General features: G+C 52.0%; 57 protein-coding genes (2 of these 57 running past the window's edge). 6 read left to right on the top strand and 51 right to left on the bottom strand.

What is annotated here, in order from left to right; all coding sequences use genetic code 11:
* From MN202_RS03250 to MN202_RS03150, 21 genes are all read right to left on the bottom strand, one after another.
* Window positions 1–70: the beginning of a substrate-binding periplasmic protein gene (locus MN202_RS03250; RefSeq protein WP_335734654.1), read on the bottom strand. Its footprint begins 731 nt before the window's first position; the window shows 70 of its 801 coding nt (coding positions 1–70); it begins with the start codon at window positions 68–70; its stop codon lies beyond the left edge, outside the window.
* Window positions 71–181: 111 nt separating this feature from the next.
* Window positions 182–1,759: a hypothetical protein gene (locus MN202_RS03245; protein ID WP_335734653.1), complete on the bottom strand. Its 1,578-nt coding sequence runs from the start codon at window positions 1,757–1,759 to the stop codon at window positions 182–184.
* A 10-nt stretch (window positions 1,760–1,769) separates the two neighbouring features.
* Window positions 1,770–4,199: a LamG domain-containing protein gene (locus tag MN202_RS03240; RefSeq protein ID WP_335734652.1), complete on the bottom strand. Its 2,430-nt coding sequence runs from the start codon at window positions 4,197–4,199 to the stop codon at window positions 1,770–1,772.
* Window positions 4,199–5,407, bottom strand: coding sequence for a hypothetical protein (locus tag MN202_RS03235; protein ID WP_335734651.1), 1,209 nt, complete (start codon window positions 5,405–5,407; stop codon window positions 4,199–4,201). The genes MN202_RS03240 and MN202_RS03235 overlap by 1 nt, the downstream gene beginning before the upstream one ends.
* A 17-nt stretch (window positions 5,408–5,424) precedes the next feature.
* Window positions 5,425–6,375 carry an AgmX/PglI C-terminal domain-containing protein gene (locus MN202_RS03230; RefSeq protein ID WP_335734650.1) on the bottom strand — a complete coding sequence of 317 codons (951 nt, stop codon included), beginning with the start codon at window positions 6,373–6,375 and terminating at the stop codon, window positions 5,425–5,427.
* On the bottom strand, window positions 6,372–6,902 hold the full coding sequence (locus MN202_RS03225) for an ExbD/TolR family protein (RefSeq protein WP_335734649.1): 531 nt from the start codon (window positions 6,900–6,902) through the stop codon (window positions 6,372–6,374). The genes MN202_RS03230 and MN202_RS03225 overlap by 4 nt, the downstream gene beginning before the upstream one ends.
* Complete coding sequence (locus MN202_RS03220) at window positions 6,899–7,417, bottom strand: biopolymer transporter ExbD (RefSeq protein WP_335734648.1); 519 nt, start codon at window positions 7,415–7,417, stop codon at window positions 6,899–6,901. Before MN202_RS03220 ends, MN202_RS03225 begins: the two co-directional genes overlap by 4 nt.
* Entirely contained in the window at window positions 7,401–8,060 is a 660-nt protein-coding gene (locus MN202_RS03215) for a MotA/TolQ/ExbB proton channel family protein (RefSeq protein WP_335734647.1), read from the bottom strand. The genes MN202_RS03220 and MN202_RS03215 overlap by 17 nt, the downstream gene beginning before the upstream one ends.
* Window positions 8,061–8,073: 13 nt before the next feature.
* The gene (locus MN202_RS03210; protein ID WP_335734646.1) at window positions 8,074–8,445 is read right to left on the bottom strand and encodes a hypothetical protein; all 372 of its coding nucleotides are present in this window, start codon (window positions 8,443–8,445) and stop codon (window positions 8,074–8,076) included.
* Window positions 8,438–9,094 carry a tetratricopeptide repeat protein gene (locus MN202_RS03205; protein WP_335734645.1) on the bottom strand — a complete coding sequence of 219 codons (657 nt, stop codon included), beginning with the start codon at window positions 9,092–9,094 and terminating at the stop codon, window positions 8,438–8,440. Before MN202_RS03205 ends, MN202_RS03210 begins: the two co-directional genes overlap by 8 nt.
* Entirely contained in the window at window positions 9,081–11,939 is a 2,859-nt protein-coding gene (locus tag MN202_RS03200) for a tetratricopeptide repeat protein (protein ID WP_335734644.1), read from the bottom strand. Before MN202_RS03200 ends, MN202_RS03205 begins: the two co-directional genes overlap by 14 nt.
* A complete protein-coding gene (locus MN202_RS03195; RefSeq protein ID WP_335734643.1) occupies window positions 11,932–13,809 on the bottom strand; it encodes a hypothetical protein in 1,878 nt (625 codons plus the stop codon). The genes MN202_RS03200 and MN202_RS03195 overlap by 8 nt, the downstream gene beginning before the upstream one ends.
* Complete coding sequence (locus tag MN202_RS03190; RefSeq protein ID WP_335734642.1) at window positions 13,806–14,315, bottom strand: AraC family transcriptional regulator; 510 nt, start codon at window positions 14,313–14,315, stop codon at window positions 13,806–13,808. The genes MN202_RS03195 and MN202_RS03190 overlap by 4 nt, the downstream gene beginning before the upstream one ends.
* A gap of 12 nt (window positions 14,316–14,327) precedes the next feature.
* On the bottom strand, window positions 14,328–15,461 hold the full coding sequence (locus tag MN202_RS03185; RefSeq protein WP_335734641.1) for a DUF3570 domain-containing protein: 1,134 nt from the start codon (window positions 15,459–15,461) through the stop codon (window positions 14,328–14,330).
* Window positions 15,448–15,681, bottom strand: a complete 234-nt coding sequence (locus tag MN202_RS03180) for a DUF4266 domain-containing protein (RefSeq protein WP_335734640.1) — start codon at window positions 15,679–15,681, stop codon at window positions 15,448–15,450. The genes MN202_RS03185 and MN202_RS03180 overlap by 14 nt, the downstream gene beginning before the upstream one ends.
* Window positions 15,674–16,144: a TlpA family protein disulfide reductase gene (locus MN202_RS03175; RefSeq protein WP_335734639.1), complete on the bottom strand. Its 471-nt coding sequence runs from the start codon at window positions 16,142–16,144 to the stop codon at window positions 15,674–15,676. Before MN202_RS03175 ends, MN202_RS03180 begins: the two co-directional genes overlap by 8 nt.
* An 11-nt stretch (window positions 16,145–16,155) precedes the next feature.
* Entirely contained in the window at window positions 16,156–16,785 is a 630-nt protein-coding gene (locus MN202_RS03170; RefSeq protein WP_335734638.1) for an outer membrane beta-barrel domain-containing protein, read from the bottom strand.
* Window positions 16,755–17,495 (bottom strand): outer membrane beta-barrel protein, encoded by a 741-nt coding sequence (locus MN202_RS03165; protein ID WP_335734637.1) that lies wholly within the window; start codon window positions 17,493–17,495, stop codon window positions 16,755–16,757. The genes MN202_RS03170 and MN202_RS03165 overlap by 31 nt, the downstream gene beginning before the upstream one ends.
* On the bottom strand, window positions 17,496–20,102 hold the full coding sequence (locus tag MN202_RS03160) for an HzsA-related protein (RefSeq protein WP_335734636.1): 2,607 nt from the start codon (window positions 20,100–20,102) through the stop codon (window positions 17,496–17,498).
* A 161-nt stretch (window positions 20,103–20,263) separates the two neighbouring features.
* The gene (recA, locus tag MN202_RS03155; RefSeq protein ID WP_335734816.1) at window positions 20,264–21,307 is read right to left on the bottom strand and encodes a recombinase RecA; all 1,044 of its coding nucleotides are present in this window, start codon (window positions 21,305–21,307) and stop codon (window positions 20,264–20,266) included.
* A 62-nt stretch (window positions 21,308–21,369) separates the two neighbouring features.
* Window positions 21,370–21,870: a nicotinamide-nucleotide amidohydrolase family protein gene (locus MN202_RS03150; RefSeq protein WP_335734635.1), complete on the bottom strand. Its 501-nt coding sequence runs from the start codon at window positions 21,868–21,870 to the stop codon at window positions 21,370–21,372.
* A 32-nt stretch (window positions 21,871–21,902) separates the two neighbouring features.
* Here MN202_RS03150 and mutS point away from each other — a divergent pair, with 32 nt between their 5' ends.
* From mutS to MN202_RS03135, 3 genes are read left to right on the top strand one after another with little or no spacing between them, the layout of a single operon-like run.
* Window positions 21,903–24,482 carry a DNA mismatch repair protein MutS gene (mutS, locus tag MN202_RS03145; protein WP_335734634.1) on the top strand — a complete coding sequence of 860 codons (2,580 nt, stop codon included), beginning with the start codon at window positions 21,903–21,905 and terminating at the stop codon, window positions 24,480–24,482.
* Window positions 24,483–24,540: 58 nt separating this feature from the next.
* Window positions 24,541–25,704, top strand: a complete 1,164-nt coding sequence (locus MN202_RS03140) for a benzoate/H(+) symporter BenE family transporter (protein ID WP_335734633.1) — start codon at window positions 24,541–24,543, stop codon at window positions 25,702–25,704.
* Between the two features lies 1 nt (window position 25,705).
* Window positions 25,706–26,347, top strand: a complete 642-nt coding sequence (locus tag MN202_RS03135) for a GntR family transcriptional regulator (protein WP_335734632.1) — start codon at window positions 25,706–25,708, stop codon at window positions 26,345–26,347.
* 31 nt (window positions 26,348–26,378) lie between these two features.
* On the opposite strand, the gene rpoS is transcribed toward MN202_RS03135, so the two are convergent.
* From rpoS to MN202_RS03080, 11 genes are all read right to left on the bottom strand, one after another.
* A complete protein-coding gene (rpoS, locus tag MN202_RS03130) occupies window positions 26,379–27,365 on the bottom strand; it encodes an RNA polymerase sigma factor RpoS (protein ID WP_335734631.1) in 987 nt (328 codons plus the stop codon).
* Window positions 27,366–27,445: 80 nt separating this feature from the next.
* Entirely contained in the window at window positions 27,446–28,150 is a 705-nt protein-coding gene (locus MN202_RS03125; protein WP_418333879.1) for a peptidoglycan DD-metalloendopeptidase family protein, read from the bottom strand.
* A gap of 236 nt (window positions 28,151–28,386) precedes the next feature.
* Window positions 28,387–29,283, bottom strand: coding sequence for a DUF368 domain-containing protein (locus MN202_RS03120; protein ID WP_335734630.1), 897 nt, complete (start codon window positions 29,281–29,283; stop codon window positions 28,387–28,389).
* 23 nt (window positions 29,284–29,306) lie between these two features.
* Window positions 29,307–29,945, bottom strand: a complete 639-nt coding sequence (locus MN202_RS03115; protein WP_335734629.1) for a protein-L-isoaspartate(D-aspartate) O-methyltransferase — start codon at window positions 29,943–29,945, stop codon at window positions 29,307–29,309.
* 1 nt (window position 29,946) lies between these two features.
* The gene (gene surE / locus MN202_RS03110; RefSeq protein WP_335734628.1) at window positions 29,947–30,699 is read right to left on the bottom strand and encodes a 5'/3'-nucleotidase SurE; all 753 of its coding nucleotides are present in this window, start codon (window positions 30,697–30,699) and stop codon (window positions 29,947–29,949) included.
* 3 nt (window positions 30,700–30,702) lie between these two features.
* Window positions 30,703–31,746: a tRNA pseudouridine(13) synthase TruD gene (gene truD / locus MN202_RS03105; protein ID WP_335734627.1), complete on the bottom strand. Its 1,044-nt coding sequence runs from the start codon at window positions 31,744–31,746 to the stop codon at window positions 30,703–30,705.
* Entirely contained in the window at window positions 31,743–32,222 is a 480-nt protein-coding gene (ispF, locus tag MN202_RS03100; RefSeq protein ID WP_335734626.1) for a 2-C-methyl-D-erythritol 2,4-cyclodiphosphate synthase, read from the bottom strand. The genes truD and ispF overlap by 4 nt, the downstream gene beginning before the upstream one ends.
* On the bottom strand, window positions 32,219–32,914 hold the full coding sequence (gene ispD / locus MN202_RS03095) for a 2-C-methyl-D-erythritol 4-phosphate cytidylyltransferase (RefSeq protein WP_335734625.1): 696 nt from the start codon (window positions 32,912–32,914) through the stop codon (window positions 32,219–32,221). Before ispD ends, ispF begins: the two co-directional genes overlap by 4 nt.
* The gene (ftsB, locus tag MN202_RS03090; RefSeq protein WP_335734624.1) at window positions 32,907–33,203 is read right to left on the bottom strand and encodes a cell division protein FtsB; all 297 of its coding nucleotides are present in this window, start codon (window positions 33,201–33,203) and stop codon (window positions 32,907–32,909) included. The genes ispD and ftsB overlap by 8 nt, the downstream gene beginning before the upstream one ends.
* A 72-nt stretch (window positions 33,204–33,275) precedes the next feature.
* Window positions 33,276–33,929 (bottom strand): hypothetical protein, encoded by a 654-nt coding sequence (locus MN202_RS03085; RefSeq protein WP_335734623.1) that lies wholly within the window; start codon window positions 33,927–33,929, stop codon window positions 33,276–33,278.
* A 63-nt stretch (window positions 33,930–33,992) separates the two neighbouring features.
* Complete coding sequence (locus MN202_RS03080; RefSeq protein ID WP_335734622.1) at window positions 33,993–34,610, bottom strand: hypothetical protein; 618 nt, start codon at window positions 34,608–34,610, stop codon at window positions 33,993–33,995.
* Window positions 34,611–34,804: 194 nt separating this feature from the next.
* On the opposite strand from MN202_RS03080, the gene MN202_RS03075 reads away from it, so the two are divergent.
* Entirely contained in the window at window positions 34,805–35,323 is a 519-nt protein-coding gene (locus MN202_RS03075) for a DUF1569 domain-containing protein (RefSeq protein WP_335734621.1), read from the top strand.
* Here MN202_RS03075 and MN202_RS03070 read toward each other — a convergent pair.
* From MN202_RS03070 to MN202_RS03055, 4 genes are all read right to left on the bottom strand, one after another.
* Window positions 35,315–37,096, bottom strand: coding sequence for a GGDEF domain-containing protein (locus MN202_RS03070; protein ID WP_335734620.1), 1,782 nt, complete (start codon window positions 37,094–37,096; stop codon window positions 35,315–35,317). The genes MN202_RS03075 and MN202_RS03070 overlap by 9 nt on opposite strands.
* Window positions 37,097–37,220: 124 nt before the next feature.
* Window positions 37,221–37,889, bottom strand: a complete 669-nt coding sequence (locus tag MN202_RS03065; protein WP_335734619.1) for a substrate-binding periplasmic protein — start codon at window positions 37,887–37,889, stop codon at window positions 37,221–37,223.
* A gap of 293 nt (window positions 37,890–38,182) precedes the next feature.
* Window positions 38,183–39,475, bottom strand: coding sequence for a phosphopyruvate hydratase (eno, locus tag MN202_RS03060; RefSeq protein WP_335734618.1), 1,293 nt, complete (start codon window positions 39,473–39,475; stop codon window positions 38,183–38,185).
* 57 nt (window positions 39,476–39,532) lie between these two features.
* Window positions 39,533–41,170, bottom strand: coding sequence for a CTP synthase (locus tag MN202_RS03055; RefSeq protein WP_335734617.1), 1,638 nt, complete (start codon window positions 41,168–41,170; stop codon window positions 39,533–39,535).
* A gap of 311 nt (window positions 41,171–41,481) precedes the next feature.
* On the opposite strand from MN202_RS03055, the gene MN202_RS03050 reads away from it, so the two are divergent.
* Window positions 41,482–41,847, top strand: coding sequence for an HPF/RaiA family ribosome-associated protein (locus MN202_RS03050; protein ID WP_335734616.1), 366 nt, complete (start codon window positions 41,482–41,484; stop codon window positions 41,845–41,847).
* 70 nt (window positions 41,848–41,917) lie between these two features.
* Here MN202_RS03050 and MN202_RS03045 read toward each other — a convergent pair whose 3' ends face one another.
* From MN202_RS03045 to rlmD, 7 genes are all read right to left on the bottom strand, one after another.
* Window positions 41,918–42,229, bottom strand: coding sequence for a putative signal transducing protein (locus MN202_RS03045; protein WP_335734615.1), 312 nt, complete (start codon window positions 42,227–42,229; stop codon window positions 41,918–41,920).
* 26 nt (window positions 42,230–42,255) lie between these two features.
* Entirely contained in the window at window positions 42,256–42,621 is a 366-nt protein-coding gene (locus tag MN202_RS03040) for a DoxX family protein (RefSeq protein WP_335734614.1), read from the bottom strand.
* 268 nt (window positions 42,622–42,889) lie between these two features.
* Entirely contained in the window at window positions 42,890–43,378 is a 489-nt protein-coding gene (locus MN202_RS03035; protein ID WP_335734613.1) for a T6SS effector amidase Tae4 family protein, read from the bottom strand.
* Window positions 43,375–43,761: a Rap1a/Tai family immunity protein gene (locus tag MN202_RS03030; protein ID WP_335734612.1), complete on the bottom strand. Its 387-nt coding sequence runs from the start codon at window positions 43,759–43,761 to the stop codon at window positions 43,375–43,377. The genes MN202_RS03035 and MN202_RS03030 overlap by 4 nt, the downstream gene beginning before the upstream one ends.
* Window positions 43,762–43,823: 62 nt before the next feature.
* Window positions 43,824–44,597 carry a nucleoside triphosphate pyrophosphohydrolase gene (gene mazG, locus MN202_RS03025; RefSeq protein ID WP_335734611.1) on the bottom strand — a complete coding sequence of 258 codons (774 nt, stop codon included), beginning with the start codon at window positions 44,595–44,597 and terminating at the stop codon, window positions 43,824–43,826.
* Window positions 44,598–44,613: 16 nt separating this feature from the next.
* Window positions 44,614–46,809, bottom strand: coding sequence for a GTP diphosphokinase (relA, locus tag MN202_RS03020; protein WP_335734610.1), 2,196 nt, complete (start codon window positions 46,807–46,809; stop codon window positions 44,614–44,616).
* A gap of 16 nt (window positions 46,810–46,825) precedes the next feature.
* Window positions 46,826–48,154: a 23S rRNA (uracil(1939)-C(5))-methyltransferase RlmD gene (rlmD, locus tag MN202_RS03015; protein WP_335734609.1), complete on the bottom strand. Its 1,329-nt coding sequence runs from the start codon at window positions 48,152–48,154 to the stop codon at window positions 46,826–46,828.
* Window positions 48,155–48,233: 79 nt separating this feature from the next.
* Between rlmD and MN202_RS03010 the strand changes: the two genes are divergently transcribed.
* A complete protein-coding gene (locus tag MN202_RS03010) occupies window positions 48,234–50,918 on the top strand; it encodes a response regulator (RefSeq protein WP_335734608.1) in 2,685 nt (894 codons plus the stop codon).
* A 14-nt stretch (window positions 50,919–50,932) separates the two neighbouring features.
* On the opposite strand, the gene acpS is transcribed toward MN202_RS03010, so the two are convergent.
* From acpS to MN202_RS02970, 8 genes are all read right to left on the bottom strand, one after another.
* A complete protein-coding gene (acpS, locus tag MN202_RS03005) occupies window positions 50,933–51,325 on the bottom strand; it encodes a holo-ACP synthase (protein WP_335734607.1) in 393 nt (130 codons plus the stop codon).
* Complete coding sequence (gene pdxJ, locus MN202_RS03000) at window positions 51,326–52,060, bottom strand: pyridoxine 5'-phosphate synthase (protein ID WP_335734606.1); 735 nt, start codon at window positions 52,058–52,060, stop codon at window positions 51,326–51,328.
* Window positions 52,061–52,080: 20 nt separating this feature from the next.
* Window positions 52,081–52,767: a DNA repair protein RecO gene (gene recO, locus MN202_RS02995; RefSeq protein ID WP_335734605.1), complete on the bottom strand. Its 687-nt coding sequence runs from the start codon at window positions 52,765–52,767 to the stop codon at window positions 52,081–52,083.
* A gap of 5 nt (window positions 52,768–52,772) precedes the next feature.
* On the bottom strand, window positions 52,773–53,681 hold the full coding sequence (gene era / locus MN202_RS02990; RefSeq protein WP_335734604.1) for a GTPase Era: 909 nt from the start codon (window positions 53,679–53,681) through the stop codon (window positions 52,773–52,775).
* A complete protein-coding gene (rnc, locus tag MN202_RS02985; protein WP_335734603.1) occupies window positions 53,671–54,345 on the bottom strand; it encodes a ribonuclease III in 675 nt (224 codons plus the stop codon). Before rnc ends, era begins: the two co-directional genes overlap by 11 nt.
* A gap of 31 nt (window positions 54,346–54,376) precedes the next feature.
* Window positions 54,377–55,300 (bottom strand): signal peptidase I, encoded by a 924-nt coding sequence (lepB, locus tag MN202_RS02980; RefSeq protein WP_335734602.1) that lies wholly within the window; start codon window positions 55,298–55,300, stop codon window positions 54,377–54,379.
* Between the two features lie 15 nt (window positions 55,301–55,315).
* Window positions 55,316–57,115 carry a translation elongation factor 4 gene (lepA, locus tag MN202_RS02975; RefSeq protein WP_335734601.1) on the bottom strand — a complete coding sequence of 600 codons (1,800 nt, stop codon included), beginning with the start codon at window positions 57,113–57,115 and terminating at the stop codon, window positions 55,316–55,318.
* 171 nt (window positions 57,116–57,286) lie between these two features.
* A protein-coding gene (locus MN202_RS02970; RefSeq protein ID WP_335734600.1) for a SoxR reducing system RseC family protein crosses the window boundary here: on the bottom strand, window positions 57,287–57,671 show its 3' portion. Its footprint extends 62 nt past the window's final position; 385 of the gene's 447 nt are visible here — the last part of the coding sequence; its start codon lies beyond the right edge, outside the window; its stop codon occupies window positions 57,287–57,289.

Raw genomic sequence — 57,671 nt, 5'->3', positions numbered from 1 at the left:
TACGCCAGTTGCAGGCCACGGCTTGTGCCGGCAGGCTAACAGCTAAGACTAACGCGAACAGCAGTTTCATAATGGCTTGTACCTGTCTGGCAATGCTGGATCAACTATATACAGCCGGCAGCAAATTTGCCTGTCACAAGCACAAATATTCTGTTGCCGGCCGTTATTTAACCACACGCCGTCAGATAATAGGCGCAAAAGCAGTAAGCCTATCGACACTGGCTGCATTGCCCAGGCCATGAAAGGGCGCCACTTCCGCCAGACGGCCTTGTTCGCCATGCAGCGCCAGGTAATTTACTAAGACCGTTTGTACCAGCAAATTCACGTTATTGGCCGCTACCGACGAGCCGGTTTCAACGGACGCATCGGCCCGCATAAAGCCAATTTGCTGGTGCCGGGCTTGTTCACTGGCGCTGCCACCTAATAAAGACGGCCTGCCTGTCGGGCTGTATACCAGTATAAATGACGCCGCTGTTGAGGAGTTATCGCCGGTCCACTCGCCTTTGCCACGGCCCAGCTCAGACTCATCTATACGGCCATTACTGGCCACCGAGCCATCACTGTATACATACAGCATAAGCGGCTGATTCATCCGGGCTGCATATTCCAGACAGGCGCCGATGCAGCGGCCAGCCCGCAAATCGCGTAGCTCGCCGGTACCGCGCTCACCGGTATGGTAGTCGTAACCGCCAAGGGTAACAGAGCCGGCACCGGCAAAGCCGTTAACCACCAGCTTCATTACCGAGGCGGTTTTGCGAAACTCAGCGTCGCTATTAAATTCTTCCGCGCTGAAAATACCGGCAGGGCCAACGATATCTGTATCGGCGGCCGGGTCCAGCGTCGCCGGATTGCCGAAGCGATCGGCCAGATCGGCACTTTTCACATAACCACAGCGCAGCAGATCTTTAATCACCGCATCACGGCTGATAGTGGTATTAACCTTAGCCAGTTTACTGTCGCTGATGCGCTGTACCGACTCCATTACCGCCACCGCATCGCTTTGGTTGAGCAAACCAAACAAGTCGCCGACATCTACCAGGCCGGTGACATCACTGGGCCGGTCTATTTTGGTTGGCCGAAGCTCGGGATTATAAAACTCGATCGGTGCCATAGAGTTAGCTCCCGAGTCAGAATTGCGCGAACCTATCAGCGGCATCAGCGATCCGCTGGCACCGGCTTTGGCGATAGCATACATAGGGTTGTGCGGGTTATTGCCGGTATCGTTTTCCGAGCGCGACGGCAGCACAGCGCCATTGGTCATGGCCTGAGTGGCCATACTGGTGCGCTCTAAAATGCCGGCCAGCATTTGCGAGTCGCTATGAAAAGCTAACCCCAGCTGGCTGTTAACAAAGCCCGCCGCCGGATCAGCGCTGTTTACCGCCTGCGGCACCATATCGGCCGGCAAGCCTAATTTGCTGTAACCTTGAACCGATAGAAAATCCAGCTGACCACCGGCGCCGCCCACCAACACATTAGAACCGGCAATATTGGCACCACCGGCCAGATCAAAACAGATAAACGGAATTTTACCGGCGCCCTGCACATTAATACCACATTGCTGTTTTAGCGCTTCCAGATCGGGTGATAAATCAGCATAGGCTTTACCCGGGTTAGCAAACAAACTCAATACTGAGCCACTGGTGAGTACCGCTGCGCCAAAGCTCATGCCGCAGGCAATAAAGTCGCGCCGGCTCACCGGCTTACTATGGCAGGCGTGCAACAACGGACTGTCTGGCTGTAAGCTTGCTTTACGTTTCATGTTATTTCTCCTACTGCAGCAACAGTTCTGCACTGGCCAGTACCGCAGTACAGGCCGCTTTGGCAATGGTTTGACTGCGATCACTGCTGCAGCTGGTGCTGCAGTTACTTAACCGGTTGATCAGTGCGTCGAGCTCGGCTGTCACCTCAGTGCGATCTGCCGACGTTTGCACTGCCAACGGCATTAAGCGATCCAGTAACGGCTCAACAAATAATGCCCGGTTAGCCTCGCTGTACACTGTCGCCGGTGCGGCAGAAAAATCCACCTGCGCAAACCAGCTTTGACGGATGGCACTGTCATTTATAGCGGCATTGCAATAGGCAATACCCAGCTGGGTAATTGCCATTTGCTGTGCTGAAACAAAGGTATCAATGCTATCTGCCGAGGGTAACTGGCGCTGAATGGTTTGGTATACCTCTGCCACGCCGCTGTGCTGCTGTCCGACACCGGTTAGTGCACTCATACTGGCATGAATTTCGGCAAAGGTTCTAAGGCCTATATCGCTGTTTGGCTGCGTCACGGCAATAATTTGCTGCAGCGGTGCTGTTGTCGTAGTACGGACATTTTCCCGGCTGCCAATACGGGCAAACGACAGAAAAAACTCATCGCTGGCAATGCCCTGCTCGGCAGCAATTATAGTGCCCAGTGCCGATAGCGGCTGGCCCGCGGCCAATGTAGTGCCACCGGCCAGCGTAAATTGTTGCTTCAGCCAGGCCTGACCGGTTACCACTTCTTTGCCGTTTAACCCCAGCGCCATACCACGGATCTGCAGCTCGTCGGTTAAACTGCGGCCTTCGAGGTTAACCAGATAGGGCGCATTAAATAAATAGGAGTAGCTGTCAAACTGGGCCACCTCAAATACGATATAGGTGTCTGCAACATCAATTAAATCGCCAATGCCAAACAGCAGATAGAACTTTTGCCCTACCCCGACATCATAATTTTGCTGAATTTGAGCTGCTGTTAATGCCTTATTGTGAATGGCCAACAGTCTGATGCTGCCCTGCCACTGCCGGTTACCATTGGCTTCGTTACCAAGGATCAGCGCATAAGTATCATCCCAGTTACGAATGGCGGCGGCCGTATCGCGCACACCGGTGTCCTGGCCGTTAACATAAATTCGCCGGCCATTTACCGGATCCTGTGTCAGCACCACATGCTGTAACGTGGCCTGCAGCACTTCGTCGGCGTCTGCGGTGCTAAGCGCCGGTATACCGGCAAAATCACTACTGTCAGAGCGCAGTAAAAAATCATAGTTGTACTGGCTTTGGCCCAGCGTCAGATTGCGCTCGGTATTGCTGCCGGCATAACTGACAATGGCCGCCGGCCCCTCCTGGGTAACATTGGCCGGTACCAGCCAGGCCTCGATACTAAGCTCGCCGGTAGCAGAAATAAGCTGCGCCAGCTTACGGCTGTTTTGGGTGCTGGCCTGGGCCCGACCAGAGTTTATCTGCAAGCCCCAACCTGTTATCCAGTTAATATCGCCCTGCAGGCTTAAGTTAGCCGCTGGTTCAACGCCTGAGGTATCATAAGCAATAGCACCTTCCCCGGTTTTAAACTGGTAAAAGGCAATCTGGCTGGCTTCAAAACGGCCGCCACTGGAGGCGACCACACCGTCATCCAGCCGCAATGCTTTGGAGACAACAAGCGCCGGATCGATAGCGGTTAGCTCAACGCTGGCAGCAATTTGTGTAATCGCGCTTAGCATGTCAGCAGCATTAGCTGTGCAATCGGACCAACAGTTATGAAACTCACCTCCTAAGCGGGCAACAAAACGCGACAGCTCAGGTGTATCCAGATTAATCAGCTTGCGGCTGGCCTCGTAGGCGGCAGCCAGATTGGCATCAGCAAAAAACGGCGCTTGCGCTTGTGCAGCATCGGGCGCATGGCAATTAACACAGTATTGCCGCAATAACGGGTAAACCGTACTGCTAAACAGTGCCGGCTCTGCCGGTAACGCTTTGCTGGCACCCGGCTCACGCACCGGCGGCGCCACCAGCGTTACCGCAGCGGCTTCAGTGTCGCTGCTATTGGCCCAGTTACGCAGCCACTGCGTTAAGGTATCGGCACAGGCCGTATCGCTGGCCAGCCAACAGTTGTGGCCGCCACCGACTTTAGTCACCAGTAAAGACTGCGCCGGATCGGCCAGGTTCACCAGTGGCGTAACCGCAGCATAAGCCTGGTTAATATCGTCATTGCGGGCAAAAAATGGGGCTGTGTTGCCCTGCACATGACAGGCACCACAACGGCTACTCAGCGCAACATTGTCCCACATTGTCAGCTTAAATAACTGAATATCATCGGTTTGTGGTGCAGGGCCGGTGTAATTAGTATTGTCTTCCTGCACCGGCGGCGGCGGGTTCTGCTCCACTTCAGCGCCACCACAGCCGCCAAGCAACACGCTGCATACTAGTATGGGTATGGCATAGTATTTCATCATCAGTCTCCCATACAATATAACGCCGTGTCGGCGAATACCTGCTTCATCCGGTAGCCGCCGGCTTTAAAGCTGTCGGTAATGCTATGCAGCGCATTGACATCACTGAGGCTTTGCGGCTCGCGTAAACAGACGGTACGAAACGCTTTTTTAACCTGACACTGGGCAAAGGCTTCGGTATGCGCCAGCTCCTGGCCCAGACTTTTGGCACCACTACCCTGGCCTGGTAAAGTGTTGTCCCAGCCCAGTGACTGGTTCTGGCCTTCACGCCAGTAATTTTGCCAGCTGTCATCCGGGGTACTAAAACCGTACGGGAAGGTGCCGGCATTAATATGATACTTCGGCTGCACCCGGCTTTGTGTCTGGCTGTTTAACGTGCCCGGTGCCTGATAAAAAATACGGCCATTACTGCCGTCTTCATCGGTAAACTGGTAGTCGTAGTATGCAAAAGCCTGCGCCAGTGGGTCCATACCGGCATGACAACCAACACAACGGTTATTAAAAATACGGCTATCGCCGCCCGGGCTGCGGCTGACATCCTGGCGGATCCGATCGGTTGGCCGGCTGATATCCTGCAGCGGCTCTAAATCCGTACACAACTGGCTCATCAGGGTAAAACGGAACATGGCACGGTTAGTACCGAGGTAAAAAAATGCTTTAGCCGCCGCGCGGCTGGTCATGACCCCGGCAGCTGCATCGGCCGGTATTCCATTTAGTGTACTTTGTGCCCTGGGCTGCAGATACTGGGCCAAATCAACCGCCTGCTGCTCCAGCGCCAGATAGTGCGCATTGCTGTCACTCTGATAAGGCGGCAACCCTAAACTGTCAGCGCCAATATATAAGATATCGGTTTGCAACAGCTGGCGGTAATCGACCTCATCGCGCACTAAGCCAATTACGGTTGCGACATAGTCATTCAGCGGCTCAAACACATCCTGATCGCGGTTAGTCGCAGCGGTGGCAAACAACTTTAATGTGGTACGGTAAAAGTCCGGATGCTGCATCGCCAGCCCGGCCGCAGCACTGCCATTGCCGTTTTCCAGCAATGCCTGCATCTGGCTTAATGTCGTCGCATCAGCGGGTACCCCGGCTAATCTGTCATGCAGCCGCCGGGCTTGTTCTAACGAGCCCGCCATTGCCGGGCTGTTGTGTAGCAACAGCGCCAGCATAAAGCAGCCCGCTGTTAACATAGTTCTTATCATAGTACGCATCGTTATTTACCTCCGGATTAGCCCGGTAAGAACTCAACTGTCCAGGTTGAACGGGTTAGCGCTACCTGGGCCGCGCCAAAATTTACCCCTCGCAGGCGCAGCGTTAGTTGCCGCTCCAGTTTGCTGTCGTTTAACTCGCTGCGCACTATACTGACGTCGGCCAGGCTGCCATCCGGGTTAATTACCAGTTCAAACACTACCTTGCCTTTTAGCAGCGGATTGGCGCGCAGTGCCCGGCTGTACAAGGTATAGAGGCTACTTTTATTGGCCTCCAACACCCGGCGGATTTCCGCTTCAGACCGGCCCTGGCCGCCACTACTGCTGCTGTTATTGCTGCGCGGCTGGGCATCTTTGCGACCGGTTGCCGACAAGCCTTGCAGAACCGTTTCGGCCAGCGCCGTCGAGCCGGTGTCGGCCAGTTCAGAGCGGACTATATCACCGGCTACCGCAGCCGCTTCGGCCGTGGCAAAGGTTTTGGCGGCTTCATTGCGCAGCAAAGTGCGTTCGACCTGGGTAGCCTGTTGCTCTCCGCTGCTTTTTACCTGCGGTGCAGTATTGTTAAGCTGAAAACTTTGTCGCAAGGCAGCTAAGTCGTCGCGCATTGCCATCAATCCGGCCTGCTCGGCTTGCTGGCGTGCCAGTTGCGGATCCGGTTTTACCTGTTCTGGCGTCGCTTCTACCGGTTTCGGTTCTGGTTTAGGCGGCTCGATAATTTGTTCAGGCTGCGGCTCAGGCTCTGGCGGTGGTGGCGCTTTGCGCTCTTCAAGCAACACCCGCGCCAGCTGCGGCGGTAACTGCTCCTGTAGCTGCCGGCTACGCTCGGGCACCGTAATCGCCGGCACCACAACCGACACCAGCAGCCATATCACCAGGCCCGCCAGCAGCAGACGGTAAAAGGTTTTATCTTCGCCGGCCAGCTGCAGCGTCTGATTGAACTGCGGTGTCATAGCGCTACTCACACTGCTCATGGCGCCTCCGTCTGCGCTGTCGCAGCGGCTGTCAGCTCTACCGCCAGCGACAAGTCCCGGTATTCGGTAGCGGCGCAAATTGCCATCAGTTGACGTAACACCAGATAAGGTGTCGCCGCATCGCCGAGCAAGGTCAGGGCCCGGCCGGTTGGCTGCTGCGCTTCAGTTAACGGCGCGGCGCGTGCCGAAAGATAGTTCAGCTCAGCCGTTAAGGCAGTGGCCAACTCCGGTTGCCAGACGCTGACATCCTGTTGCCAGTCACCCTGCCATACCGGTTTGCCCTGAACTAAAATGCCGTTAGCGGTGATCGTCAGCATCACCTGTTCGGTCGGCAACTGCTCTGACACCGAACGCGGCAGGCTGATATCCTTATTACTTTGCAACACCTTAACTTCGGATTGGTTAACCATCAGGAAAAATACCAGAATGGTAAAAATATCCATCAACGCCACCAGATTTAACTTACTGGCCTGCGCCAGCCGCTGGTTTTGCCGCGCCAGGCGTTTTGCACGAAATGACATCTTCATGGTGCGTCCTCCGCCTGCGGTAACTGGCCTAACGCAATTTGCGGAAACAATTCAGCATCCACCAGCTGGGCCGCCACCACAGCTTTAAACGAGCGGACGGTGTCCATTGCCGTGATCAGCGTCTGGTAGTCCAGATCATCCGGCGCCAGTATGCTGATATCCTGCTTTTCAATCTGCTTTTGCTGCAAAATCAGTTTTAAATCCTGCAAATACAGGCTTAGTGCAGCAAAATCATGCTGGCCCTGCTCGGTAAGCTCAAATACCCGCAACGGTTCACCGGCCGGGTAATTCAGCCGCAGCCGGTCAGCGTGAATTTCCAGCTCCAGTTGTTGTGGCTGCTGTTGCTCCTGCTGCAATTGTTGCTCGCTAAGCGGCGGCAACTGAATATGCAACACCCGGATCTGGGTGAACACCAGGCTGAGCAGCAATACCGGCACCAGCACGATCATCAGGTTCATAAAGGACGTGATATCAAGCTCTGCATCGGCTATGGCAGCTTTACGCCTTCTGAACATCCGCGCCACCTTCTGCTTTTTTTGCCAGGCTGTTCATCAGCTTAATGCCGACCATTTCCATGGTGTCGATAATACTGGCGGTTTTACCCTGCAGCAGTGAATGAACAAACACCAGCGGTATCGCCGTAATCAAACCAAAGGCCGTGGTGTTCATTGCTACCGAAATACTGGATGATAACAAGCTGGCTTTTTCCGACGGATCGGCATTGGCTACCGCAGAAAACGCAGCAATTAACCCCATTATGGTACCCAGCAGGCCCAATAAGGTGGCGACATTAGCCAGCGTGGCTAAAAACGGCGTGCGCTTTTGCAGGCGCAGGCTGTATTCCAGCACCACCTCTTCCATGGCGTATTCCATATCTTCGCGCCGCTGCGACAATTGCAGCCGGTTTACCCCGCTGGCCAGCATCGCCAACAACGGCGCCGCACTGCTGGCTGCCAGCTCGGTAATACGCGGCGTATCAGCCTGGGTTACCGCAGTTTGCACCTGGCGAAAAGCGCGTTGATTGACAGCGTAAACCGAGCGCAAAAACCACCAACGTTCGACGGCAATCACAATGCCCAACAGCAGAATAAAAGCGATCGGATACATAAAGGCACCGCCTTCCTGTAAAAACCGGATTGTGCCGTGAAAAAAATCCATCAAATATGTCCTCTTATTGTTGTTGTTCCGGGTTAACTAAACGGGTTTGTACCGCGCCTTGCTGCACGGCGATAAAACGTAAAAATTGCTGCCTGTCCAGCGGCGACACCCTGGTTTGCGGCGCAGCCAGGCTGGAAGGTGGAATACGGATTTGCCCGACCGGTTGCTGCCAGGGCAACACATAAATGGTTTTCGGCTGTTCCTGATTACCACTGATGGTTGACTCAAGCTGCACGCTTTGTGGCAGGCGCTGTTGCGCGTTTTGCTGCACACTTTGCTGGGCACTTTGTGGCACGGATTGCTGCGCCTCTTGTTGCACAGATTGCTGCGCTAGGGGCGCCAGGCTAAAACAACACATCAGGCAGACCAGGATACGCTTAGTCATTGCCATTCTCCTGCAAGGTTGCTGCCGGCACAGTGCTGTCGGTTACCTGCTGCTGGTCCAGCTCTTGCTCAAGTAAAGCCAGCCACAGTTTCACCTGTTCATCTTGTGTCAGCTGATAATATTGCTGGTAGTGATAATGCGCCTGCAATGGCAAACCCAGATACAATTCATATAAAAACGCTAGGTTTTTATGCGCCATGGCATAGGGCTCACCACCGGCCAGTGCCTGTTTAAAATGCCGCTCGGCAGCTCGCATATCGCCGCGCTGCCGTGCCAGCACACCGAGTAAATTATGGCTGTCGCTGTGCTGTGGTGCCACGTCAATCGCTTGCTGCAGACTAAGCTGAGCGGCGTCTGTCTGCCTGGTATACCATTGTGCCAGTGCCAGGTTGTACCAGATCCCACCGGCGTCAGGTGCCTGTTTGCTTAGCTGGCTAAATTGGCTTAGCGCCGCAGGGTAATCCTTGTCCAGTAACAATTGTTTTGCTGCAGTAAATTGCTGCTGCAATTCTGCTGTTAATTGCGGCCTGGCGGTAACCACGGCTTCAGCCTCAGGCACAGTAACCGGCGTATCGAGCTGCGGTTGCGATGGCGGCAACTGAGCACAGGCTGATAGCAGTAACAGGCTTAAGCCACTAATACGCTTCATTGGCCACCCCGGAATACTGTTCAGTTTTATCAAATTTCGCCGGCAACAACTTAGCCAGCTCCGCAAAGCTTTGCGCTATCCAGCTATCCCATAGTTGTTGGCTGGTCAGGCTGGTGTTTTGCCGGTAAATGGCAATCGCCTGCTCTTCAAACGGATAGGCCTGCTCCTCCAGCAGCAGTTCATATTCTTCTAACGCCAGTTCTTCCAGGCCTTTGGGCCGGTCTGACTGCAGCAGCGCTGTAGCCATTTGCTGATATAAACTGGCCACGCGATATTGTGCTTCACTAAAGCTGGCCGCCAGGCCATATTGCATACTTTGCTCAAAGCGCTTTATTGCCACTGTCATATGCTGGCGTTTTTTCGCCAGGCTACTGCGCAGCGGGTGGTTTAAGCGTACTGCACTAAACAGCTTACTTTCATGCCGTCCCAGTGCCAGCAGTGCATCGGCAGCTAACTGACGGCTGCGTTCGTTGCCCTCGGCTGCATACTGTTGTTCAAAGCTGGCAATCTTATCCAGCCAGAAATTTTGCCTATAACTGTCTTGTTTCTGCTGGTACAGCTGTACCAGTTGGTAGCGCGCTTCCTGTGCCACAAGGTGCGGCTGCGGATAGCGATGAGCGTAGCTGCGGTAGCTGTTAACAGCGCCATCATTGTCGCCGGCTTTGTGCTGATACTGTGCGGCTAAATATAACGCCTCACGTTGCTGCTCAGCGTCGGTGCTACTTTTTACCAGTGCCAGTAATTCAGCTGCGGCATCTCCCCACTGTCCGGCCTGTTCATAACTGTCAAGTAACAGCGCTTTGGCGGCCAGCTGGCGCTCGCTATCGGTGTAACGCGCGATAAAACTGGTTAACAGCGGGATCACCGCAGTAAATTGCTGCGCCTGATGCAGCAGGCCAATTTGCTGGTAAGCAGCCGCCTGATGATAGGCTGAATCCGGCAGGGTGTGCTGTAAACGCGCCAGATGGGCCAGCACCGCATCAGCAGCTAACTGCGGTTGCTGCGCCTGTTGATAAATACTGGACGCCAACTGCTCTGTTAACAATGTTCTGCGCTCTGCGCTTAACGCGCTGCCGGCTTGCAATAAGGCGGTGATACTGGCTTCGGCACTGGCGTATAGGGCCAGTGCCAGCTCGCTCTGGCTGTGTAAAAAACGCGCTTCGAGTACCAGGGCCGCATCTGACTGCGCCGGGTGCGGCCAGTCAATCACACTGTTGCTGTGCGTCAGCACGCCCGGGTAATCCTGCTCGGTGTAGCGCAGTTGTAACTGTTGCAAGGCCACTTGCTGGGCAGCGGCATGCTGGCTGTGGTAACGGACAAAATCAGTTTGCTGTTGCCACAATCTGGCGCCGTTATCCTTGTAGCCGGCTGATAAAGTGCCGGCCAGTAACAGCGCCTTGTAGGCCGCATCCTGCGGGCTGAATAATGTTGGCTTATCTGCCAGTTGCTGATATCCCAGCTCGCTGTACAGCGCCAGCGCTTGCTCAGACATGGCCGCACCAGCGTAAGACTCGGCCAGCAGGTAGCGCAGATCGGCGCTGGAATAACGCTGTGCCAGGGCAGAGCGCTGTACTGCCGGCTCAGACAATATCGTCAGCATCTGTTGCCACAGCGGAATAGCCGCAGCATAGGCCGCCGGTTGCATTTCAGCGCTTTGTTGCTGCGCTGTGCGGTATTGGTTACGGGCAAAATAATCCAGATATTGCAGTAACAGCGGCGCGACTTCGATCAGCTCTGCCTCGCGCCCTTGTTGCCAGAAAGCGCTGCCAGGAGCAAATAAGGCGATATATCGCTGCTGCTCAGCCAAAGCCTGTGCCGCATCGGCATCAGCCAGGTAATACTCAATCAGTAATAGCTGCATTCTGGCAGCAGACAAACTGGCCGGATAGTCGCTGATAAACCGGCGGTAACTGTCCAGACTCTCGGCAAACAGCTGTTTTTCTGCCAGAAAGCCGGCCAGATTACGATACAAACGCTCAGTCAGGGCCAGCGGGCGCTCGCCACTGTAATAAGGCACCCGGCGTAACAGCGCCTGTAAACTCTCACCCTGTTGCTGATAACTCAGCGATACACTTAAGGTGTGCAGTACTTCCTGTTGCAGACTTTGCTGGTTGTCTTCATCGGCCAGATAGCCACTGTAGCTTTGATCCAGCACCTCTAAAAACTGCTCGTCAGCCTGTTCAAACTGCTGCAGTTTAAAGTAACTCCAGCCTGCCATATAACGGGCATGTTGTTGTAGCTGCGCATCGCCGGCGCCTAATACCTGCAAATAAGCGGCCAGTGCATCAGTATACTGACTGCGGCTATACAAAATATCCGCCTGACGAAACCATAACTCGGCGGCAAACTCTGACCTTGGATAATGCTGTAAAAACTGCTGCAGCTGCTCCAGACATGCCTGCTGCTGACCTAGTAAGTCATAGCTGCGGGCCAGTTGGTAGCTGATCAGTTCGTTATTAGGATCATCCGGGTACAGCTTGAGCAACTGCTGGTATTGCTGCACCAGTTGCTGCAATTCTGCCTGTTCTTGTTGTGCTGACAGCTCTGCCTTATCTAATCTGGCGGTATGCATTTGCGATAAGCGGTACTGAATTTTCTGCCGCATTTGCGCCGCCGGCTGCAATTGCAAGATCTGCTGATACAACTGTGCCAGCTGTTGTTCACTGACGCTGACATTCTGCGCCAGTATGCTGCGATCAAACGGCGCTATATCACCAAGCCGGGGCCGGCTGTGCTGGCCTGCTGGCCCGCTGCAGCCTGCAACCGTGGCCAGCGTCAGGGCAGAAAGAAGTGGCCAGAGTAATAGCGGGCGCTGACATGGCTGAGCAGTTAGCCGCTTAATCATTGCGCGCCTCCGCTTCAGCCGGCCCGGCAAGCAGCAACACCCGCTCCATCACCCGCGCCATGGCTTCTTTGTTGTAGCGTTGTAAATCTGCCAGCGTAGCCAAATCCTGCTGCCGTCGTTGCTGCAACTGTTGGTTTAACTGTGCCAACAGCCGTTGCTGCTGGCTAAGCAATGCCAGGTTTAGCTGTTGCTGCTGGCCATTAAGCTGGCCCAGGCGCAGATCTACCTGGCTTAACCGGGCGGCTTTGTCGCCTTGTTGCTGCAGTGCGGCCAGATTAACGTCCAGCTGCTGCACAGCGCTATCGAGTGCGGCCAGCGCGCGCTGGCGCTGCAACTGACGTTGCGCCGAGCTGTCGTAATATTGCCACTGTAACAGGCCACGCAGACGTTGCAGCCGCAGCTGATAGCTGGAGTTAGCGGGCTCTGCCCCGCTTGCCTGCAGCTGCGCCAGACGCTGCTCGGCCTGTTGCAACAAACTCAGCTGTGGATGCAGATTGTTATCGGCCAACAGCAGCGACATAGGCTCTGCGCCGGCCTGGCTGATGTGTTGCTTAAGTTGCCCGGCTTGCTGCAGTAGCGTTTGTTGCCGCTGTTGCAAAACAGGTAGCTGGCTGCTTAACAGTTGTTGCTGCTGCGCCAGTTTATACGCCGTTACCTGCTCAAGCCGGTTTAACCGTTGCTGCCGCACCGGTGCCTGGCGTAATTGTTGCTGCAGAGCCAGGATGTCCTGCTGTAGCCGGTTTAATTCATTGTGCTGCGACACTTGCAGTTGCTGCCAGTCTGACAGGCCCTGCTCTAACTGGGTAACCTGCAACGGCGCAGCTTGTTGTTCTATTAATTGCTGTTGCTGGCGGTAATACTGATCTGCCCAGCAATAGGCTGCCAGCGCGTCTTGTTGTTGCAGTGCCCGCTCCAGTTGTTCCCCGATGCGGGTTGCCGCCTGCCAGGCGATGATGCTAAAGGGCTGCAGTTTAATTTGTTGCTGCAACACCGACAGTAACGTCGGGATATGGCGTTGCTCGGTAAGAATGTGGCTGTATAGCCCCAGCGCAGCCGGGCTCAGTACGCTGTTGGCGGCGAAGTCACTTAAAATGGCATCTGCAGCGGCAAAGTCCTGTTGGCTGATATGCAGCTGGGCCTGTAACAATTGCAGATAATCATGCAGTGCCTGGTATTCATCCTCGGCATAAACAAAACCTTGTGGCTTCGACGCTAAATACCAATCACTGCTGAACAACAGTTGCCACTGGCCGCTAAACAGCAGTTGCCAGAAACTTTGCTGCTGTGGGCGCTGTAAATGCTGTTGCAGCCCATCCAGCCATTGCAGCGCCTGCTGCGGCTGTGCTTGTGCTAACGCCAGCGCCTGGTTACTAATGATATATGGCATTTCTGCCTGCTGTTGCAGGGCGGCGAAATCCGGTGCTGCCGGGATGTCGATGTGCGGCCAGTGTAGTAACTGTTGCAGCAACTGTTGCTGGCCCAGCCAGCTTTGATCGGCAGCAATATTTACCCGTGACAAGTAGTGTTTGGCCGCGCTTTCGTTGCCCAGCTCCAGCTGATGGCGGGCAAACTGTAACAGGGCAATATTTAACAAAGATTGCGGTAACCCCGCTGCGGCGTCGTCCTGTACCAGCGGTGCCAATACCTTAGCGGCATGTTGTGGCATCGCCAGTTGCAGGTATAAGCCGGCTTCAAGTAACTGCGTACGCTGATCCTGCTGTGGCGCCAGCTGCAGGGTTTCCAACGCCTGTGCCGGTTGTTGCAGGTAAAAAGCCCAGGCCGCCTGCCGGTAGTGCTGGTCGCCCGGCGCCGGTTGCGCCGATACAGCAACACTGCATAGCGCTAACCAGCAAGCTGCAGCTAGCGTCAATCGTTGGACCATGGCATCACAACAAATTCTGGCTGGTAATCACTGCTGCGGTCTTTGATCTGTAACTCCAGCAGCACGGCATCTTCGGCTTTATCAAACGGGTAGCTGACGGCACGGCGATAATCACGGTTGTCCGGCCCTTTGCCAACAAAAACGGCAGTAAGATTATGCTTACCGGCATTAACATTGGTTTTAAACAGCGGCTGAATTGCACCGCGTTGCAGCGCATGCCACTGCTGCTCGGTATACAGATGGGCGGCTATCGGTTTATCGTTTAGGTGCAGCTCTACGCTGTCGAGGCGGAAAAACTGGCCGGTATCTACCGATAAAAATAGTGCCAGCTGAGTTTGTGGCGGAAACAGCAGTTCTTCTTCCAGTAAAAATAATTCGCGGTTCAACTGTATAACCTGCTGTCGTAGCTGCTCCAGTTGTTCCGCTGCTGGTGCCGTATTGGCGTAGGCCAGATTGCCGGACCAGATTAACACCATCAGTACTAAGGCTCTCATGCTGTGTTCCTGTTAAAAATAAAGACTGAAAAACGCCCGCAACACATTGGCATCTAACCGGTAAAGTGGCTCTTGCCCGGTGGCTGTTTGCGTAATGGTTACGTTGCGAAAATTCTTATAATTAAAGCGGATATGGTCCCACTGCAGATTCAGCTCAGGCCTGGCGGTGGGCCAGAACGACCAGCGGCTTAGCTGATAACTGGCGCCCAAACCCAATGTCAGGTTGCTGAACTCACTTAGCTCTTTATCACGTGCCATAAAATTTTGCTGGCTGGCAAAATCAAATAAGTCACGGTAAAACTCTGCCTGACTCTGGCTGTACCAGCGCAGTTTGGCTTCGAGTATCCAGCGTTCTGTCAGCGGGTGCACATATTCCAGCTCGGTATCAAAGGCGCGGATATCCCAACTATCCTGATAATGGCGTAAATTCAGGCTTAAGGCCGCTCGGTATGGCAGGTACCATTTATTGACCAGTGACAATGCAAACGTGTTGCGGCTGTTAGGATAGACTTCGGCTTGCCAGGCAAAGCCACGCGGATCAGCGCTGTCGACATAGCGCACACTGCGATACGGGTTGTTTAAAAAGCCCTGATCTAAATCGACCTGCATATTCAGCGCCGCGATCCAACGACTACTAATTACCTGGGTTAAGCCAACTTTGTAGTTGGAGCGCTTTACCTGTTCACGAAAACTGTCATCACCATTGCGGCCAACAGTGTCATCGCCCAGACCGGCCTCCAGGCTCAGCGTGGTCATACCGCCAAAGGTGTCATGGGCTATACCAAAGGATACCGATTTGGCGTTATAGTCATTTTCATCGCTTTGCGCATAATTCAGGCTGATAATGCTGTTGCCGCTGAGGTAGTCGACACCCAAACGCGTTTCGCGGCGGGTTTCGGTATAGGCCGATGCTGTTGCCTGCACATCAATAGAGGCACCTGAAACCGTATCTACATAATGATAAGCCGACAGCGACACCGACTGGCCGGCTTTTTTCCTGAGCATAAGCGCCGGGCCGTCGATAGACACGCCACCGCCCTGATAACTGTGATACAGCAGATCGGCCCTATCTTGCGGCAATACAGCAGCGTGCACTGCAGCGCTGCCAGCCAATAGCAATACAATCAGTAGTCTAATTACAACCACAGCCACCGCCTGTACTGCCATTAGCACCTTTTGCCGCTTCACGGGAGTCCTGTACGTGTGCAACATGCTGCAGCGCCACCGGGTGGCGGCCAAACGCCATTATCGGATCGGCCAGCTGGTTTCGCTCGTACGGCTTAACCCAGGGTTCAATGCTGGCACAGCCCGTACTAGCCAATAACAATATGGCTAGCAGGCATGAAGGCAAACCGCGCTTATTCACGCAGAAGTTGCTTAATATCGTTTTCATATTTTTTCTCGTAGCCGGGCTGATAACCGCGATGCACTGCCCGAACCTTGCCATCTTTATCTAAAATCACCGTCGTTGGCATCGCATCCACCTGATATGCCTTAGACACACTGTTATCCAGATCAAACAAGATAGGAAACGCCACCTGCACTTTGCTCAGGTAGTTTTTTGCTGCGCTGCTGTCACTCTCAACGTTAACGCCCCATACCTGTACACCCAGTGGCTGATATTTCTGCGCCAGTTTATCCAGTGCCGGCATTTCCTGAATACAGGGGCCACACCAACTGGCCCAGAAGTTAATCAGCATGATGTCGCCTTTTTGCTCTGCCAGCCGCAAATTACTGCCATCGAGTGCTTTAAGGGTAAAATCCGGCGCTGTTGCCCACAGCTGGTTACTGGCAAGCAGCAACAACAAGCTGATAATCCACTGTTTCATAATGTCTCCAGTTAAAAGTACACTGCTACGCCAAGGCCTAATGCCAGGTTATGCGTGGTTTTAGTGCGCGCCAGAATGGTCGTTTCAAAAATATAATCACTGACGCTCAGCTCCAGCGTCAGCCAGTCAGTGGCATACAGCCGGAACTGACTACCAAGTTGCAACGCAAATACCTTATCGCCGGCAAAGTCGACGTTACCGGCACCGGCAAACAGCGACAGCGCACTGTTCATGGCGTAGTCACGGCCGAAAAACACTTCGCCGGGCAGCACGTTATAGCCCAGATGAGCACCGTAATAGCGCCATTCGCGCTCGCTGTCTGTTAACAGCGGGGCGGCACCACTGAGTTCTTCAAAAGACGTAAGCCCGGCTTTGGCCATCGCATACTCGGCACTGAGGTAAAAGCTTTCGTTTATCTGGTAGCTAAGCTGCACAGCCGCCAGTGCGCTGCTGCCAAAATCTTCTATGCCCAGTACCCCGCCGCGAATACCTAACAGCCAGTTTTCGCTATCCAGCAAATCTTCGCTCACCACTTGTCGCGCTATATCCGGCTCGATCAGTGGCTGCTGCGCCGTCTGTGCGGCTACGGCCAGCGGCGACAACGCCAATGTCAGAAAAATACGCTGAATCCAAGCTTCCATGTGTCTATCTCTTCGTTATCATTACGATCGGTTATTATTACGCTGCGCCGGTAAGCTGCGCGGGCGATAAAATTACGGCTGATATAGTAACGCAGCCCTAATTCAGCACTGGCCAGCGTATTATTTCTGTCTGGTGTTTGTACCAGCACAGTGCGGGCAGTCGTGCGCAAGGCACCAGCACCAAGACCGAAATATGGCGATACCAGCCAGTGCGGCATCGGACTGAGATACAGGCTGAGTTCCGCCGATAAATTATCTGCCTGAGCACCATTTGCCTGCCCCAGGGCCAGTTCTGTCTGAATGTAGGGGCTAAACTGATAGCCCAGTGTTAGCTGATATAAACTGGAGCCATTAAAATCGCCAAACAACAGGCCGGCTTCCAACCTGCGGTTTTGATAGGCGTCAAGGCGTTGATCATTGAGTTCAAACTCCTGCTGCTCAGCAGTTATCAGCTTGGTTAAATCGGCACGGGCCAACCAGTAATGCTGTTGTTTAAACTCTACCTTTACCCAGTCAGTGCGCCGGGTCAGCAATACCAGGGTTTCGCCTTTTAGCGCGACCTGCACTTTAGGGTAGCCCTTGCCGGCCCCCGAGTGCAGATTAACAAAGCCATCGTTTACTTTTACTGTCACGGCGCTGGCCAACAGCGGCCAGCTTAAGCTGCAGAGCAGTAATAACAGGGCTTTTTGCATTAACGCTATTCTGGCCATTTATTGCTCCGGCACGGCAAAAGGCGAATTGTAATACTGAGCGCCAATATCCAGCCAGGCGGCAACCAGCATCAGCTCGGCCGCACTAAGGTATTGCTGATGCGAACCACCTGCGGCAAAACGGCTGAAAAAGGCACTGCTGGCAACAGCGCTATTGGCCCTCAGCGCCGGAGCCACGGCAACCGGCACCATTACCGGTATCGGATTACCATCATCATCCAGCACCAGGTTTCCGTCTGCATCGGTAACAAACAGCGGGTTACCATTGGCATCGGTTGCCTGTACCATGCGATCAACCAGCACATCGCCAACCAGCTCTTGCTCATTATCTGCGCTTAACAATTCACGGTAACTGCGCAGATGCTGTGCCTGTACATCAGAAGGTTCAGCATCTAATTCCAACTGCGCTACCGGCACACGGGTATTACCATCCGCGTCGACGCGACTGTGACAACTTACACAGCTATGATCGGCAAGCACTTCATTGGTGACAGGGTCAAGCTGGCGCCTATCGGCCAGCCATAACGGCTGAATATGGCTTGGGTAGTCAATACGTAATCGGCAACTGGCCAGCCACTGCGTGTAGCATTCTGTGCCTACAGGGGCGGTAGTGGTTAACTGCTGCAGACTGATGAGCTCGGTTGGATCAGGGCTACGCTTAGCCGGATCAGTCCAGATATCGATATAGTGCAACGCTTGCTCCAGCTCAGCTTCACCATTAAGGCGCGCGGCCATCTGCGCCATAGTCTCACCAGGCTGGGCGATCAGCAGCGGATTGGTGTTACTGAAATTGCCGCCGTCACTCAGCCCCGGATTGGCTGATGGCGCCTCGCCACTGCTTCTGCCGTGCGGCGCAGTACTTTGCGCACTGTGGCAGCCGTTACAGCTTAAGGTTTCGCCGGGCCGCACGCTAAGCCATTGCTGATGCAGCGGTGACACGGCCTGGCCCTGCGCATTTAACAGCGCCAGATTAAAGGGTACATTTGCCGGCACCTTGACTCGAACCGAGCCATCCGGCGCGACCGGCACCATGCCTAAAATTTCGCGCATTAACTGCAAGCGGCTGACACCAAAGGCAAAAGCAGGTACATCCAGCACCTCTTCCGGCGGTTGGGGCACACCACGCACCAAACGCAGATAGCGCACCGGCCGCTGTGCCGCGGTGCTTTGCAGCGGATCAGCCAGCTGAGCCAGATTAACGCCAGCCACACCGGCAAAATCGTATACGCTGCGAATATCAACAATACCGGCATTTTCAGCTGCCAACCCGGCATTCAGCCCGGGGTTAGGCGGCACAAATGCCGGTTCGGTATAGGCCTGCAGCACTGTCGGTTCGCTAACCAGCATGCCTTCGCGCCCTGGCCGCACCGGCACCTGGGTTTGCTGTACTGTATTAAATAACCACAAACCGTACAGCGGTGCCGCCAGTTCCAGTTCGTCGGCGTCCGCTACCTGAGCACAGCTGTACACGGTATCGTTTTGCACCACACGACAAGGCGACCAGCTCACCAGATAGCGGCCACTATTGTCTTTTAGTGGTGCGTAGCTGTTAATGGCACCGGCGCGTTCAGGCCGGCTGGTATTATCAAAAGCCCAGGGAAACAACGGTGTTTGCGCCGGTAAATTCAATACTTCGCCATATAATGGCTGCTCGTTATCGCTGGCGATTGCCAGTGCTACTTGCTGCGGCCAGCTGTTGTAATATTCTGCGCCGGTTGTCGCCAGGGCCAGGCTGATACTGCCATCTTGCAACACCACGGCTTTGCCAAACTCTACCCGGCTTTGTTCTGCCCCGCTGTTGTGGGAGTGCCAGCCATAAACTAACTGATTTTCGCTACCGTCCGGGCGCATCCGGTACCAGTTAAACATCGAGCGGTTGCCGTGATTATCCCAGCGGCTATACAGGATCAGGCCATCATCCAACACCACCGGGTGCAGATCGTGGCTCAGATTAACACTAAGCTGTTCAATGCCGCTGCCGTCGGCATTCATCACATGCAGGTTGAACGCCGGCGTGGCTAAATTTTCATCCAGCGCGGTATATTGTGGTTTAAATTCGTCCAGCAATATTTGCCGGGAACGGGTCTGGCGGGTCGAGCTAAACACAATACGGCCATCCGGTAAGAATGCCGGACTGATATCATGGCCACGCTGAGCTTGCTGTGGATCACTGATAACAGGCTGCAGAGTTTTACTAAGTACATCATAGCGCCACAGATCCCATTTAGGCTGCAGCTCGTCCGGTGTATTGGCCAGCTCTGGTGCGCGTAGCGCAAACAACAAGGTTAAACCATCGGGCGACGCGGTTAAATCCTTTACATCGTACAGCTGATCGCCGTCAAACAGCTCTGCGGTTAAGTCTGTTTCAGCCGACTCGGCAAAGGCATTTTGTTTTAGTATCAACCGGGCACCGGGGTTAAAACTGGCGGGGTCTTGTAAACCGCTGTCAAATGGCTGGTCGTCAACCACCAGCGGCCGTTCGACAAAAGCGAGGGCTATTTCCTGCACAACCGGATCTACAGGCTCATCCTGCACGCTGATATCGGCTTTACAGGCCACTAAAAGCAATGTTACAACGAAAAAACTTAGCCTGGTTGTTGTTATCATTATTATGTTACCGGCAGCGTTGACACTATATCCACGTTGGGAAGATCCGCAATTAATCGCAGAATCACAGCTTATCGCCGCACTGAAATCAGAGCAAGCGGAAATTTGCCACAAAAAAAAGCCAGCATAGGCTGGCTTTATTAACGTCAGATGAACAATGTTTATAAGTCGGCTTCAAATGCCTCTGGTATGCTTTCTTCCACCGGTTTTTCACCCGGCTTTAACAATAAACGGCTGCGTAATTCTTTTTCAATTTCATCGGCTATTGGCTGGTTGTCGGCCAAAAACTTCATCGCATTGGCTTTACCCTGGCCAATCTTGTTGCCCTGATAGGCATACCAGGCGCCCGCTTTATCAACCAGGCCCTGCGCTACGCCCAGATCAATCAGCTCACCCAGTTTGTTAATACCGGCACCATACTGAATAATAAATTCGGCTTGTTTAAACGGTGGTGCAACTTTGTTTTTAACGACCTTAACCCGGGTTTCGTTGCCGGTGATTTCGTCACCTTCTTTTACCGAACCAATACGGCGGATATCCAGCCGCACCGAGGCATAGAATTTCAGCGCGTTACCACCGGTAGTGGTTTCCGGGTTACCGAACATCACACCAATTTTCATCCGGATCTGGTTAATAAAGATACATAAGGTGTTAGAACGCTTAATATTAGCTGTCAGCTTACGCAGTGCCTGAGACATTAACCGGGCCTGCAAGCCCATGTGGCTGTCGCCCATATCGCCTTCAATTTCAGCTTTTGGTGTTAACGCCGCAACAGAATCCACTATTACTACGTCTACTGCAGCAGAGCGTACTAACATATCGCATATTTCCAGCGCCTGCTCACCGGTGTCCGGCTGTGATACCAGTAACTGATCGACATTTACGCCTAATTTCTTGGCATATACCGGGTCCAGTGCGTGCTCGGCGTCAATAAAAGCACAGGTTTTACCGGCTTTTTGCGCTTCTGCAATCACCTGCAAAGTTAAAGTAGTTTTACCGGATGACTCCGGGCCATAAATTTCAACGATACGACCATAAGGCAAACCGCCTATGCCCAGTGCAATATCCAGCCCCAATGAACCGGTCGATACTGCTGCAATGTCCAGCGCTGTGCTGTCGCCCAGACGCATAATAGAACCTTTACCAAACTGACGTTCAATTTGCCCTAAGGCGGCGGCGAGTGCTTTCTGCTTGTTGTCGTCCATCTTAATATCCATGGTTGCGCCGGCGCGGGCCGGCAATTAACACTGTATGCTCGTACAGTAGTCTAGTTTAGTAGTGCTGTCAACAGCTGGATGCTTTGTTTCAGCGCATAATCTATTGCCTGCTGGCGTACTTGCTGGCGGTCACCGGCAAACAGCATATGGCTGCTGGCAACGCTGCCATCGACATAAAAACCAAAGCAAACCGTGCCAACCGGTTTGTAAACAGAGCCACCATCCGGCCCGGCAACACCCGAAATGGCCACCGCAACGTTAGCACCGGCAGCCTTGGCGGCACCGGCGGCCATTTCGCGCACCGTTTCTTCACTGACTGCACCAAATTGCAATAAGGTTGCACTGCGTACCGCCAGCATTTGTTGCTTAGCTTTGTTGCTGTAAGTGATAAAACTGCGGTCAACATAGGCAGAACTGCCGGGGATTGCCGTTAAGCAATAGGCCAGGCCGCCACCGGTGCAGGATTCTGCAGTGGTGATAGTCCATTTTTTCCGTAATAATAGCTGGCCTAGTGTCGTCGCCAGCTGCAGACTATCTGCTACGACCGTCATATTTTATCCAACAGGGAATTAATACTGTCATTATGCCGTCAGAGACGAAAACGGAGCAAGCCTTAAGCTCACATACCCCAATGATGCAACAATATCTGGGACTGAAAAGCCAACACCCCGACATTTTGCTGTTTTACCGGATGGGCGATTTTTACGAGCTGTTTTACGACGATGCCAAACGCGCCGCCGCCTTACTGGATATCTCCCTGACCAAGCGCGGCCAAAGTGCCGGCACCCCTATTCCGATGGCGGGCGTGCCTTATCATGCGGTTGAGGGCTATTTATCCCGCCTGGTACAGCTGGGCGAGTCAGTGGCTATTTGCGAACAAATAGGTGATCCGGCCACCAGTAAAGGCCCGGTAGAGCGCAAGGTCGTGCGTATTGTCACCCCCGGCACCGTGACAGATGAAGCCCTGTTAAATGAGCGCCAGGACAATCTGCTATGTGCAATAGTGCAGTTACGCAACCAATATGGCCTGGCTCAGATTGACTTAAGCAGTGGTCGTTTTTTGCTCAATCAGGTGGACAACAGCGATGATTTAGCCGCCCTGCTACAACGCTTAAACCCGGCAGAACTGCTATACCCGGAAGATTTTGCTGCCAGCTATCTGATAGAAAAACGCAAGGGCGCACGCCGCCGGCCACTGTGGGAGTTTGAGCTGGCAACCGCCAAACGTTTGCTTTGCCAGCAGTTTGCTACCAAAGATTTACTCAGTTTTGGTGTTGAAGACGCACCTGTAGCCTTAATGGCTGCCGGTTGCGTGATGCAATACGTTAAAGATACCCAGCGTGCTGCCTTGCCGCATATCCGTGCTATTGCGCTGGAACGCTCGCAGGACAATATAGTGCTGGACGCGGCAACCCGGCGCAATCTGGAACTTACCGTCAATCTGGCCGGTAATTATGAGCATACGCTGGCAGCAGTGCTCGACCGCTGCCAGACAGCCATGGGCTCGCGCTTGCTAAAGCGTTGGATCCACGCCCCGCTGCGCAGCCAGGCCGAAGTCAATGCCCGGCTGGATGCCGTAACTGAGTTAGACAGCAACTTCGACGAGTTGCAACAGCAGTTAAAACATATCGGCGATATTGAACGGGTTATTGCCCGCCTGGCACTGCGCAGTGCCCGCCCGCGCGACTTTGCCAGGCTGCGTCTGGCGCTGCAGCAACTGCCGGCACTGACACCACAGTTAAGTCAATTTAGCAGTGACTTACTTTGCCAGATTAGCCACAGCAGCCAGCCCTTACCAGCACTTTGCCAGCTGTTAGAGCAGGCAATAGTCGAAAACCCGCCGGTGCTTATACGTGATGGTGGCGTGATAGCAGCAGGCTATAACGCCGAGCTGGACCAATGGCGGGCTTTAGCCAGCGGTGCCACCGACTATTTAGAGCAACTGGAACAGCGGGAGCGGGAACGCACCGGTATTGCTTCGTTAAAAGTCGGTTTTAACCGCATTCATGGTTACTACATTGAAACCGGCCGCAGTGCCGACACTAAGGTGCCAGCCGAATATGTGCGCCGCCAGACGCTGAAAAACAACGAACGTTATATTATTCCTGAGCTGAAAGAATATGAAGACAAAGTGCTGGGCAGCCAGAGCAAAGCCCTGGCACTGGAAAAGCAATTGTACGAACAGTTGTTTGAGCTGACAGTACCGTTTTTAGCCCAGTTACAACAGTTGGCTCAGGCCCTGGCCGGGTTAGATGTACTGTGTAACTTTGCCGAACGCGCCGACAGCCTGAACTATAAACGGCCACAACTACGTGCCGACACCGGCATAGTGCTGGAGCAAGCGCGCCATCCTGTGGTCGAGCAGGTATTGACCGAGCCGTTTATCGCCAACCCGCTGACGCTGCATCAACAACGGCGCATGCTGATGATCACCGGGCCAAATATGGGCGGTAAATCAACTTATATGCGCCAGACAGCGCTTATCGTACTAATGGCTTATATCGGCAGTTATGTACCGGCAGACAAAGCTGTTATTGGCCCGGTAGATCGTATTTTTACCCGCATAGGGGCCTCGGATGATTTAGCCTCCGGCCGCTCGACCTTTATGGTGGAAATGACCGAAACCGCCACCATTTTGCACCATGCCACTGAGCACAGCCTGGTATTAATGGACGAAATTGGCCGCGGTACCAGCACTTACGATGGTTTAAGCTTAGCCTGGGCCTGTGCCGATTATCTTGCCACTAAAATTAAAGCCTTAACTTTGTTTGCTACCCACTACTTTGAACTGACCGAACTGGCCGGGCAGTTACCCGGCCTGGCCAATGTGCATTTAGATGCGGTAGAGCATGGTGACGATATCGTGTTTATGCACCATGTGCAGGACGGTGCCGCCAGCAAAAGCTTTGGTTTGCAGGTAGCCCAATTGGCCGGCGTGCCCAAAGCCGTTATTCAGCGGGCCCGGCAAAAACTGGCTGAGCTGGAACACCACAGCACACCGGTGTCACCTAAGCCAAACGCTGCAGTGACAACGACGGCGCCGCAACTTAGCTTACTGGACGCCGAACACCCTATTGTCGGGCAGCTACGCGATATTAATCCGGATGATTTCAGCGCACGCCAGGCACTGGAATTGCTGTATCAGCTAAAGCAACAGCTATAACTTGACATAAAATGTATACATTTTATATTAGGTATACTTTTTTTGTTTGAGTGAATTTATGTGGATTAAAGATCTCAGCCTGTCAGCGATAGTGGCAGGCTTTGTCGCTGTGCTGGTAGGTTTTGCCAGCTCAGTGGCGATAGTACTGCAAGCGGCCGCTGCGGCAGGGGCAACGCAAGACATCATGGCATCCTGGCTATTGGCATTGGGGATTGGTATGGCGGCTACCTGCATTGGCTTATCCTGGTATTACAAGGCGCCAGTTATTACCGCCTGGTCGACACCCGGTGCCGCCTTATTGGCTGGCAGCCTGCAAGGCCTGAGCATAAACGAAGCCGTGGCGGTGTTTATTTTTACCGCTGCACTGGGCGTTATTATTGGTATCAGCGGTTGGTTTGATAAACTTACCCGGCTAATACCCTTGCCGCTGGCCAGTGCTATGCTGGCCGGCATATTGCTGCAATTTGGTCTGAGTATTTTTACCTCTTTACACACTCAGCTGCTGTTGGTCGGCCTGATGTGTGTCAGCTATTTGCTGGCCAAACGCTTATCGCCCCGCTACGCCATTCTATGGGTGCTGTTAACCGGCGTTGTTACCGTACTCTGGCAAGGCCAGTTTGCTACGGACAGCTTAAGCCTGAGCCTGACCACCCCGGTTTGGGTAACGCCACATTGGTCAGTCAGCGCGCTACTGGGCGTAGGTCTGCCACTGTTGCTGGTCACCATGGCATCACAAAATATCCCGGGCGTTGCGGTTATCCGCACCAGTGGTTATCAGACGCCGGTGTCACCGCTTATCAGCAGTACCGCTTTAGCTACTTTGCTGCTGGCGCCCTGGGGCGCGTTTTCAATTAACCTTGCCGCTATTACGGCCGCTATCTGTACCGGGCCAGAAGCGCACCCGGACAAAGACAAGCGATACATAGCCGGTATTGCTGCCGGCGTATGTTATCTGCTGGCAGGCCTGGCCGGCGCTACCGTAGTGGCATTGTTTTCTGCCTTCCCGAAAGAGATGATTGCCGCCCTGGCTGGCCTGGCGCTGCTGGGCACTATCGGCGCTAATCTGGCCGTCGCAACAGCTGAGGGAGAGCACCGCGAGGCCGCCGTGATCACCTTATTAGTTACCGCCAGTGGCGTAAGCTTTTTCGGTATCGCCGCAGCGTTCTGGGGCATAGTAGCCGGTGGCGCAACCCTGCTGCTAGTTAATAGCCGGCGTCGCTAAAATGTTAAAAAAGCAGCAGTTATACCACCAGCTCAAGCAGGACATTCAGTTACAACACTGGGCAGCCGGTCAGGTGTTAACGCAGCAACAACTGGCCCGGCATTATGCTGTCAGCCGTATCGTCGTGCGTGACGCGCAGCACGCGCTGATGAACGAAGGCTGGTTAGTCGCCCATGGCAAGGCCGGTATGCAGGTGCCCGGCTTTAGTGCCGCTGAAGCAGAAGAATTGTGTATGTTGCGCTTACAGCTGGAACCGCTGGCGTTGCAGCACGCTGTGACCAATATGAGTTTCAGTCAATTGGGCCAGGCTGAAGATCTGTTAGCTTATATAACAGCGAGTAACAGCCTGGCGCCCTACCAGCGCGGCGAACTAAACTGGCAGTTTCACCGCATCCTGTACCAAAGCTGCGCCAAGCCACATTTACTGCGGTTATTGGCGCAATTGCACCAGCAAGTTGCCCGTTATCTGGGCTATCAGGAACAGGTGCAGGCTTATGCTGATACCAGTGCAGCAGAGCACGCTGAACTGCTTAGTTTGTTACGCCATGGCAACAGCGGCCTTGCGGTGGCGCTGTTAACCCGGCATATAGCCGAAGCGGGTGCCTTATTGGTGCAGTGGTTACACAAACAACAAAGCGCCTGACGGCGCCTTGCTAAAATTTATCGCTGGCAGCTTATTCCTGAAACAGGGTTTCGATATTCAGCCCCTGATGTGTCACTATCTCACGCAGCCGACGCAGTGCTTCAACCTGAATTTGCCGCACCCGCTCACGGGTTAAACCAATTTCATGCCCCACATCTTCCAGAGTTGACGGTTCATAGCCCAGTAAACCAAAACGCCGGGCCAACACTTCGCGTTGTTTCGGGTTAAGTTCGTTCAGCCAAACCACTAAATGCTGGCGAATGTCTTCATCCTGCAGTTCGGTTTCCGGCCCCAGTTCTTTTTCATCGGCAATAACATCGAGTAACTGTTTTTCCGACGCCCCGGCTACAGGCGTATCGACTGAAGTAATTTTTTCATTTAACTTCAGCATTTTACGCACTTCATCCACCGGCCGGTCCAGCGCTGTGGCTATTTCTTCCGGTGTCGGTTCATGGTCCAGTTTTTGTGAAAGTTCGCGCGCTGCACGCAGGTATATGTTCAGCTCTTTAACCACATGGATCGGCAGACGGATAGTACGGGTCTGGTTCATGATGGCGCGTTCTATGGTCTGGCGGATCCACCAGGTGGCATAGGTAGAAAAACGAAAACCGCGCTCAGGGTCAAATTTTTCTACGGCCCGGATCAGGCCCAGATTGCCTTCTTCGATCAGGTCCAGCAAGGCCAGACCGCGGTTGATATAACGGCGGGCAATTTTTACCACCAGCCTGAGGTTGCTTTCGATCATGCGCTTACGTGCGGCCTGATCACCTTTTAAAGCCAGACGGGAAAAATACACTTCCTCTTCGGCTGACAGCAACGGCGAGAAACCAATTTCGCCCAGATAAATCTGGGTAGCGTCCATGGTTTTCTGACTGTCGTCACGGGCAAAAACATCTTCGCTACTGCTGTCTTCTGCAACCAGAGCGGCTGCTTCAGGCTCTGCATCATCTTCAAGCATCACATCGTCGTTCAGCTCGTCTTCTTTGAAATCTATATCGTCGTCACTTTTTTGTCCCATATCCTTTCTCCCACGTCTACAGGGTGCTGGGGCTGGCCAAGCGCTGTTGCATCCATTCCTGATACTTGTGTATCTTATTTTTATTTTGGTAAGTACTTTAACGGATTAACCGAACTGCCCCTGAAGCGAATTTCAAAATGCAGCCTCGCATCTGTCGCGTCAGTACTTCCCAGCTCTGCAATCTGTTGCCCTGCGGTAACCATCTGCTTCTCTTTAACCAGCAGCTTCCGGTTGTGGGCATAAGCACTCAGATAATCATCGTTGTGTTTGATAATAATCAGGTTGCCATACCCCCGCAGCGCATTACCAGCGTATACTACCTGTCCACTGGCCGCCGCTACTACTTTTCCACCTTCCTGCCCCGCGATATCAATGCCCTTATTGCCATGCTGCTGGCTGGAAAAAGCAGAAATTATTTTTCCTTTAGCCGGCCACTGCCATTGCACTAAGTCCCCATTTAGGGTAGGATTCGCGGTTTTTTTATTATTTTTTGGCTGTATCTGAACATAACCCTTTTGATTTTGCGGTGCAACAGGTTTAACAGATTTTGCTGAACTATTTGATTTTGCTGGGCTTGAATTATTCTTATTTGTGTTTTTTGTTGCACTGCTGGTCGGTTTGTTCTGCACTGTTTTAGGGCTGCCCGCCGTTACAGCCGGCTTAGCTTTCACTTTGCCGGTTAGGCGTAATGTTTGTCCCGGGAAGATTGTATAGGGGCTGGCGATGCCGTTAAGTGCTGCCAGTTCACGCACATCTTTACCGGCGCGAAAGGCAATAGCATACAAGGTATCACCTCGCTGCACTACATATGTGCGGCTGGCCAGGGTGCCACGGTTACGCTGCTGGTAGAAGTTTTCCCGAAGTTCCAGCGTGGTTACCGGCGCCGGGCCGGAACTTGACGAACAGGCTGCCAACAGTGCGGCCAATAGCAGCAATGCTACCTTGCCGGCACTCTGGCAGCAAAGATAAGGTATTAACGATGACTGGTATTTTGCAAAACAACGAATACCTGACTCCTTAATCAGTCTGGTGTTGAAACAGGCGCTGTGGGCACTTTCAACCACTTTTCCATGTTCAGCAACAATAACATCAGCAATACCCCCGCCAGCGCACTAAACGCCGCTGCAGTAAGATCAGCCGCAGCAACCTCTGTGGCATAGTGCCAGGGCAAATAAAGCTGCTGCTCTGCCTGCCAGGGCCAGATGCGATACAGAGCACCTATTACCACGCCGATGAGCAACGCCAGGCTGCTGTCATGATAATGCTGCAGTAACCAGTGCAACAGCCGGGAAAAACTTAATAAGCCTATAATGCAGCCCAGCATAAATAATGACAAGACCGTCAGTTGTAACTCGGTAACCGCCAGCAGCACGGGCGCATACATGCCAGACATCAATAAAATAAAGCTACCGGAAATGCCGGGTAAAATCATGGCACAAATTGCCACAGCGCCGGCGATGAAAAACATCCAGGCATCGGGCTCTAACTCACGTGGGGTCAACATGGCTACCATCACAGCGCAGGCTATGCCCAGCATGGCTAACAGCAGCCGGCTGATGTTCCAGCGCACACTGGCACACAGGTGTGGCAGTGCGGTAATAATCAGCGCGCAAAACAATGCCCACAGCGGTATCGGCCGGTATTCAAGCAAATAGGTTATGACGCCGGCCAGCGAAAAAATACTTAGTAAGATGCCGGTAAATAAACAGAGTAAAAAAGTGCCGTCGATATGACGCCAAAAGGCTGCAAGTTGCATGCGGCCAACTAATTTTAGCGCAGCCAAATTACAACTGCTGATGGCGGCCAGCAACCGCTCATAGATACCAAGTATAAATGCCAGCGTGCCACCGGAAACCCCCGGCACCACATCGGCGGCGCCCATCGCCAGGCCTTTAATTAACCATTGCAGGTACTGCATCTTGTATCCCTTCAGTCAGATAATCAGGCCAGCTCACCCGGCACCAATGGTACAAAGCGCACTGCTTCAATGTCGCGGCTGCTGTAGTCATCGCCATGGCGCTCATATACCCGTAATGTTTGCTCGTGCAAACCAACCGGGATCACTAAACGACCACCATCATTCAGCTGCTGCAATAGCGCTGTTGGTACTTCAGTTGGCGCCGCCGTAACGATAATGCTGTCAAACGGTGCCTTACTCGGCCAGCCCTGCCAACCATCACCGTGTTTCATTGACACATTATGTAAGTCAAGTTGTTGCAAGCGCCGTTTGGCCTGAAACTGCAGCGCCTTTATGCGTTCAACACTACAAACATGGCCAAACAGCCGCGCCAGAATAGCGGTTTGATAGCCTGAGCCGGTACCAATTTCCAGTAGTTTGCCCGGAGCTTTATCTTGCAGCAGTAACTCGGTCATACGGGCGACAATATAAGGCTGCGAAATGGTCTGGCCCTGGCCAATCGGCAAGGCGGTATTCTCGTAGGCTTTATGCGCCAGCACGGCTTCGACAAACAGATGCCGGGGTGTATTGGCAATAGCTGCCAACACCTGTGACTGACCAATACCTTCGAGTTGTAGTTTTTGTGCCAGCAGTGCGGCACTGCGTGATGTTGCGACTGCCATGTTACAAACAAATCCCCTCTAACCAATTGCGTAAGGTGTCCATGCTTTTATAGGCCGACATATCAATCTGCAGCGGCGTAACCGACGCAAAACCATTGGCTACCGCATAGAAATCTGTGCCCTCGCCGGCATCCAGCTCCGGCCCCAGTGAGCCATACCAGTATATTTTCCGGCCCCAGGGATCGGTAGCGCTGGTCATGGTTTCAGCCTTGTGCCGCCGCCCCAGGCGGGTAACCTGTATGCCTTTTAGTTGCTCTATCGGCACAGCAGGTACGTTAATATTTAATATCTGATCTGCCGGCAACGGGTGCGACTTAAGCTTTTTAATAACCTGCACAGTAACATAAGCTGCAGTGGCAAAATGCTCTTCGTCGCGTCCGGCTAATGACACGGCAATAGCCGGCAAGCCAAGATGCCGGCCTTCGGTCGCGGCTGCTACCGTGCCGGAATACAACACATCGTCCCCCAGGTTAGCGCCATGATTAATACCCGCCACGACCAAATCGGGGGTAAAATCCAGCAACTGACTTATCGCCAGGTGCACGCAATCGGTAGGCGTGCCGTTAACGGATAAAAAGCCATTTTCCAGCCTCTGCACCCGCAAAGGATTAATCAGCGTTAACGAGTTGCTGGCACCGCTGCAATTGCGGTCCGGGCCAACTGTCGTTACTTCGGCAAACTGGCTCAACGCTTGTTGCAGCACCTGCATGCCTTTGGCATACACACCGTCATCATTACTTAATAAAATCCGCATCCGTTACTCCAGTACAGTACCATCTCGGCTGGCATCGTGATATTGCACCAGCTCACGCAATACGCTGGTAGCAAAGCAACCAGCCGGTAAGGCAAAGCTGATTATGGCATCCTGCTGTTGCAGTTGTATGCTCAGATGTTGTGGCATCAGCCGGATAGCGCGCCGCTCTGAGCGCAGACGATAATCTATCAGCCCCTGCACCAGTTGTGCATGCCCGGCCAGTACTTGCTGCTCCAACCCGGCCGCTGCGCCACTGACCATCGGCTCGCCAATGCCCGGCAACACGGCTGTCGGGTGCACATCGGCTGCGTCCAAACGTTGTTGCAAAGCCGCATCAGCAGCGGCCACACGAAATACCGAGCCGCTGCCATCCAATTGCAGCACATCGCCGTCCAGCACGGTACTAAACTGCCCGTTGGCAATACGCGCCGTCACTTGTTGGTTAAATACATAAGAGCGCGCCGCCGACAACGCCAGGCCGCGTAATTTACGATCGGTAATGCTGCTACCGGCAAACAGCTGTTGCGCCAGCTGCAAATTACCGCCGCCAATGCCAAAGCGCTGTTCGCCATAATAGTTTGGTACACCGGCCTTTACCTGCTCAGCCCGTTGCAACAAGCCGGCACTGTCAGTCAGATCACGTAAGCGGATCTGAAACTGGTTAGCTTTTAATGCCCCCAAACGTAATTTGCGGTAATGCCGCTGCACGTTAAGAATAGTGCAGCCTTCAAGCTGCCAGTCTTGCCAGGCTAACTCCTGCTTGATCGGCCATTTAAAGCAAAACCATTGCCGGGTAACGGCATGGCGATCTTTTAAACCGGCGTAGCTGATATCGCGCACCCGCAAGCCGGTAAGTGTTGCCAGCTGCTTAGCAACAAACTGGGTATTCTGGCCACGTTTTTCGATATGTAACAGCAGATGCTCCCCGCTGCCGCTGGGGATGAAATTTAATTGCTCATCAACAATAAAATCTTCTGCCTGGCTGCGCAGCTTTGCCTGGCATGCCGGCGGGCCATACAGGTAATTCAGTCCGGCGTTGCTACTCATGCGCCAACCAGCAAGGCAACAGCTTCTACTGCTATGCCCTCCTTGCGACCGACAAAGCCGAGCTTTTCGGTGGTGGTGGCTTTGACATTCACCTGCGACAAGCTACAGCCCAGATCATCTGCTATGCATTGGCGCATCGCACCGATATGTGGTGCCATTTTAGGCGCCTGTGCCAGAATAGTTATATCGACATTGCCGATGGCAAAACCGGCGGATTGCACCTCGGTAAAGACTTTACGTAATAAGATCCGGCTGTCGATGCCTTTAAAAGCAGCGTCAGTATCAGGAAAATGATGGCCAATATCGCCCAGCGCCAACGCCCCCAGCAATGCATCAGCTAACGCATGCAATACGACATCGCCGTCGGAGTGCGCCAGCAGCCCCTGACTATATTCAATTTTAACGCCGCCCAGTGTAATCGGGCCTTCGCCACCGAAGGCATGGACATCAAAACCATGACCAATACGAAGTTTCATGTTGCAATCTGCTCCAGATAAAATGCGGCCAGCGCCAGATCGGCCGGCTCGGTAATCTTAATATTGTCGCTGCGCCCGGCAACTAATAGCACCTTATGGCCAGCCCACTCCATCGCCGACGCCTCATCGGTAACCTGTACCCCGGCGGCAATGGCATCTGTCAGCGCGGCCCGCAGCAGCGAGGTAGGAAAAAATTGCGGTGTCAGGGCATGCCACAGATGCTCACGGCTAACGGTTTCGCTAACACTGTTTTCGCCGCGCTTCATGGTGTCACGTACCCGGCAGGCCAAAATGCCGCCCAGGTCCTGTTGCAGACAACGGGCAATAAGCTGGCGAATATCATCGGCCGACACTAATGGCCTGGCCGCATCGTGCACTAACACCCAGGGATACCGGTGCGCATCAATCTGCTGTAAGGCATTTAACACCGAATGCATGCGCTCGGCACCGCCTTTTACCCGGTTGATGTCGCTATACGCCAGGGCGGTATCGGTAAAATAGCCATCGTCCGGCGCCAGCGCCAGCCAAATTTGGCTGACAACCCCGCTGGCCTGTAACCGGGCAATGCTGTGTTCCAGAATAGTTTTACCATGCAACAGCAGATATTGTTTTGGCAGGCTGCTTTGCATGCGTTTACCCACACCGGCGGCCGGTATCACTGCTGCTATCGGCATAGTTTGCGGCTCAGTCATCGCGCCCCTCGATATCGCGCTGGCTAAACATGCGGAAGAATACTTCGTCGTCGCGAATTAGTCCCAGCTCATTGCGGGCCCGCTCTTCTATTGCTTCCAGCCCTTGCTGCAAATCAGTAACATCGGCTTTAAGCAGCCGGTTGCGCTTTTCCAGTTCCAGGTTGCTGGCTTGCTGGCTGCGTAATTCATCCTGTTGGCGAAAATAATCTGCCACGCTGTTTTGGCCAAACCAAAGCCGGTATTGCAACGCTGCCAACAGCACAATAAGCAAGAAAGTAAGTGATCGCATAGTACCGCTTCAGTTAACAGACTGCGGTTATTATGAAGCCTGAGCCGGCGATTGCAAAGCAGCAATAACACATCAGGCTAACAAGGCCGGCAAAGGTTTAGCAAAATTTTGCCAGTTTAACCGGCTGGCCAGCAGTAATTCACGTAAATTCAGCCGTCGCGGCGTGGTTTTGCTGTCATTTAACCATTGGTGGCCGCAACAGGCTGCAGTCATAATAGCCTTGCTGGGTTTTAACACAAATTTGTCGCTGTTTGCGTTTGCCAGCGGCGTGCCGGAAAAACTAAACCAGCCGTGTTCGTTGCAATGTAAGCGCTGGTTGTTGCTGTCAACCTCGTCAATGCTGTCCAATACGATCTGTTCCTGACTCAGCTGGCTGATATATACCGGTACGACCAAACCAGGTTTCGCCTGTTTGCCGTAAAAGGCCGCTATCGGATCGGCTTGTTGTTTGCGGGCCGGGCAGCTGGCGGCCTGCTTGTGATACCAGGAAGCATTCTGGCTATCCAGTTCCAGCTCAGATCGGGTTTGAACTATATTGCTGGCGGCACGACGAATATAAAATGGCAGGCTGGCCAGCCGTTCGGGCATACGCAGCAGTTGCTCGCGGTTTAATTGTGACAGGCGCAGCAGTTCGCGCTCATACAAAGCATTGCACAGCTCAGTATAAGTCTGGTTATCTCTGGATACTTGCCAGAAATGTGTTTGATTGCTGCCGGCATCAGTCATGGCCAGATGTTAGCCAACAGCGACGATTTTGCCTAGTAAAATCTGGCACGGCCGGTACTGCTGTTAGCCTGGCTGCTGATACAAAGCAGGAAAATGCTGCCGATGACACTGAAACAAAAACCGCCGCAGCATGTCGCGTTGTAGTTTACCGGTTGTAAAACGCGCCGCCACAACCGATCCCTGTTGCCTTACCGGCATAAAACACACTGGCACCGACTGGCCATCCGGTAAGGTAAGCTCAAGCTCCTGTTGCTGCATCAGCTGCTCGGCCAGTTTTGTACAATGCAGTTTCAGCGCCATACCGGTGCTGGATAATGATATCAGCTGTACTTTTTCCGCATAGCGGCCATCGCCCAGTGTAATACCCTGCGCTGACGCCAGACGCCAGCTACGTTCAGTACCGCTGTGCTCAACCACTTCAGGTATGCCTAATACCGGATTAAGCTGACCAAATTCGTCCAGTGTTATATCCAGCGGAAACCACAGCTTATACTGCCCTACTTCAGCCAGTAAGGTAAACTTAGCCTGATCCAGCAACGCGCTAATGAGTTCCGGCACTTCAGTCGTTACCGAGATTATATGATTAACGCTGCCGTATGAAGGCACCACTTCCTGCTTTTGGCCAAACAAATCCGACAAATAGCCGAGCTCTGAATGAGTAAGCACTGCATTCCGTTGCATTTTTCCAAACATCCTGCTGTCATATAAGTTGCATGAAACTAACATACGCCGCTTTTTTCAGCAATTATTTGTTTGAAAAACTTGCATTAATATGAAAATAGTCTAGCAGGGAAAGTTGTACTCGCCAGACTGTTACTTTTGCCGGACCAACGCTATGCTAACAACAGCCAGGTTAAGCGAGATTAGCGTGTATTATGAACCGCCGTCACTTTATTAAAACTGCTGTATTGACCCCATTCGCTATACTGGCGGGCGTTAATGTGGTTGCCGCGGCGCGGCACTATCCGTTACAGCAATTGCAGCGTGAGTTGCAGCTATTGCCAACAGATAAACTTAGCAGCCAGGGTAGCTGGAGCGTCAGTGAAATACTGCAGCATCTGGCGCAAAGTATCCGCTACTCCCGTCTGGGATATCCGCAGGCTAAATCGGCATTGTTTCAGCACACAGCCGGCAGTGCTGCTTTTATTGCTTTTGCTGCCGCAGGCCAGATGAGCCACCCGCTGGATGCGCCTATTCCCGGCGCTCCCCGGCTTATTCAAACCGTATCTAATGAAGTTGCAATGGCAGAACTATTAAACGAGATTGAACAATTCATCGCCTGGCACGGTGAGTTAGCGCCACATTTTGCCTATGGTCAGCTAAATAAAGAGCAATACTACAGTGCCCATTACCTGCATATTCAGAACCATTTGCAGCAGATCAGTTTATCCTGAGCTGGCCGCAGCTGGTGCCAGCCGCGCCAGATGATCCGGCACCCGGCGTTTATTAACAAATACCGCCGAGCCGGAGGTTTTCTTCGCCTGTTGTTTGGCATCGGATGCCAACGCCGCGACATCATGATAGTTACCACACAGGCTGGTATCTGGCATGGCTAAACCAACAGATAAGCTGAGTAAGGGGTAAAAACACAGGCTACCCAGCCGGTCTGTGGCGTAAAAGCCACCGGCCGCCAGGTGCTCAGCTAAATAATAGTTCGCCATCCTTTTGCTAAAATTCTGGCAGATACGTTGTGCCGTCTCAACCGCAGCGCTATCGGTAGACAATACAATAAAGTCATCACCGCCGATATGGCCAACAAAGTCGTCATGCCTGACTTCGGCCTGGATAATTTGCGCCAGCAACTCAATGACCAAATCACCTTTGCTGTAACCATAAACATCGTTGTAGGGTTTAAAGCCGTCAATATCGATATAGCCGATAGCAAACTCGGTGGTTTCTGCCAACAGCTGGTCAATACGGCGGTTAATTGGTACGTTACCGGGTAACATGGTCAGAGGATTGGCATAGCGTGCCAGCTGAATTTTGTGCTCACTTAGTTGGCGTAACACTTTACGCACCGAGCCAAGGCCATAATAACGGCCTTGTTCGGTAACAATAAAATACGGGCTGGCATCGTCATGAATTTCCGCGGTCAGCACGCCACTAACCGCATCCATTGTCAGGTTGCGCTCCACCATAATCGCCGCTTCCATACATTGATGGATCGGTTTTTTTTCATACAAAGCCCGGCCAAACGGATGAGAAAAGCGTTCGTTAATCATGCTGCGGCTTACCAGCCCCAGCGGCAGTTGTTCTTTATTGACGACCGCAACACAGGGCAGATTTTTATCAGCGGCAAACATTGCCGCCACTTGCTGCGCTGCAGTCTGCGCCTGCACGGCAGCCACCCGGCTAACTACTGGCTCTAAGGATTCATTTAATGACAGCGTTTTATCGGTGCGCAACAACGACAGAGCCGGCAAAGGCACCTCTATGCAGTCGGCATGTGGTCGCCCGAGTAAATACCCCTGACCAATATCGGCACCTAACTCACGACAAAAAAGTAATTCTTCGCTGGTTTCAATACCTTCTGCCACAATCAGTGAGCCGGTGTTTTTGGCCAGCTCAATAATGTTTTTAACGAAAGCTTTTTTTATCGGATCGCGGTGTAACTGGTCAACAAAATAGCGGTCTATTTTAACAATATCAGGCTGTAGCTCAGACCAGAGCTTTAAACCGGAAAAACCACTGCCTAAATCGTCAATGGCAATTTTAAAACCAAAGTCGCGGTAATGTTTAACGGCACTGACAAAGAGTTCTGTGTCTTCTACCTGGAACTGCTCTGACAACTCAATGACAATACGCTCTGGTGCCAGTCCTGCCTGCGAAATGTAGCTTTTGGTTAAACCGGAAGGATGGTCTGATGTTAACAGCAGCATGGGGTTAACGTTAAGAAACAGCAAGCCTTTTGCGGCACAGTCAGCAAAGGCCTGAATACTTAACTGCCGGCATAGCAGCTCAAGTGGCTCTAACAGATCAAAGGTTTGCGCGGTTTTAAACAGCAGCAAAGGCGAATGCAAGGCGCTGTCGGACGGACCGCGGATCAGCGCTTCATAGCCAATAATACTGCCATCGCTCAACGATACCAAAGGCTGAAACAGCGGCGTTAGTAATCTGCCAGCCAAAATACGCTGCAGTTCATTGCGGTGAAAATCACTTAATCCCAAAATCACTACCCGGGTAACAGATCACAGGCCAGCGCTATCCGAGGCAAAAACAATCATCCTGATAACCGGAACATGATAAGACGCCGATGTGACGCTGATATGACAGTCAGCTGAGGTTAGGCTGTTAAGGTTTGGCTGTTTTGCGCATATGTCTGGCTAAACTGCGGTCAATCACCCCGCTGCGCTGCGCTTCGCGGATAAATGCATCTAGTCTGGGTTTCAGATTGCGCCATTTACTGTTAAGGGCCAGCGTTAAATCGGCGTTGTCAGTCGCTTGATGTTGCCGGTAAAAATTCACGCTGGCAAACCTGTTATTGATCAACCAACTGGCGACATGCTCGTTCATATAGGCTAGCTGGCAGCGTTTGTTTAGCAGCATATTAAACTGGTCAAATTCAGACTCAGTATCAATACGTACCAACTCCCCGCGCTCTAATTGAGACTGCAAGGCGCTATAAATATAGTGCCGGCGCAAACAGATAGTTTTATTTGGCAGGTTTTGCCCGCTGCGATTAAAAGGCTCCAGCGCAAACAGGTAGTCGCGGTGTGCCACTATGGGCTGGGAAAACAACAACTCTTCCGGTTGCAGGGTCCAGTTTTCGGCCAGCACCGAGGCATCATATTTCCCATCATACAAGCCCAATTCGGCACGATAACGATTTTCGTACACGTAGTTTAAGCGGTAAGGCTGGCCGGCAAAAAAGGCGTCTAACAGCTCGGGGATCACGCCGGTTGGCACATTATCTTCAGCGGCATACATGTAAGGTGGCACTTGCGGGTAGTAAATCGCCACAGTAAAGCTTTCCTGCGCTGCCGTGGCGGAGGCTAAAATCAGGCTTAAATAAAGCAGGACAGCTCGAAACCAGCTGCGGGGCTTCAACTCGGGCAATGTACACGCTCAACCTTGACTGTAATTGTACCGATATTAACCGGACATTATGACAAAGCAAGTGCCGCAGCAGCTTTAGTGTATTTTTTTTAACCAATTTATTTTGACGTTGTAGCGGTTAGATAACAACAAAGCCACCCTAAGGTGGCTTTGTGTTGCCTGGCAGCAGGCATAAAGTCAGTGTTTACTAAGCTAAATTACTGACCTTTAATTTCGCTGCGGCCCTTGTAAGGCGCTTTGCTGCCCAGCTCCTGCTCAATACGCAGTAACTGGTTGTACTTAGATACGCGGTCAGAGCGACACAGTGAGCCGGTTTTAATCTGGCCGGCTGCAGTACCTACCGCTAAGTCAGCAATAAAGGCATCTTCGGTTTCGCCGCTACGGTGCGAGATAACGGCAGTAAAGCCGGCGTCTTTGGCCATTTTAATCGCCGCCAGAGTCTCGGTTAACGAACCGATCTGGTTGAACTTGATTAAAATCGAGTTACCAATACCCTGCTCAATACCGCGGGTTAAAATTTTGGTGTTGGTAACAAATAAATCATCACCTACCAGCTGTACTTTGTTGCCAATTTTATTGGTTAAATCTTTCCAGCCGTCCCAGTCGCTCTCATCCAGGCCATCTTCAATAGAAACAATAGGATAACGCTGGCTTAAACCGGCTAAATAATCATTAAAGCCGTACGAGTCAAAGCTCTTGTTCTCGCCGCTTAATACGTACTTGCCGTCTTTGTAGAACTCAGAGGCAGCACAGTCCAGCGCTAAGGTCACGTCTTTATTCATTTCGTAACCCGCCGCTTTTACTGCTTCAACAATAACAGACAGCGCTTCTTCGTTTGATTTCAGATCCGGAGCAAAACCACCTTCGTCGCCCACTGCGGTATTCAGGCCACGCTTTTGCAGCTCTTTTTTCAGGCTGTGGAAGATTTCAGCGCCCATCCGCAGTGCTTCAGCAAAAGTTTTGGCGCCTACCGGCTGTACCATAAATTCCTGAATGTCGACGTTGTTATCAGCGTGCTCGCCGCCGTTGATAATGTTCATCATCGGTACTGGCATGCTGTACACACCTGAGGTGCCGTTTAAATCAGCAATATGCTGATATAACGGGATCTTTTTATCGGCAGCTGCTGCGCGGGCAACCGCTAATGACACGGCCAGTATGGCGTTGGCACCCAGTTTGCTTTTGGTTTCAGTACCGTCTAAATCGATCATGATCTGGTCGATTTCAGCCTGGTTATAGGCATTTTTACCTGTTAAAGCTGCCTGGATAGCGCCGTCGATATTGGCGACCGCTTTGGTTACGCCCTTACCTAAATAGCGGCTCTTGTCGCCGTCACGCAGTTCCAACGCTTCGCGTGAACCAGTTGAGGCACCAGATGGTGCACAGCCACGGCCCATAGCGCCGCTGGCTAAATACACATCGGCTTCTACTGTTGGGTTGCCGCGTGAGTCCATAATTTCACGTGCGATAATTTTTACGATTTCAGACATGCTTAGAGTTCCCTGTTAAAACGAAAAAGCCGGGAAAATGACCCGGCTTAGCACAAGTTATACGCGCTGCTGCTTCTGCGCTTTGTACGCCGCGGCGACAAAAGCCTGAAACAGCGGATGACCATCGCGTGGTGTCGAGTTAAATTCCGGGTGGAATTGCCCGGCAACAAAAAACGGGTGCGAGGGTATTTCTATCATCTCGACCAGTTGGTTGTCTGCCGACAAACCCGATACCACTAATCCTGCCTCTTCTAATTGTGGCCGTAAGTTGTTATTCACTTCGTAGCGGTGACGATGCCGCTCCTGAATAACCGCTTTGCCATAAATTTCACGGGCCTTGGTATTATCGATAAGGTTACAGTTCTGGCTACCTAAGCGCATAGTGCCGCCTAAGTCTGACTTATCTGTGCGTTTTTCTACTGAACCGTCAGCATCACGCCATTCAGTAATTAAGCCCACTACCGGGTAAGGTGTATCTTTGTTAAATTCGGTGGAGTGCGCATGGCTCATACCCACTACGTTACGGGCATACTCAATTAGTGCTACCTGCATACCTAAACAGATACCTAAGTAAGGCACCTTGTTTTCACGGGCATACTGGGCTGCTAAAATTTTGCCTTCAACACCGCGCTCACCAAAACCGCCAGGCACTAACAGGCCGTCTACTCCGGCCAAAATGCCTACGCCTTTGCTTTCAACATCCTGAGAGTCGATATATTTAATATGCACACTGACACGGTTTTTCAGCCCGGCGTGGCCCAGTGCTTCATTAACTGATTTATACGCATCAGGCAATTCAACATACTTGCCCACCATACCTATGGTGATTTCACCCGTCGGGTTCGACTCCTGGTACAGCACTTGTTCCCACTCGACTAAGTCAGCCTCTGGTGCTTCGATGTAGAAACGACGGCAAACTAAATCGTCCAGGCCCTGCGATTTTAACAATGCCGGGATCTGGTAAATACTGGAGACGTCTTTTAACGAGATAACGGCTTTTTCTTCCACATTGGTAAACAGTGCTATCTTGGCTCGCTCATTCGAAGGTATAGCGCGATCCGAGCGGCACACCAGTATATCCGGCTGAATACCGATAGAACGCAGCTCTTTTACCGAATGTTGGGTTGGTTTGGTTTTAATTTCACCGGCAGTGCCTAAATACGGCACCAGTGTCAGGTGCATATATAAAGTACGCTCACGGCCAACTTCGGTACCTAACTGGCGAATGGCTTCTAAAAACGGCAGTGATTCAATGTCACCCACAGTGCCACCAATTTCAACGATAGCAATATCGTAGCCTTCAGCACCGGCAACTACGCGGCTTTTAATTTCATTGGTAATGTGCGGAATAACCTGAATAGTGGCACCCAGGTAGTCGCCACGGCGCTCACGGCGCAACACGTCGGCGTAAATACGGCCCTGGGTAAAGTTGTTCCGCTTGGTCATTTTGGTACGGATAAAACGCTCGTAATGGCCAAGATCAAGATCGGTTTCGGCACCGTCTTCGGTAACAAAGACTTCGCCGTGTTGAATGGGGCTCATGGTGCCCGGGTCAACGTTTATATAGGGGTCAAGTTTTAGGATAGTGACCTTAAGGCCGCGCGCTTCCAGAATAGCTGCCAGTGATGCTGCAGCAATGCCTTTACCTAAGGAGGAAACCACACCACCCGTCACAAAGATATATCTTGTAGTCATGAGACCCCTGAGACAATGTTAATCAATAGATGAATACCAATACTGAAAAACACCAAGCGCCCGGTGCCTAAGCACTGGGGTACAACGGTAGTTCAAGAATTGGTATCAGGACGGGAGGAAAGTATAGCAAAGCGCGCTGCACCACTCAACGTAAAGCTGCAGGCTAAGTTAATTTAGTCAAAAAAGTAGAGCCCCCCCTTGACTGTGCCGCATACAACCTCAAGATTAGTAATAGCAGATGGAAACTATTCGACAACGGCGGGGTCTGCAGTTTGTGTGCCCCGCAATAGCGTCAACCACAGGAGTAACCTATGCAAATTCAAGTTCACACAGACCGTCATATCCAATCAGACGAACGCTTAGCCGAATTTATCCGCACTACACTACAGACTAAACTTAGCCGTTTTGCCGATCATCTTACCCGGATTGAAGTGCATTTAAGTGACGAAAATGGCCAGCAAAAACACGATAGCCACGACAAACGTTGTCTGTTGGAGGCCCGCTTTGAAGGTTTAGAGCCGGTTGCCATAACCGAACATGCCGCCAGTGTTGGCCAGACAATTACCGGCGCGGCCGATAAACTGCAGCGCAAGTTAAGTTCGGTAGTGGGCAGATTGCGTGATAAACATGTACGTACAGGCCATAGCGCGCCCGTCATGGAAGCAGAAACTAATTAACTGATAGCCAATGCGAAGCGCGAAAGCGCTTCGCTTTACTTAAGCTGTTCCGCATGCGCTTGTGCTTAATTTAGTTACCGTGATTATCGTGCTGGCACTGCCAGCACATATCAAAAGATGCGGCGTTAACTTCGCCACAGTTATCACAAACCCAATCTGCGGCCGTGCCTGCCTGCTGTGTTGCATTAACAACAGCCAGCGCCCTGTCATAGTCGCTGTCGTTTATCACCCAAAGCTCCGGCCAGGCATCAAAAGCCGAAACTTCACCCACAGCCCCCTGCGCAAATTCATTTTTCAGAAATACCTCGATACCCTGTGCTTCAACCAGGTTTTTCACGTTGTGCACAATAAAGGCATTGTCATGGGTATAGATTTTTTTCATAGTGCGGCTTTAAATTCTTATCAGGGTTATTTTTTGCGGCGTAGGGTTGTGATCAACTGACAAATCTGGTTCCGGCCAGACCAAGCACGCCAAAATGCTGCTACCGCTATAGCAGAAGCGACAGAGAACATTAACCACTCGTTGTGAACAAGGTGCGTTCCAATAGCGCCAAGCATAAACCCTCCCAGACATAGAGAAGTGAATGATGACAGCCGGGGCAAAAGTAAGCCTAGCGCGCCAACCAATTCAATGGCACCAGTGAAATACATAAATTCAATTGCATAACCCCAGCGAGCAAAGGCTTCAACTTCGAATGGCAACGACAATAATTTAGCCCCGCCCGAAGCGAAGAAAATTAACGCCAGAATGTAGCTCAAAATACGACTGTTCATGTTCACCGCCATGTTAAGGTGAGCAACGCAATACCGGTTCCGCAACACATCAACTTAAACAATAAACGCAAAACATAGTCAAAATTCAAATCAATGACTCTGCCCCTATTGATTCCGTTTTTGATGACTGCGGATTAATCCAACTGAGTAACGCTGGCAGAATTCTAATGTAGACAGGTAAGAATTTGGTGCTTAATATCGCGATTATCTTGTTTCAACGTTGAGAGAAAGCCACTACGTTGGGTTTCTCTCATGGTGTACAGTGACTTCATTGTAATTGCCAGAACCAGATCTCTTTACAGGCAAAGTAACAAGAGGAGTTACATACCTGCACACTGTTTGAACTTTCAATCAGGTCAATATGGCCACCGTTGTAGCCGTCTATTTTCCAAAAGAGAATTACGCCCTTTTTATCAATTAGATACTTTAAAGCATTGTCTCTGTTCAGTAACTTTGGCATGCCAAATACAGTGTCTCTCTTTAGCTGATCAGCTAGCAGTTTTGCACCTGGCTCAAAGGTTTTACCTAAAAATTCACCCGCTTTAACTTTCAAACGGCCATTAAACTGAACACCAGACTTGAGCAGCGCCAAGCTCATGCGTAACGCGCAGGTATTAATGTAACCCGAGTTCTGTTTAATGAGCTGGTTAATGTCATAACCCAATTCTTCGTAAGCACGTTCAGCACTGACGTAGCTTGGATTCATGTCATCCGACGAATAGTGATTCTTCTTTAAAGTAGCGTAACTTGGTTTCATAAATTCCCTTTACATGCACTAAGTTCAATCAACGCCACCTCGATAACCGATGAGGCACGTTGCTGTAACTGCGACTTGGTGAGCTTGCTAAAATAACCATTTAAGTAATCACGCAGTGAGATGGTTTTAAACTGTTGATAGCTGCACCAGGTTTTACCCTCGGTAGCATCCATCACACCAAGCAAATAATGTCTGGCAGCATATTTATCTGTCTGAACAGAACTGGTGTAAGAGCGCCAGAAAGCTTCTGCTGATAGATTATTGCTATCGATAGAAATTATTTCTGACTTCTCAAAGACAGACGGAGACTCAACGGCATGACTTGGAGTAAATATTGACAGCAGCAACAGTGGCACTGCGATGACAAGTTGATAGCCAAACATAACATCTCCATCGGTTAGAGCACTACACCCTAACGATGAAAACACACAAAATCAACAGTTATCTAACAATTATGTTTTAACGCTTGCCACAGCCCATCCATTTCCGCGAGGTCTGACTGCTCGGGGCTTTTGCCCTGCTCTGCTAGGGCTTGCTCTACCGCGCGAAAGCGTTTTTCAAACTTGGTGTTGGCGGCGCGCAGCACGGCTTCGGGATCGAGTTTGTGTTTGCGCACTACGTTAACTAAGGCGAACATTAAATCGCCCAGCTCTTCGGCGAGTTCTTCACTGCCGGTTTCGCATTCTTCAACTTCGATGATTTCTTCTTTTACTTTATCCCAGCAACCTTGTACATCGGGCCAGTCGAAACCGACATTGGCGCAGCGCTTTTGTAGCTTGTAAGCCCGGCTTAGTGCCGGCATGGCCTGCGGGATGTTATCGAGCACGCTGTGCTGGCCGACGTCTTTGCGCTCGGCACTTTTTAGCGCTTCCCAGTTTTTGAGAACCGTATCGGCATCATCAGCGCTCAGATCGCCAAACACATGCGGATGACGCCGCTCTAATTTGTCGCATATGGCCGCGACACAATCATCAAACTGAAAGCGGCCTTCTTCTTTAGCAATTTGCGCATAAAACACCACCTGAAACAGCAAGTCGCCCAGTTCATCTTTTAACTCGTCAAAGCTTTGCCGTGCTATGGCATCGGCCACTTCGTAGGCTTCTTCCAGCGTGTAAGGCACGATAGTGGCGTAGCTTTGTTTTAGATCCCAGGGACAGCCAGTTTGCGGATCACGTAGGCGGCTCATAATGCTTAACAGCCGGCTAATATTGTCTGACACAGATCTCTCTTTCTATTTAATGGTGAAAACGTTTTGCTTCGGCTACATCATCTATCTGGCTGATTTTACTTAATAACTTATTAAGTGAGTCCAGATTATACAACTCCAGCGTCATATTAATTACTGCAGTTTGCGCTTTGATATCTGAGCTGCTGCTCATCTTAGTGACATTGGCTTTTTCATTGGCCAGAATGCTGGTGATATCACGCAGTAAACCATTGCGATCATGCGCCACTATGCGGATATCTACCTCGTAACCGGAGGCATATTTATCGCCCCAGGTAGCATCTACCACCCGTTCCGGGTGGGTTTCCTGCAAGGTTTTAAACTGATCACAATCATCGCGGTGAATAGCAATACCGCGGCCCTGGGTAATATAACCAATAATGGCATCGCCCGGCAGCGGGTGGCAACAGCCGGCCATATGGCTTAGCAGGTTGCCCACGCCCTGCACCACCACATCGCTTTTCGCCTTGGCCGGTGACAAAGGTTTGCTGATTAAACGCGGATCTATTTCCGGCTCTTCGGCTTTAGCCGACTGGCTCTGAATAAAATGCACCACCTGGGTGACTTTAATTTCACCGCCACCTATCCCCACCAGTAGCTCTTCCATGCTGTTAACGTTAAACCGCGTCAGCACTTTGGCCGGATGCTCCATCACCAGATTTAAGCGGGTTAATTCAGTGTCCAGCAACTCTTTGCCCGCTGCCAGATTTTTGTCTCTGTCCTGCAAACGAAACCAGTACTGTACTTTAGAGCGGGCGCGGCTGGATTTTAAATAGCCTAAATGCGGGTTTAGCCAATCACGGCTCGGGTTTGGCTCGCGGCCGGTAAGAATTTCGACCTGATCGCCGGTTTTCAGCTGATAGGTAAAGGGCACTATACGACCGGACACTTTAGCGCCAATACAGCGATGGCCAACATTGGAGTGCACATAATAGGCAAAATCCAGCGGCGTTGAGCCCATAGGTAAATCGACAATATCGCCTTTGGGGGTAAACACATAAACCCGATCTTCAATAACCTGATTACGCAGCTCTTCCGCCAGATCAGCGCTGTCTACCACGTCTTCCTGCCATTGCAACAGCTTGCGCAGCCAGCCAATTTTTTCATCATTAGCGCCATCTTTGCCGGCGCTGGCGCCTTCTTTATAACGCCAGTGTGCTGCCACGCCTAATTCGGAGTCTTCATGCATTTGCCTGGTACGAATTTGGATCTCAACCGGCCGCCCTTGCGGCCCTAACACTACGGTATGAATTGACTGATAGCCATTTTGCTTTGGCGTGGCGATGTAGTCATCAAACTCTTTTGGCAGGTGGCGCCAACTGGTGTGCACTATGCCCAGAGCACCATAGCAATCCTGGACCCGGTCGGTAATAACCCGCACGGCACGGATATCAAACAACTGATCGAATGCCAGTTGTTTCTTTTGCATTTTCTTCCAAATACTAAAAATATGCTTGGGCCGGCCATAAACCTCGGCCTGTATATTGGCCTCAGCCATCTTTTGCCTGACTGCGCCAACAAAGTCCTGCATATACTGTTCGCGGTCTAAGCGGCGCTCTTCCAGTAAGCCGGCAATTTGTTTATACAACTGCGGGTGCAGATAGCGAAAGGCTAAATCTTCCAGCTCCCACTTCAGCTGGCCAATACCCAAACGGTTAGCCAGGGGGGCAAAAATGGCATTGGTTTCTTTTGCAGCCAACACCCGGGTTTCTTCATCGGCGTTTTTCACTTCACGCAGGTAGCAAATTTGCGCCGCCAGTTTAATCACCACCGCGCGCACATCTTCAACCATGGCCAGCAGCATACGCCGCAGGTTATCTGCCTGCTGCGGATTAACACTTTGGTTGGGCCCGGTAGGAATGGTGCGGATGGCTTCCATTTGTTGCACAGCACGCAGCATTGTCAGCACATTTACCGAAAACGTACTCTCCAGCTGCTCGGTTGAAACTAAACCGGCTTCTAATAATGGAAACAGCAGTGCCGCCAGCAAAGAATCCGCATCCATACGCAGTTCGGCCAGGATCTCGACCATTTCCCAGCCGGTACGCACCGGTAGCTCGACGTCAGACAGTTGCTGTTGTTTCAGCCACTCGGCTGCCTGCATTAAGCTACTGATTTTTTTTTCAGTCAAACCAAGCGAGCATAACCATTCCAGCGTTTCGCTGCTGTTATGTTCATTGCTGTGTGACTGCCGAACCCTGACCATCTGCTGTTCCCTCTGTTTACTGCCTGCTGAACAACGCCATCACTTCCAGATGGCTGGTGTATGGAAACATATCAATACCGGCCAGCTTTTCCAAGTAGTAACCACCACCGAGCAATACTTTAGCATCGCGGGCGAAGGTGGCGGCGTTGCACGACACGTACAATATTTGTGCCGGTTTTAACTGCACAACCTGTTCAACAGCGCCTACCGCACCTGCGCGTGCCGGGTCCAGTACCACCTTGGTGTAATCACGCTGATGCCAGGGCGCTTTGGGCCAGGGCAAATGTAAGTCGGCCTGATAGGCAACCACGTTGCTAAGACCATTTAATTCGGCATTAGTTGTCAGCTGCTGCACCATTTTAGCAACGCCTTCTACCGCCCGCACTGTTTTGGCGCGCTGCGCCAGCGGCAGGGTAAAATTACCCATGCCGGCATAGAGATCCAACACCACATCGTCGCTGTTTACCTGCAACCACTGCAGTGCCTGATCGATCATCATCTGATTAACGCGCTGATTAACCTGGATAAAATCATCCGGTGCAAATTCAAGCGTCAGGCCTTGCCCGGCCAGTTTGTACTGCGGTTTGGCCAATGTTTGCTGCCAATAACTAAATTGGCCAGGTTCAGCTTCTCCCAGCCAGATAGCATCGGGCCAGGCATCGATAAAACGCTGCTGCTGTTGCAACGACAAGGCTTTTACATGGCGCACCACGACAAAAGCCTGGCCATCGGCATCGAGAACTTCAGCGTGGGTAACACAGGCCGGATCATCAAGTGTCACCACCGCCTGGTTCAGCGCAGCAAACACCGGGGCTAACACCGGTGATAACACCATGCAGGCGCTGATGGCAGTAATCTGTTTATCGCCACTCTGGCGAAACCCCACGGTGAGCTGGCGCTGCTTTTTATCAAACCACAGGCCAATACGGGCACGGCGCCGGTACCCATCAGGCTGGGCACTTAGCATCGGCTGCCACGGCAATGTGTTAAGACCGGTCTGATGGCGGATCAGACTATCAACACCCTGTTGTTTCAGTTGCTGCTGCGTCGTAACCGCTACATGCTGCAACTGACAACCGCCGCAGCGGGAAGCAAACTGACAGACAGCGGCGCTGCGCTCAGGCGCAGGCTGTAACACCTTAACCGTAACGGCTTTGATATAGCCGGCCTTATCTTCTGTTACTCTGGCCTGTACCTGCTCTGTCGGCAAAGCCCCGGCGACAAAGGCAATTTTGTTTTGATAACGGGCAATACCCTGAATTTCATAATCTGCACTGTCGATTGTTAAATTAAGCACTTTGCCTTGCACTGTGGCTTTTGCTTTGGCTTTATAGATATTAACCATGGGCTCTCTGTCGGTTATAGGCAAGCGAACGCGGTTGTGTCATTATCGTGCTAAAGGATCTGACTGTTATACCGCCTCAATGACGAAAATCACTCTGCGTTCCTGGCTGCTATTGTGCAGCCTGCTGCCGGCCTTGCTGCTCAGTGTATTCTGTGCCGGTTATTTTAGCTATGTTCGCCATCAGGAGTTAGCACTTTCTTTTACCGGCAAAGCCGGACAAATTGGCCAGACACTGGCGCTGAGCAGCAGTGCTTTGCTACAGCAGACCAGCAGCGACAGCCTGAACCAATTATTAATGCAATCACACCAGCAAAACTCGCCCTATATCAGCAATATCAGCCTGGTGTCAGCCACTAAACCGGTGTTTCATACTAATGCGTTGCAATTTAACGATCATCTGTTGCTAGCGCCAGGTACCCAGCTGAGCGCAGCCGGCAAGATGTTGCAGCAGCAACAGCAATTATTGTTCTATATTCCGCTGTATAACAGCAACGACAGCTACCTGCTGCTGCAGTTGCCTATAGCCGAGCTGCAATTGCGACAGCATCAGGCCGTATTATACGGTCTGTTGTTAGCCCTGGCCGCGCTGTTGCTGGTGTGTCTGCCCGCTTACTGGTTGCTGCTCAGGGTCACTAAGCCGCTACAAAATATTAGCCAGCAAGTCACTCAACTGGTGAACGGCGCCATGCCTGGCCCGGCAATAGCCAGTATCGTGACTGAACTTAATACCTTGCAGCACAGCCTGCAGCAGCTGGGTAACAGCTTGCAGGAACAACAACAGGAAACCGAACAACAGTTTGAGCAAATAACCAGTGATTTACAGCTCAGCATGGAGCAGCTGGAAGTACAGAATATTCAGCTGGATTTTGCCCGGCGCAAAGCGCTGGAAGAAAACCGGCAAAAATCAGAATTTTTAGCCAAAATGAGTCATGAACTACGCACGCCGTTAAACGGGGTGATTGGCTTTACCCGACAACTGCTGAAAACCCGGCTGTCCGGTGCCCAGCAGGATTATCTGACCACCATTCAAAAATCAGCCAACAGTTTGCTGCATCTGGTTAATGACGTGCTGGATTTCTCCAAACTGGAAGAAGGCCGCTTATCTATCAACCCGGAGCCGTTTTCGCTGCGGGATTTATTACACGATGCCACCGAGCTGCTGGCGGCAAATGCCTTTGATAAACATCTGGAACTGGTGTTGCTGGTTGAGCCGTCCTGCCCGGATGATCTGGTCGCCGATCCGGCCCGCTTTACGCAAATACTGATGAACATAGCCGGCAATGCCATTAAATTTACCGATCATGGCAGCATCGTTATCCGCGTGTCAGCCACCTTGCTCAATGAAGACCAACTGATCCTGCATTGCTCTGTACAGGACACCGGCTGCGGTATTAGTGAAGAGCAGCAAAGCTTGTTGTTTCAGGGCTTTAGCCCATCAACTGAACGCAGCCATCAAACCGGCTCGGGTTTAGGTCTGATGATTTCTCAACGGCTGGTAAAAGCGATGTCGGGCAATATCGGCTTTGAAAGCCGTGAAACAGAAGGCTCTACTTTCTGGTTTACCATTAAATGTCTGCGCCATCAGTTGTCGGTTGCCGACAGCCTGCCGACCGACGCGCTGGAAAACAAACAGATATTGTATTTTGAACCGCAGCAACATTCGCGCGAAGCCACCCTGAGCCTGCTGCACAGCTGGGGCCTGCAGGTTACCGCCTGTGCCACCAAGGGCCAGTTGCAGCAAGCCTTAGCCAAACAACAGCGCTACGATATTGGCCTTATCGGCCGCACTATCGCCATTAACCAGGTTAATCAGGTTATTAGCCTGATCGAACAGATTAATGCCGTCTGCGATCACAACTGTGTACTGGTAAATACGCTATCACCTCATTTACGTGAAACACTGCTCAACAGTGGTGCTGATGCGGTGTTGTCAAAACCACCGCATATTCGCAAGCTGGCTGCTACGTTAAGTGCACCTTATCAACAACAGCAACAGTCACAGCTGTTGCCGGTTAGCAGCACCCGCAGCAATCTAAAAGTTCTGACGGTAGACGATAACGAAGCCAACCTGAAACTGATCAACACCCTGTTAGCCGAACATGTACTGCAAATAGACTCGGCGCGCGATGGTGCCATAGCCTGGCACAAAGCCACTCAGCATGCCTACGACATTATTTTTATGGACATTAACATGCCGGTAATGGACGGTGTTACCGCCTGTCAGCGTATCCGGCAAAGCTCATTAAATGAGCATACGCCCATTATTGCCGTTACCGCCCAGGCCAGTGAAGGTGAACGCGCCAGGCTGCTGACACTGGGCTTTAACGAGTTTTTAAGCAAGCCACTGGATGAAACCATGTTGTATTGCAGTTTGCAGGAATATTGTCCGGCGGTACGGCTGGCCGCCTCTACCGACTGGCCTGCCAGCAAACTGGTCGATTGGGTACAGGCACAGGAACGCGCCGGCGGTAAAACCGCGCTGGTTAAAGATATGCTGCAAATGCTGCTGGACAGCATAGCGCCCACTTGCCAGGCCTTACAGCAGGCGCTGCAGGATGACAATAACCAACAGGTACTGCAACTGGTGCATAAACTACATGGCGCTTGCTGCTATACCGGCGTGCCCAGGTTAAAAAGCCTGGCCGAACTGCTGGAAACACAACTAAAACAGGGCAAGTCACTGGCTGAGCTTGAGCCTGAGTTTCTGGAGCTGGATGACGTTATGCAGGCATTGTGGCAGGAAAGCCGGCTGTGGAACTGGTAAAGCGCAATAGCAGCTTAACGTTCCAGGATCACGGTAGCAGCAGCATAGGCCTGTTCATCGGTAATAGATAACCAGATATGCTGAATACCCAGCGTCAGCGCCAGCTCAGCGGCATAACCCGTTAACTGCAGTTGTGGCGCACCGGCGGCATTATTACTGACATTAAAATGCTGAAACGACACGCCACGGCCAATACCGGTACCCAGGGCTTTGGCTGCGGCCTCTTTAGCGGCAAAACGTTTAGCAAAATAGCGCGCGGCATTGGCCGGATGCTGCTGTTCAAGCTGTTGGAATATAGCCTGTTCATCCGGTGTCAGCACGCGCTTGATCAGTGCCGGGCTGCGCTGCAGACTTTGGGCAATCCGTTCAATTGCGACGATATCTGTACCCAGTCCGGCAATAGCCATTTAGCGGCGCGCCTCTGTCATCAGCCGCTTCATTTCACGCACCGCAGCATCTAAACCACTAAACACCGCCCGGGCCACGATGGCATGGCCGATATTCAGTTCGTACATCTGCGGTATGGCTGCAATCGGCTGCACATTATGATAATGCAAGCCATGGCCGGCGTTAACAATAAGCCCGAGCGATGCAGCATAAGCAGCCGCCTCACTGATGCGTTTAAGCTCTGCCGCCTGCACAGCAGCATCTTTGCTTTCGGCATATTTGCCGGTATGTATTTCAATATAGGGCGCGCCAGAGCTGGCGGCCGCTTCAATCTGGCGGTGATCGGCATCAATAAACAGAGATACCAGAATATTCTGCTCATGCATCTGGCTAACAGCATCGGTAATACGGCTAAGCTGGCCAGCCACCTCTAACCCACCTTCAGTGGTCAGCTCCTGGCGTTTCTCGGGCACAAAACAGGCAAAATGCGGCTTTAACTTAGCTGCAATAGCCAGCATTTCGTCGGTCACTGCCATCTCAAAATTTAACCGGGTCGCGATAGTGTCCCGCAAAATAAATACATCGCGGTCAACAATATGCCGGCGATCTTCGCGCAGGTGCACGGTAATACCGTCGGCTCCGGCCTGCTCGGCGACCAGTGCAGCATGCACCGGTTCAGGGTAGTAGGTACCACGTGCCTGACGCAGGGTTGCGACATGGTCGATATTGACACCAAGAAAAATGGGATTAGACATGTCTTACTCCGGACTTCTGCTTAACGTTGTTCAAATAAGGCCCGGCTGGCCAGAGGTTTACCTCCCAGCAACGGTGCCAGTAATTGTCTGCTTAAAAGTTTGGCACTGCGCCGGGTATCAGGGTGCTGCCAATTGTTGTCTGCTATGGCCAGTAAATGGCTACCGGGGTAGCCCTGAGTGGCAGCCACAAATCCCTGCTCATTCAGCCATTGATAATGCCCCTGAGCGGATATCGGCTGACCGTCGCTATCGGTTAGCCAGTCGATAGGTAAGCCCAGCTCACTTAACAGCGCAAACTCGAAACTGCGCAAGCAGGGTTCCAGTTCAGCTTTTTCCTGCTGCACCAGCAGTAACTGCTGCAAACTGTGCTGATACAACTGAAACAACTGCTCTGACGCCAGGTTATCCGGCCACAGCCGGCACAGCAGTTCATTTAAATAGAGCCCGCTGTACAGCACAGTGCCGCTGTATAACAGCGCCGGGCTGGCTTCTTCAATGCTCCGCACTGTTTTTAGTTCTGTGCGGCCAGTCAGCTGCAGCATAAACAGCTGAAACGGTTGCAATGCCAGCCGACGCTTGCCTTGTTTTTTACGTACCACTGCCGACAAACGGCCATGCTCGGCCAACAGCAACTGTAAGATCAGTTTGTCTTCACCCAGTGCACGGCTGTGCAGAATAAAACCGGGCCAAAGCGAGCTGTCAGCCACAGGGGTTAATCTTCACCATAGCCCAGGCTGCGCAGGGCACGTTCATCGTCGGCCCAGCCCGATTTCACCTTCACCCACACCTGCAAAAATACCGGTTGCTCTAACATCGAGGCCATATCAAGCCGCGCCTCTGTGGCTATGGTTTTTATCCGCTCGCCTTTATTGCCGATAACCATGCGTTTCTGGCTGTCGCGCTCCACCAATACCAGAGCTGCAATGTGATAATGTTTTTCTTCCCACTTAAAGCGTTCAATCTCTACGGTGACCGAATAGGGCAATTCATCGCCGAGAAAACGCATAAGTTTCTCGCGCACTATTTCAGCCGCCATAAAACGCATTGACCGATCGGTGACATAGTCATCCGGAAAGAAAAATTCGCACACAGGCAAATGCTTATGTACCACAGTGCGCAAGGCTTCTACGTTGTCGCCGGTTTCGGCAGACAGCGGCACCACATCAACAAAATTAAGCTGACTGCCAAGCCACTGCAGGTGTGGTAATAAGGTATCTTTGTCACGATACAAATCGACTTTATTCACCACCAGGATCACTGGTTTTTTCGCCGCAATCAGTCGGTTAAGCACCATTTGATCATCGTCGGTCCAGCGGGTGCCTTCTACCACAAACAATACAAACTCAACGTCCAGAATCGAGCTGGCTGCCGCTTTGTTCATCAGCCGGTTAATGGCGCGTTTTTCTTCTATGTGCAGCCCCGGCGTATCAACATATACCGTTTGATAGTTGTCGCGCGTATCAATACCAACAATGCGATGGCGGGTGGTCTGCGGCTTTTTTGACGTAATACTGACTTTTTGCCCAACCAGTTTGTTTAGCAAGGTAGATTTGCCAACATTGGGCCGGCCAACAATTGCCACCAAAGCAGCGTAAGTAGGCGTTTGACTGTTATCTGTCATGCTTGATTTTTTCCAACGCCATCTGAGCGGCGTCCTGCTCTGCCTTGCGGCGTGAACTGCCGGTAGCGCTAAAAGGGGCCATGCCTGCTATGGTACAACGCACAGTAAAGGTTTGCTGATGCGCCTCGCCGGCCGTGGCAATGACATCATAGACCGGCAAGGCTAAGCGTAGCCCTTGCAGATATTCCTGCAACAGGGTTTTCGAGTCTTTCTGCTCACCTGGCGTGATCGTCTGCAGCCGGCTGCCAAACCACAGCAAAATACGCGCCTTACAGACGTCCATACCGGCATCAAGGTAAATAGCCCCTAAAATGGCTTCTACTACATCGGCCAGAATAGATTCGCGACGAAAACCGCCGCTTTTAAGTTCACCCGGGCCAAGTCGCAGATACTCAGACAATTGCAGCTCTTGCGCTATTTCTGCCAGCGTCACACCTTTAACCAATGCAGCACGCATACGGGTCAGGTCGCCTTCGCGGGCTTTGGGAAAGTTGGCATACAGGGTTTCTGCAATCACTAAGCTGAGTATGGCGTCGCCAAGAAACTCCAGCCGCTCATTGTGTTGGCCTTTACAGCTACGGTGTGTCAGTGCCTGCTCCAGCAGAGCCGGCTGATGAAACTGATGGCCCAGCCGGGCCATCAAAGGGGTTAACGATTTTTGCATGCTTGTCTCTTAGCAAGATGACCAGGCGGGATTAGTGAATAGCACCAAGCCGCTCAAACCTGATGCCGGTTGGCACCCAGCCAGGTATCCAGCTGTTTGGGTCATCATTAAATTCAAAACTCATCCAGATAAATACCGCCTTGCCAACCATATTGTCTGCCGGCACAAAGCCCCAGAACCGGCCATCACGGCTGTTGTCACGGTTATCGCCCAGCACAAAGTAGTGATCGGCCGGCACAATAAACTCGTCTATCGCGGTATCGTTCTGTTTAAAGAAAAACTCCATGTGCTCGCGTTTGGCCGGAGTTTGCAAAATATCATGGGCAACATCGGCTAATTGCTCGGTGTAACGGCGTTGTGGATACAACTCCTGGAAAAATTCACCTTCGTTTTTCAATGTTATTGCAACTGCTTCCAGCTTACCGCAATCGGTTTGCTCTGCTGCGGTACAGGCTTTTTCAATATAGAGTTGTTTGTTGCGGTAAATAACCCGGTCACCCGGCAAACCTATTACCCGCTTTATATAGTCAACCGTAGGTTGTTCCGGGTATTTAAATACCGCTACATCACCGCGCTGTGGTGTGTTATTGCTGTACAGGGTTTTACGCCATACCGGGTCTTTCACATCATAGGAAAACTTTTCTACCAGAATAAAATCGCCCACCAACAGCGTTGGCATCATTGAGCCGGACGGGATCTGAAAAGGTTCATAGATAAAAGAGCGGAAAATGGTGATCAGCGCAATGACCGGAAAAATAGATTTTGCCGTTTCAATCAGCTGTGGCTCTTTTAGCACAGTTTCTGAAGCTTCAAGTGACAGCTGGCCACCGGCAGCAGACTGAGCCATAACCAGTTGTTGTTGACGTTTTGGCGCCAGCACAAACTTGTCCAACAGCCAGATCAGGCCACAGGCCAGCGTTAACAGCACCAGAAAAATAGCAAAATAACCTGCCATGTCAAACCCTTATATTTATTTACCGACTTTCAGAATGGCGAGGAATGCCTCTTGCGGCACTTCAACGTTACCCACCTGCTTCATGCGCTTTTTACCTTCTTTCTGCTTTTGCAGCAGTTTTTTCTTCCGGCTAACGTCGCCACCATAACATTTCGCCAATACGTTTTTACGCATCTGCTTAATAGTAGTACGGGCGATAACATGGTTGCCGATAGCTGCCTGAATAGCGATATCAAACATCTGCCGCGGGATCAGCTCTTTTAACTTTTCAGCCAGTTCACGGCCACGGCCCTGTGCAAAATCAATGTGGCTGATAATCGCCAGCGCATCAACCCGTTCGCCGTTAATTAATATATCTACCCGCTGCATATTCGAGGTCTGGAACCGTTTAAAACTATAGTCCAGTGATGCATAGCCACGGCTGGTCGATTTTAAGCGGTCAAAGAAATCCATTACCACTTCAGCCATTGGCAGCTCATAAGTGACAGCTACCTGGCGGCCGTGATACAGCATATTGGTTTGCACACCACGTTTTTCGATACACAGGGTAATAACGTTACCCAGATATTCTTGCGGCACCAGAATATGCGCTTCGACGATAGGTTCGCGAATTTCATCAATATCGTTTACTGCCGGCAGCGCGCTGGGGTTATCTACCATCACCAGATCGCCGTTCTTTTTCACCACTTCGTACACTACTGTTGGTGCCGTGGTGATCAGATCCAGATCGTACTCGCGCTCTAAACGTTCCTGAATAATTTCCATGTGCAACATGCCGAGGAAACCAATGCGGAAACCAAAACCCAGAGCGCCGGAGTTTTCTGGCTCATAAAATAATGACGAGTCGTTCAGGCTCAGCTTTGCCAGCGCATCACGAAAATCTTCGTAATCGTCACTGGACACCGGAAACACGCCGGCATAAACCTGCGGTTTTATACGTTTAAAACCAGGTAAGGGTTTTTCAGCGCTGTGCTTCGCCAAGGTTAGCGTATCGCCAACAGGCGCACCTTTAATTTCTTTTATACCGGCAATAACAAAGCCTACTTCACCGGTTTTCAACTCACCGGTATTCGTTGCTTTGGGGCTGAACACCCCCACTTTGTCAACTTCATACGTCTGGCCGGTCGACATGACTTTAATTTTGTCTTTGGCTTTAATGCTGCCGTGCTTTACCCGCACCAGCGACACTACGCCCTGATAGGCATCAAACCAGGAATCGATGATCAACGCCTGAGTCGGCTGTTCCGGCTCACCTTCCGGCGCTGGAATTTTCTTTACAATGGTTTCCAGCACATCTTTGATACCCAGGCCGGTTTTGGCAGAACACTGCACAGCACCCACAGCTTCAATACCAATAATATCTTCAATTTCCTGCGCCACACGATCCGGATCGGCCTGCGGTAAGTCAATTTTGTTCAGTACCGGTAATACTTCCAGGTTCATGTCCAGCGCGGTATAGCAATTGGCTACCGTTTGCGCTTCAACACCCTGGCCGGCGTCAACAACCAACAAAGCGCCTTCACAGGCAGCCAGCGAGCGGCTTACTTCATAGGTAAAGTCAACGTGGCCCGGCGTATCGATAAAGTTCAGCTGATAGGTTTCACCGTCATCGGCTTTGTAATACAGCGTAACACTCTGCGCTTTAATGGTAATACCGCGTTCACGCTCCAGATCCATTGAATCCAGCACCTGTTGCTGCATTTCGCGGTCAGACAAACCACCACAATACTGAATTAACCGATCTGACAGTGTTGATTTACCATGGTCGATATGGGCGATAATTGAAAAGTTTCTGATGTGATTAAGTTTAGGCATGTTGTCCGCAAAACTGTAAGCATTAGGCGAAGCAGCAAACTTGGTAATAACAAGTTGCAACCTCCAGCGCTAACGCGGGTTATTCCGATAAATTAGCGCGAATTGTACTCTATCCGGCGTCAGCTTGCTATGTGTTCTTCATCACAGCAGACGCCCTCTTCGTCGGCGAGTTTAGGCCTGGTTTACCTTTAATGCCGGTAATACCGCCAGAATGTGAATTTGCTGCGCCGTATCCTGCCGCTGCCCATACCAGCGCGCCACAGCAAAGCCAAGCGCTGCCGCCGCAAAAGACACTAAGATTACCAAGGCTTCAGGCAAAGCGGCGGCAGTGCCAACTAAAGCGCCGGCTAACAGCAATACCAGCGGTAGCAGGTAAACCAATAAAGCGGCATTAACCAGACTCTGCTCCGCTACACCTATACGCACCTGCTCACCGGCTAACAACGGCAATTGGGTGGCTAAAAAAAAGCGTTGCTGACGCGGTGTCATGGCCTTGGTAACGATACCGGTGCCACAGTCGCTGCTGACCTGACAAGCATTGCAAGTGCCTACAGGT

The organism is Rheinheimera muenzenbergensis (genome assembly GCF_036984005.1).
Lineage (GTDB): Bacteria > Pseudomonadota > Gammaproteobacteria > Enterobacterales > Alteromonadaceae > Alishewanella > Alishewanella muenzenbergensis.
Note: the sequence above shows the minus strand (reverse complement) of the source record. Positions and strands in the feature narration are given on the sequence as shown.

What these genes read in the sequence shown, in the direction of transcription:
- MN202_RS03245 (WP_335734653.1), bottom strand. Translation starts at nt 1,759, where the DNA reads ATGAAACGTAAAGCAAGCTTACAGCCAGACAGTCCGTTGTTGCACGCC.
- MN202_RS03240 (WP_335734652.1), bottom strand. Translation starts at nt 4,199, where the DNA reads ATGATGAAATACTATGCCATACCCATACTAGTATGCAGCGTGTTGCTT.
- MN202_RS03235 (WP_335734651.1), bottom strand. Translation starts at nt 5,407, where the DNA reads ATGCGTACTATGATAAGAACTATGTTAACAGCGGGCTGCTTTATGCTG.
- MN202_RS03230 (WP_335734650.1), bottom strand. Translation starts at nt 6,375, where the DNA reads ATGAGCAGTGTGAGTAGCGCTATGACACCGCAGTTCAATCAGACGCTG.
- MN202_RS03225 (WP_335734649.1), bottom strand. Translation starts at nt 6,902, where the DNA reads ATGAAGATGTCATTTCGTGCAAAACGCCTGGCGCGGCAAAACCAGCGG.
- MN202_RS03220 (WP_335734648.1), bottom strand. Translation starts at nt 7,417, where the DNA reads ATGTTCAGAAGGCGTAAAGCTGCCATAGCCGATGCAGAGCTTGATATC.
- MN202_RS03215 (WP_335734647.1), bottom strand. Translation starts at nt 8,060, where the DNA reads ATGGATTTTTTTCACGGCACAATCCGGTTTTTACAGGAAGGCGGTGCC.
- MN202_RS03210 (WP_335734646.1), bottom strand. Translation starts at nt 8,445, where the DNA reads ATGACTAAGCGTATCCTGGTCTGCCTGATGTGTTGTTTTAGCCTGGCG.
- MN202_RS03205 (WP_335734645.1), bottom strand. Translation starts at nt 9,094, where the DNA reads ATGAAGCGTATTAGTGGCTTAAGCCTGTTACTGCTATCAGCCTGTGCT.
- MN202_RS03200 (WP_335734644.1), bottom strand. Translation starts at nt 11,939, where the DNA reads ATGATTAAGCGGCTAACTGCTCAGCCATGTCAGCGCCCGCTATTACTC.
- MN202_RS03190 (WP_335734642.1), bottom strand. Translation starts at nt 14,315, where the DNA reads ATGAGAGCCTTAGTACTGATGGTGTTAATCTGGTCCGGCAATCTGGCC.
- MN202_RS03175 (WP_335734639.1), bottom strand. Translation starts at nt 16,144, where the DNA reads ATGAAACAGTGGATTATCAGCTTGTTGTTGCTGCTTGCCAGTAACCAG.
- MN202_RS03170 (WP_335734638.1), bottom strand. Translation starts at nt 16,785, where the DNA reads ATGGAAGCTTGGATTCAGCGTATTTTTCTGACATTGGCGTTGTCGCCG.
- MN202_RS03165 (WP_335734637.1), bottom strand. Translation starts at nt 17,495, where the DNA reads ATGGCCAGAATAGCGTTAATGCAAAAAGCCCTGTTATTACTGCTCTGC.
- MN202_RS03160 (WP_335734636.1), bottom strand. Translation starts at nt 20,102, where the DNA reads ATGATAACAACAACCAGGCTAAGTTTTTTCGTTGTAACATTGCTTTTA.
- recA (WP_335734816.1), bottom strand. Translation starts at nt 21,307, where the DNA reads ATGGACGACAACAAGCAGAAAGCACTCGCCGCCGCCTTAGGGCAAATT.
- MN202_RS03150 (WP_335734635.1), bottom strand. Translation starts at nt 21,870, where the DNA reads ATGACGGTCGTAGCAGATAGTCTGCAGCTGGCGACGACACTAGGCCAG.
- mutS (WP_335734634.1), top strand. Translation starts at nt 21,903, where the DNA reads ATGCCGTCAGAGACGAAAACGGAGCAAGCCTTAAGCTCACATACCCCA.
- MN202_RS03140 (WP_335734633.1), top strand. Translation starts at nt 24,541, where the DNA reads ATGTGGATTAAAGATCTCAGCCTGTCAGCGATAGTGGCAGGCTTTGTC.
- MN202_RS03135 (WP_335734632.1), top strand. Translation starts at nt 25,706, where the DNA reads ATGTTAAAAAAGCAGCAGTTATACCACCAGCTCAAGCAGGACATTCAG.
- rpoS (WP_335734631.1), bottom strand. Translation starts at nt 27,365, where the DNA reads ATGGGACAAAAAAGTGACGACGATATAGATTTCAAAGAAGACGAGCTG.
- MN202_RS03120 (WP_335734630.1), bottom strand. Translation starts at nt 29,283, where the DNA reads ATGCAGTACCTGCAATGGTTAATTAAAGGCCTGGCGATGGGCGCCGCC.
- MN202_RS03115 (WP_335734629.1), bottom strand. Translation starts at nt 29,945, where the DNA reads ATGGCAGTCGCAACATCACGCAGTGCCGCACTGCTGGCACAAAAACTA.
- surE (WP_335734628.1), bottom strand. Translation starts at nt 30,699, where the DNA reads ATGCGGATTTTATTAAGTAATGATGACGGTGTGTATGCCAAAGGCATG.
- truD (WP_335734627.1), bottom strand. Translation starts at nt 31,746, where the DNA reads ATGAGTAGCAACGCCGGACTGAATTACCTGTATGGCCCGCCGGCATGC.
- ispF (WP_335734626.1), bottom strand. Translation starts at nt 32,222, where the DNA reads ATGAAACTTCGTATTGGTCATGGTTTTGATGTCCATGCCTTCGGTGGC.
- ispD (WP_335734625.1), bottom strand. Translation starts at nt 32,914, where the DNA reads ATGACTGAGCCGCAAACTATGCCGATAGCAGCAGTGATACCGGCCGCC.
- ftsB (WP_335734624.1), bottom strand. Translation starts at nt 33,203, where the DNA reads ATGCGATCACTTACTTTCTTGCTTATTGTGCTGTTGGCAGCGTTGCAA.
- MN202_RS03085 (WP_335734623.1), bottom strand. Translation starts at nt 33,929, where the DNA reads ATGACTGATGCCGGCAGCAATCAAACACATTTCTGGCAAGTATCCAGA.
- MN202_RS03080 (WP_335734622.1), bottom strand. Translation starts at nt 34,610, where the DNA reads ATGCAACGGAATGCAGTGCTTACTCATTCAGAGCTCGGCTATTTGTCG.
- MN202_RS03075 (WP_335734621.1), top strand. Translation starts at nt 34,805, where the DNA reads ATGAACCGCCGTCACTTTATTAAAACTGCTGTATTGACCCCATTCGCT.
- eno (WP_335734618.1), bottom strand. Translation starts at nt 39,475, where the DNA reads ATGTCTGAAATCGTAAAAATTATCGCACGTGAAATTATGGACTCACGC.
- MN202_RS03055 (WP_335734617.1), bottom strand. Translation starts at nt 41,170, where the DNA reads ATGACTACAAGATATATCTTTGTGACGGGTGGTGTGGTTTCCTCCTTA.
- MN202_RS03050 (WP_335734616.1), top strand. Translation starts at nt 41,482, where the DNA reads ATGCAAATTCAAGTTCACACAGACCGTCATATCCAATCAGACGAACGC.
- MN202_RS03045 (WP_335734615.1), bottom strand. Translation starts at nt 42,229, where the DNA reads ATGAAAAAAATCTATACCCATGACAATGCCTTTATTGTGCACAACGTG.
- MN202_RS03040 (WP_335734614.1), bottom strand. Translation starts at nt 42,621, where the DNA reads ATGAACAGTCGTATTTTGAGCTACATTCTGGCGTTAATTTTCTTCGCT.
- MN202_RS03035 (WP_335734613.1), bottom strand. Translation starts at nt 43,378, where the DNA reads ATGAAACCAAGTTACGCTACTTTAAAGAAGAATCACTATTCGTCGGAT.
- MN202_RS03030 (WP_335734612.1), bottom strand. Translation starts at nt 43,761, where the DNA reads ATGTTTGGCTATCAACTTGTCATCGCAGTGCCACTGTTGCTGCTGTCA.
- relA (WP_335734610.1), bottom strand. Translation starts at nt 46,809, where the DNA reads ATGGTCAGGGTTCGGCAGTCACACAGCAATGAACATAACAGCAGCGAA.
- rlmD (WP_335734609.1), bottom strand. Translation starts at nt 48,154, where the DNA reads ATGGTTAATATCTATAAAGCCAAAGCAAAAGCCACAGTGCAAGGCAAA.
- MN202_RS03010 (WP_335734608.1), top strand. Translation starts at nt 48,234, where the DNA reads ATGACGAAAATCACTCTGCGTTCCTGGCTGCTATTGTGCAGCCTGCTG.
- acpS (WP_335734607.1), bottom strand. Translation starts at nt 51,325, where the DNA reads ATGGCTATTGCCGGACTGGGTACAGATATCGTCGCAATTGAACGGATT.
- pdxJ (WP_335734606.1), bottom strand. Translation starts at nt 52,060, where the DNA reads ATGTCTAATCCCATTTTTCTTGGTGTCAATATCGACCATGTCGCAACC.
- era (WP_335734604.1), bottom strand. Translation starts at nt 53,681, where the DNA reads ATGACAGATAACAGTCAAACGCCTACTTACGCTGCTTTGGTGGCAATT.
- rnc (WP_335734603.1), bottom strand. Translation starts at nt 54,345, where the DNA reads ATGCAAAAATCGTTAACCCCTTTGATGGCCCGGCTGGGCCATCAGTTT.
- lepB (WP_335734602.1), bottom strand. Translation starts at nt 55,300, where the DNA reads ATGGCAGGTTATTTTGCTATTTTTCTGGTGCTGTTAACGCTGGCCTGT.
- lepA (WP_335734601.1), bottom strand. Translation starts at nt 57,115, where the DNA reads ATGCCTAAACTTAATCACATCAGAAACTTTTCAATTATCGCCCATATC.